Origin of the sequence: Streptomyces sp. NPDC050743, from assembly GCF_044456925.1 — a bacterium.
Classification (GTDB): Bacteria; Actinomycetota; Actinomycetes; order Streptomycetales; family Streptomycetaceae; genus Streptomyces.
This window is the reverse complement of record NZ_JBITGJ010000014.1, coordinates 1-55,866: the sequence shown is the minus strand read 5'-3', so window position 1 is coordinate 55,866 and position 55,866 is coordinate 1. Positions and strand designations below refer to the sequence as shown.

Annotated in this window: 51 protein-coding genes and 5 pseudogenes (1 of these 56 only partly in view); 17 read left to right on the top strand and 39 right to left on the bottom strand. The window is 70.0% G+C overall.

The genetic code is table 11. The annotated features are described in order from the left end of the window. The 11 genes from ACIBJF_RS16815 to ACIBJF_RS16765 form a co-directional block, all read right to left on the bottom strand. Positions 1 to 577: the 5' portion of an aldo/keto reductase gene (locus tag ACIBJF_RS16815; RefSeq protein ID WP_399174443.1), read on the bottom strand. 287 nt of this gene lie to the left of the window's left edge; the window shows 577 of its 864 coding nt (coding positions 1-577); it begins with the start codon at positions 575 to 577; its stop codon lies beyond the left edge, outside the window. A 31-nt stretch (positions 578 to 608) separates the two neighbouring features. After that, positions 609 to 1,586, bottom strand: a complete 978-nt coding sequence (locus tag ACIBJF_RS16810) for a quinone oxidoreductase family protein (RefSeq protein ID WP_399174442.1) — start codon at positions 1,584 to 1,586, stop codon at positions 609 to 611. Next, a complete protein-coding gene (locus ACIBJF_RS16805) occupies positions 1,586 to 2,569 on the bottom strand; it encodes a branched-chain amino acid transaminase (RefSeq protein WP_399174441.1) in 984 nt (327 codons plus the stop codon). Before ACIBJF_RS16805 ends, ACIBJF_RS16810 begins: the two co-directional genes overlap by 1 nt. Further along, positions 2,566 to 3,258: an HAD family hydrolase gene (locus tag ACIBJF_RS16800; RefSeq protein ID WP_399174440.1), complete on the bottom strand. Its 693-nt coding sequence runs from the start codon at positions 3,256 to 3,258 to the stop codon at positions 2,566 to 2,568. Before ACIBJF_RS16800 ends, ACIBJF_RS16805 begins: the two co-directional genes overlap by 4 nt. Before the next feature lie 4 nt (positions 3,259 to 3,262). Then, on the bottom strand, positions 3,263 to 4,585 hold the full coding sequence (locus ACIBJF_RS16795; RefSeq protein ID WP_399174439.1) for a D-arabinono-1,4-lactone oxidase: 1,323 nt from the start codon (positions 4,583 to 4,585) through the stop codon (positions 3,263 to 3,265). Further along, positions 4,582 to 5,544, bottom strand: a complete 963-nt coding sequence (rfbD, locus tag ACIBJF_RS16790) for a dTDP-4-dehydrorhamnose reductase (RefSeq protein ID WP_399174438.1) — start codon at positions 5,542 to 5,544, stop codon at positions 4,582 to 4,584. Before rfbD ends, ACIBJF_RS16795 begins: the two co-directional genes overlap by 4 nt. Further along, positions 5,544 to 6,218, bottom strand: a complete 675-nt coding sequence (locus ACIBJF_RS16785; RefSeq protein ID WP_399174437.1) for an RraA family protein — start codon at positions 6,216 to 6,218, stop codon at positions 5,544 to 5,546. The genes rfbD and ACIBJF_RS16785 overlap by 1 nt, the downstream gene beginning before the upstream one ends. Positions 6,219 to 6,278: 60 nt before the next feature. Then, on the bottom strand, positions 6,279 to 8,231 hold the full coding sequence (locus tag ACIBJF_RS16780; RefSeq protein ID WP_399174436.1) for a transketolase C-terminal domain-containing protein: 1,953 nt from the start codon (positions 8,229 to 8,231) through the stop codon (positions 6,279 to 6,281). A 28-nt stretch (positions 8,232 to 8,259) separates the two neighbouring features. Next, entirely contained in the window at positions 8,260 to 9,063 is an 804-nt protein-coding gene (locus ACIBJF_RS16775; protein ID WP_399174435.1) for an SDR family oxidoreductase, read from the bottom strand. Next, entirely contained in the window at positions 9,053 to 10,165 is a 1,113-nt protein-coding gene (locus tag ACIBJF_RS16770; RefSeq protein ID WP_399174434.1) for an N-acetylneuraminate synthase family protein, read from the bottom strand. The genes ACIBJF_RS16775 and ACIBJF_RS16770 overlap by 11 nt, the downstream gene beginning before the upstream one ends. Positions 10,166 to 10,304: 139 nt before the next feature. After that, the gene (locus tag ACIBJF_RS16765) at positions 10,305 to 10,487 is read right to left on the bottom strand and encodes a hypothetical protein (RefSeq protein WP_399174433.1); all 183 of its coding nucleotides are present in this window, start codon (positions 10,485 to 10,487) and stop codon (positions 10,305 to 10,307) included. A 218-nt stretch (positions 10,488 to 10,705) separates the two neighbouring features. Between ACIBJF_RS16765 and ACIBJF_RS16760 the strand changes: the two genes are divergently transcribed. Further along, positions 10,706 to 11,713 (top strand): hypothetical protein, encoded by a 1,008-nt coding sequence (locus ACIBJF_RS16760; protein ID WP_399174432.1) that lies wholly within the window; start codon positions 10,706 to 10,708, stop codon positions 11,711 to 11,713. A gap of 203 nt (positions 11,714 to 11,916) precedes the next feature. On the opposite strand, the gene ACIBJF_RS16755 is transcribed toward ACIBJF_RS16760, so the two are convergent. Both ACIBJF_RS16755 and ACIBJF_RS16750 read right to left on the bottom strand, forming a co-directional pair. Further along, positions 11,917 to 13,476 (bottom strand): sodium:solute symporter family protein, encoded by a 1,560-nt coding sequence (locus ACIBJF_RS16755; RefSeq protein WP_399174431.1) that lies wholly within the window; start codon positions 13,474 to 13,476, stop codon positions 11,917 to 11,919. A gap of 127 nt (positions 13,477 to 13,603) precedes the next feature. Further along, complete coding sequence (locus tag ACIBJF_RS16750) at positions 13,604 to 14,392, bottom strand: SDR family oxidoreductase (RefSeq protein ID WP_399174430.1); 789 nt, start codon at positions 14,390 to 14,392, stop codon at positions 13,604 to 13,606. Between the two features lie 74 nt (positions 14,393 to 14,466). Here ACIBJF_RS16750 and ACIBJF_RS16745 point away from each other — a divergent pair, with 74 nt between their 5' ends. Then, a complete protein-coding gene (locus tag ACIBJF_RS16745; RefSeq protein ID WP_399174429.1) occupies positions 14,467 to 15,315 on the top strand; it encodes a hypothetical protein in 849 nt (282 codons plus the stop codon). Here the strand turns inward: ACIBJF_RS16745 and ACIBJF_RS16740 are convergent. Then, positions 15,308 to 17,209, bottom strand: a complete 1,902-nt coding sequence (locus ACIBJF_RS16740; protein WP_399174428.1) for an MFS transporter — start codon at positions 17,207 to 17,209, stop codon at positions 15,308 to 15,310. The genes ACIBJF_RS16745 and ACIBJF_RS16740 overlap by 8 nt on opposite strands. Positions 17,210 to 17,430: 221 nt before the next feature. Further along, positions 17,431 to 19,932 carry a D-alanyl-D-alanine carboxypeptidase gene (locus tag ACIBJF_RS16735; RefSeq protein WP_399174427.1) on the bottom strand — a complete coding sequence of 834 codons (2,502 nt, stop codon included), beginning with the start codon at positions 19,930 to 19,932 and terminating at the stop codon, positions 17,431 to 17,433. A gap of 195 nt (positions 19,933 to 20,127) precedes the next feature. On the opposite strand from ACIBJF_RS16735, the gene ACIBJF_RS16730 reads away from it, so the two are divergent. The 3 genes from ACIBJF_RS16730 (at position 20,128) to ACIBJF_RS16720 (ending at position 22,396) form a co-directional block, all read left to right on the top strand. After that, positions 20,128 to 20,883 (top strand): GPP34 family phosphoprotein, encoded by a 756-nt coding sequence (locus ACIBJF_RS16730; protein ID WP_351805697.1) that lies wholly within the window; start codon positions 20,128 to 20,130, stop codon positions 20,881 to 20,883. 274 nt (positions 20,884 to 21,157) lie between these two features. Continuing rightward, entirely contained in the window at positions 21,158 to 22,015 is an 858-nt protein-coding gene (locus ACIBJF_RS16725) for a helix-turn-helix domain-containing protein (RefSeq protein WP_399174426.1), read from the top strand. Positions 22,016 to 22,204: 189 nt separating this feature from the next. Further along, positions 22,205 to 22,396: a DUF397 domain-containing protein gene (locus ACIBJF_RS16720; RefSeq protein WP_228623227.1), complete on the top strand. Its 192-nt coding sequence runs from the start codon at positions 22,205 to 22,207 to the stop codon at positions 22,394 to 22,396. A 125-nt stretch (positions 22,397 to 22,521) separates the two neighbouring features. Here ACIBJF_RS16720 and ACIBJF_RS16715 read toward each other — a convergent pair whose 3' ends face one another. From ACIBJF_RS16715 to ACIBJF_RS16705, 3 genes are all read right to left on the bottom strand, one after another. After that, positions 22,522 to 23,421, bottom strand: coding sequence for a MerR family transcriptional regulator (locus ACIBJF_RS16715; protein WP_399174425.1), 900 nt, complete (start codon positions 23,419 to 23,421; stop codon positions 22,522 to 22,524). A 66-nt stretch (positions 23,422 to 23,487) separates the two neighbouring features. Next, a complete protein-coding gene (locus ACIBJF_RS16710) occupies positions 23,488 to 23,976 on the bottom strand; it encodes a glutathione peroxidase (RefSeq protein ID WP_351805705.1) in 489 nt (162 codons plus the stop codon). A 98-nt stretch (positions 23,977 to 24,074) separates the two neighbouring features. Next, a complete protein-coding gene (locus ACIBJF_RS16705; RefSeq protein WP_399174424.1) occupies positions 24,075 to 25,058 on the bottom strand; it encodes a helix-turn-helix domain-containing protein in 984 nt (327 codons plus the stop codon). Between the two features lie 86 nt (positions 25,059 to 25,144). Between ACIBJF_RS16705 and ACIBJF_RS16700 the strand changes: the two genes are divergently transcribed. Further along, the gene (locus ACIBJF_RS16700) at positions 25,145 to 26,341 is read left to right on the top strand and encodes an MFS transporter (RefSeq protein ID WP_399174423.1); all 1,197 of its coding nucleotides are present in this window, start codon (positions 25,145 to 25,147) and stop codon (positions 26,339 to 26,341) included. On the opposite strand, the gene ACIBJF_RS16695 is transcribed toward ACIBJF_RS16700, so the two are convergent. From ACIBJF_RS16695 to ACIBJF_RS16675, 5 genes are all read right to left on the bottom strand, one after another. Next, positions 26,280 to 27,113 carry a slipin family protein gene (locus ACIBJF_RS16695; RefSeq protein ID WP_399174422.1) on the bottom strand — a complete coding sequence of 278 codons (834 nt, stop codon included), beginning with the start codon at positions 27,111 to 27,113 and terminating at the stop codon, positions 26,280 to 26,282. The two genes, ACIBJF_RS16700 and ACIBJF_RS16695, sit on opposite strands and share 62 nt — an antisense overlap. Before the next feature lie 136 nt (positions 27,114 to 27,249). Next, the gene (locus tag ACIBJF_RS16690; RefSeq protein ID WP_399174421.1) at positions 27,250 to 27,888 is read right to left on the bottom strand and encodes a hypothetical protein; all 639 of its coding nucleotides are present in this window, start codon (positions 27,886 to 27,888) and stop codon (positions 27,250 to 27,252) included. A gap of 172 nt (positions 27,889 to 28,060) precedes the next feature. Continuing rightward, the gene (locus ACIBJF_RS16685; protein ID WP_399174420.1) at positions 28,061 to 28,855 is read right to left on the bottom strand and encodes a hypothetical protein; all 795 of its coding nucleotides are present in this window, start codon (positions 28,853 to 28,855) and stop codon (positions 28,061 to 28,063) included. After that, the gene (locus ACIBJF_RS16680; protein ID WP_399174419.1) at positions 28,852 to 29,454 is read right to left on the bottom strand and encodes an RNA polymerase sigma factor; all 603 of its coding nucleotides are present in this window, start codon (positions 29,452 to 29,454) and stop codon (positions 28,852 to 28,854) included. The genes ACIBJF_RS16685 and ACIBJF_RS16680 overlap by 4 nt, the downstream gene beginning before the upstream one ends. 140 nt (positions 29,455 to 29,594) lie before the next feature. Beyond that, positions 29,595 to 30,458: a hypothetical protein gene (locus ACIBJF_RS16675; RefSeq protein ID WP_399174418.1), complete on the bottom strand. Its 864-nt coding sequence runs from the start codon at positions 30,456 to 30,458 to the stop codon at positions 29,595 to 29,597. Positions 30,459 to 30,636: 178 nt separating this feature from the next. Between ACIBJF_RS16675 and ACIBJF_RS16670 the strand changes: the two genes are divergently transcribed. Then, positions 30,637 to 30,837, top strand: a complete 201-nt coding sequence (locus tag ACIBJF_RS16670) for a hypothetical protein (protein WP_399174417.1) — start codon at positions 30,637 to 30,639, stop codon at positions 30,835 to 30,837. Between the two features lie 16 nt (positions 30,838 to 30,853). Here ACIBJF_RS16670 and ACIBJF_RS16665 read toward each other — a convergent pair whose 3' ends face one another. Beyond that, complete coding sequence (locus ACIBJF_RS16665; RefSeq protein WP_399174416.1) at positions 30,854 to 31,207, bottom strand: hypothetical protein; 354 nt, start codon at positions 31,205 to 31,207, stop codon at positions 30,854 to 30,856. Between the two features lie 832 nt (positions 31,208 to 32,039). Here ACIBJF_RS16665 and ACIBJF_RS16660 point away from each other — a divergent pair. Further along, complete coding sequence (locus ACIBJF_RS16660; protein WP_399174415.1) at positions 32,040 to 33,248, top strand: serine/threonine-protein kinase; 1,209 nt, start codon at positions 32,040 to 32,042, stop codon at positions 33,246 to 33,248. Between the two features lie 58 nt (positions 33,249 to 33,306). Here ACIBJF_RS16660 and ACIBJF_RS16655 read toward each other — a convergent pair whose 3' ends face one another. Beyond that, on the bottom strand, positions 33,307 to 33,627 hold the full coding sequence (locus tag ACIBJF_RS16655; RefSeq protein WP_351805717.1) for a GYD domain-containing protein: 321 nt from the start codon (positions 33,625 to 33,627) through the stop codon (positions 33,307 to 33,309). A 144-nt stretch (positions 33,628 to 33,771) separates the two neighbouring features. After that, positions 33,772 to 34,500: a hypothetical protein gene (locus ACIBJF_RS16650; protein ID WP_399174414.1), complete on the bottom strand. Its 729-nt coding sequence runs from the start codon at positions 34,498 to 34,500 to the stop codon at positions 33,772 to 33,774. Positions 34,501 to 34,661: 161 nt separating this feature from the next. Between ACIBJF_RS16650 and ACIBJF_RS16645 the strand changes: the two genes are divergently transcribed. After that, positions 34,662 to 34,958, top strand: coding sequence for a GYD domain-containing protein (locus ACIBJF_RS16645; protein ID WP_351805721.1), 297 nt, complete (start codon positions 34,662 to 34,664; stop codon positions 34,956 to 34,958). A 69-nt stretch (positions 34,959 to 35,027) separates the two neighbouring features. Here the strand turns inward: ACIBJF_RS16645 and ACIBJF_RS16640 are convergent, their stop codons facing one another. Then, the gene (locus ACIBJF_RS16640) at positions 35,028 to 35,786 is read right to left on the bottom strand and encodes a hypothetical protein (protein WP_399174413.1); all 759 of its coding nucleotides are present in this window, start codon (positions 35,784 to 35,786) and stop codon (positions 35,028 to 35,030) included. Between the two features lie 879 nt (positions 35,787 to 36,665). Continuing rightward, positions 36,666 to 37,205, bottom strand: a complete 540-nt coding sequence (locus tag ACIBJF_RS16635; RefSeq protein ID WP_399174412.1) for a hypothetical protein — start codon at positions 37,203 to 37,205, stop codon at positions 36,666 to 36,668. A gap of 219 nt (positions 37,206 to 37,424) precedes the next feature. Here ACIBJF_RS16635 and ACIBJF_RS16630 point away from each other — a divergent pair. Together ACIBJF_RS16630 and ACIBJF_RS16625 are read left to right on the top strand one after the other, a co-directional pair. After that, positions 37,425 to 37,621: pseudogene (locus ACIBJF_RS16630) on the top strand (DNA primase); the annotation flags it as partial. Positions 37,622 to 38,144: 523 nt separating this feature from the next. Next, the gene (locus ACIBJF_RS16625) at positions 38,145 to 38,534 is read left to right on the top strand and encodes a hypothetical protein (RefSeq protein WP_399174411.1); all 390 of its coding nucleotides are present in this window, start codon (positions 38,145 to 38,147) and stop codon (positions 38,532 to 38,534) included. A gap of 425 nt (positions 38,535 to 38,959) precedes the next feature. Here the strand turns inward: ACIBJF_RS16625 and ACIBJF_RS16620 are convergent, their stop codons facing one another. Beyond that, positions 38,960 to 39,088, bottom strand: coding sequence for a hypothetical protein (locus tag ACIBJF_RS16620; RefSeq protein ID WP_399174410.1), 129 nt, complete (start codon positions 39,086 to 39,088; stop codon positions 38,960 to 38,962). 232 nt (positions 39,089 to 39,320) lie between these two features. Then, positions 39,321 to 39,719: a hypothetical protein gene (locus tag ACIBJF_RS16615; RefSeq protein ID WP_399174409.1), complete on the bottom strand. Its 399-nt coding sequence runs from the start codon at positions 39,717 to 39,719 to the stop codon at positions 39,321 to 39,323. A 121-nt stretch (positions 39,720 to 39,840) separates the two neighbouring features. Here ACIBJF_RS16615 and ACIBJF_RS16610 point away from each other — a divergent pair. The 4 genes and pseudogenes from ACIBJF_RS16610 to ACIBJF_RS16595 form a co-directional block, all read left to right on the top strand. After that, positions 39,841 to 40,170, top strand: a pseudogene (locus tag ACIBJF_RS16610) (replication initiator); the annotation flags it as partial. A 44-nt stretch (positions 40,171 to 40,214) separates the two neighbouring features. Then, positions 40,215 to 40,362, top strand: a pseudogene (locus ACIBJF_RS16605) (excisionase family DNA-binding protein). Then, positions 40,362 to 41,516: pseudogene (locus tag ACIBJF_RS16600) on the top strand (tyrosine-type recombinase/integrase). The pseudogenes ACIBJF_RS16605 and ACIBJF_RS16600 overlap by 1 nt, the downstream one beginning before the upstream one ends. 2,762 nt (positions 41,517 to 44,278) lie before the next feature. After that, entirely contained in the window at positions 44,279 to 48,127 is a 3,849-nt protein-coding gene (locus tag ACIBJF_RS16595; protein ID WP_399174408.1) for a S8 family peptidase, read from the top strand. A 389-nt stretch (positions 48,128 to 48,516) separates the two neighbouring features. Here ACIBJF_RS16595 and ACIBJF_RS16590 read toward each other — a convergent pair whose 3' ends face one another. Then, the gene (locus ACIBJF_RS16590; protein ID WP_399174407.1) at positions 48,517 to 48,975 is read right to left on the bottom strand and encodes a hypothetical protein; all 459 of its coding nucleotides are present in this window, start codon (positions 48,973 to 48,975) and stop codon (positions 48,517 to 48,519) included. A 93-nt stretch (positions 48,976 to 49,068) separates the two neighbouring features. On the opposite strand from ACIBJF_RS16590, the gene ACIBJF_RS16585 reads away from it, so the two are divergent. Next, entirely contained in the window at positions 49,069 to 49,554 is a 486-nt protein-coding gene (locus tag ACIBJF_RS16585) for a hypothetical protein (protein WP_399174406.1), read from the top strand. A gap of 94 nt (positions 49,555 to 49,648) precedes the next feature. On the opposite strand, the gene ACIBJF_RS16580 is transcribed toward ACIBJF_RS16585, so the two are convergent. From ACIBJF_RS16580 to ACIBJF_RS16555, 6 genes and pseudogenes are all read right to left on the bottom strand, one after another. After that, positions 49,649 to 50,062, bottom strand: coding sequence for a hypothetical protein (locus ACIBJF_RS16580; protein ID WP_399174405.1), 414 nt, complete (start codon positions 50,060 to 50,062; stop codon positions 49,649 to 49,651). A gap of 916 nt (positions 50,063 to 50,978) precedes the next feature. Beyond that, positions 50,979 to 51,143 carry a hypothetical protein gene (locus ACIBJF_RS16575; protein ID WP_399174404.1) on the bottom strand — a complete coding sequence of 55 codons (165 nt, stop codon included), beginning with the start codon at positions 51,141 to 51,143 and terminating at the stop codon, positions 50,979 to 50,981. A 164-nt stretch (positions 51,144 to 51,307) separates the two neighbouring features. Then, positions 51,308 to 51,427, bottom strand: a pseudogene (locus ACIBJF_RS16570) (AAA family ATPase); the annotation flags it as partial. A 31-nt stretch (positions 51,428 to 51,458) separates the two neighbouring features. Beyond that, positions 51,459 to 51,725, bottom strand: a complete 267-nt coding sequence (locus ACIBJF_RS16565; RefSeq protein WP_399174403.1) for a LuxR C-terminal-related transcriptional regulator — start codon at positions 51,723 to 51,725, stop codon at positions 51,459 to 51,461. A 92-nt stretch (positions 51,726 to 51,817) separates the two neighbouring features. Next, complete coding sequence (locus ACIBJF_RS16560; RefSeq protein ID WP_399174402.1) at positions 51,818 to 52,429, bottom strand: histidine kinase; 612 nt, start codon at positions 52,427 to 52,429, stop codon at positions 51,818 to 51,820. Between the two features lie 398 nt (positions 52,430 to 52,827). Further along, a complete protein-coding gene (locus ACIBJF_RS16555; RefSeq protein ID WP_399174538.1) occupies positions 52,828 to 53,301 on the bottom strand; it encodes an SsgA family sporulation/cell division regulator in 474 nt (157 codons plus the stop codon). Here ACIBJF_RS16555 and ACIBJF_RS16550 point away from each other — a divergent pair. Beyond that, positions 53,300 to 53,458 carry a hypothetical protein gene (locus tag ACIBJF_RS16550; protein WP_399174545.1) on the top strand — a complete coding sequence of 53 codons (159 nt, stop codon included), beginning with the start codon at positions 53,300 to 53,302 and terminating at the stop codon, positions 53,456 to 53,458. The two genes, ACIBJF_RS16555 and ACIBJF_RS16550, sit on opposite strands and share 2 nt — an antisense overlap. 90 nt (positions 53,459 to 53,548) lie before the next feature. Here the strand turns inward: ACIBJF_RS16550 and ribA are convergent, their stop codons facing one another. Then, positions 53,549 to 54,226, bottom strand: a complete 678-nt coding sequence (ribA, locus tag ACIBJF_RS16545; RefSeq protein ID WP_399174401.1) for a GTP cyclohydrolase II — start codon at positions 54,224 to 54,226, stop codon at positions 53,549 to 53,551. A 201-nt stretch (positions 54,227 to 54,427) separates the two neighbouring features. Then, positions 54,428 to 55,474: a zinc-binding dehydrogenase gene (locus ACIBJF_RS16540; RefSeq protein WP_399174400.1), complete on the bottom strand. Its 1,047-nt coding sequence runs from the start codon at positions 55,472 to 55,474 to the stop codon at positions 54,428 to 54,430. Positions 55,475 to 55,866 lie beyond the last annotated feature (392 nt).

Sequence of the window (55,866 nt, the reverse complement as noted above, 5' to 3'; positions counted from 1 at the left end):
TGACGTCGTCGTCGGTGCGCTCGGTGAGGTTGTAGAGGTTCTGCACGCTGACGACCTCGACCTCGCGCCGTGCCTGCTCCAACTGCTCGACGCCGACCTGGGAGAGCCCGATGTGGCGGATCTTGCCCTCGTCCTGGAGCTGTTTCAGCGCGCCCAGCTGCTCGGTGACCGGCACCTTCGGGTCGATCCGGTGCAGCTGGAACAGGTCGATCCGCTCCAGCCGCAGCCTGCGCAGGCTCAACTCGGCCTGCTGGCACAGATATTCGGGGCGCCCCAGCGGAATCCACTGACCGGGCGCGGGACGGCTCTGGCCGGCCTTGGTGGCGATGACCAGGTCCTGCGGGTACGGGTGGAGCGCCTCGGCCAGCAGTTCCTCGCTGGTCCCGGGGCCGTAGGAGTCCGCGGTGTCGATGAAGGTGATGCCGAGTTCGACGGCGCGCCGCGCGACCTTGAGGGCACCGGGCACATCGGCCGGCGGACCCCAGATTCCCGGCCCGGTGAGGCGCATCGCGCCGAATCCGAGGCGGTCGACGGTCAGGTCGCCGCCGATGGTGAGGGTGGTGGTGGGGGACGTCATCCCCGGCTCCTTTCGCGGTGGTGGTCAGGTGTCAGAGCGTCAGCAGGAGCTTGCCGATGGAGCGTCTGCCCTCGAGGTCGGCATGGGCCCGGGCGGCGTCCTCCAGGGGCCGGACGGAACCGATGTGCGGCGTGAGGGCGCCGGACGCCACCAGACGCAGGACGTCGGCGGCGCGTCCGGTCAGCTCCTCGCGCGAGGCGATGTGGTGGTCGAGGTTGGGGCGGGTGACGCGCAGCGAGCCGCCCTGGTTGAGCCGGCCGAGGTCGAACGGGGGCACGGGGCCGCCCGCCTGCCCGTACAGCACGAGGGTGCCGCGCGGGCGCAGGGCGGCCAGGGACCCGTCGAAGGTGGGGGCGCCGATGCCGTCGTAGACCGCGGCCACCCCGGCGCCGCCCGTCAGGGCGGACACGGCGGAGGCGACGCCGGCTGGGTCCAGGGTGTCGTAGCGGATCACCTCGTCGGCGCCGGCCGCCCGGGCCCGTTCCTCCTTCGCGGCGGAGGAGACGGTGCCGATCACCCGGCCGCCGAGCAGCTTGATCCACTGGGTGAGCAGCAGGCCCATGCCCCCGGCGGCGGCGTGCACGAGAATCGTCTCGCCGGGGCGGACGGCATGGCTGTCGTGCACCAGGTAGTGCGCCGTCATGCCGTGCAGCAGGACGGCGGCGGCCGTGTGCGGGGAGACGCCCTCGGGGATCGGTACGACGCGTTCGGCGGGGACCACGGCGAGTTCGGCGTATGCGCCGGGGAGGTTGACCCAGCCGACGCGGTCGCCGATGCGCGGGCCGGTCACCGCGGGACCGGCCGCCAGGACCCGGCCCACGGCCTCCTGCCCCGGCACGTAGGGCAGCGCCACCGGATAGCGGCCGGCGCGGAAGTGCGCGTCGATGAAGTTGACGCCGGCCGCCTCGACGGCGATCAGCACTTCGCCGGGGCCCGGCCTGGGGTCGGGCAGCGCGGCGGGGGTCAGCACGTCGGGTCCGCCGTGCCTGAGGACCGAGATCGCGCGCATCAGGGCCGGACCTCCGTGAGCCAGTCCGGGTGCGCCCGCGACTCGCCGCGGACCAGCCGGGTGTAGGCGGCCTCCAGTCGCCGGGTGACCGGTCCGGGGGTGCCGTCGCCGACCCGCAGCCCGTCCACGGTGGTGACCGGGAGGATCTCCCAGGCGGTCCCCATGAAGAAGACCTCGTCGGCGAGGTAGAGCTCGCTGCGGTCCACCTCGCGCTCGACCACCGGGACACCGAGGTCGTTCAGGAGTTCCAGCGCGGTGGCGCGGGTGATGCTCTCGAGGACGCCGCTGGTGAGCGAGGGCGTGATCACGGTGCCGCCCCGGACCAGGGCGATGCAGGCACCCGGCCCCTCGGCGACCTTGTGGCGCTCGTTGAGCAGGATCGGCCAGTCGTGGCCGTTCTCCCGCGCCTCCATCAGGGCGAGACGGCCGTTGTGGTAGTTCGAGAACGCCTTGACCCTGGGGGGCGTGGAGGCGTCGCTCACCCGCAACCAGGAGCTGACCGCCGCCCGGCAGCCGCGCTCCTTGTTGAGCCCGCTACGGAAGGGCCAGGTGTCGACGACCACTTCGCATTCCGTGCCCGCGGGCACCATCTGCTCGCGGATGATGCCCGTGGGGAAGGCCCAGGGACGGATGTAGGCGTCGGTGCGGTAGCCGTTGGCCCGTACGACCTCCAGCACGGCGGCCCGCAGCTCCTCGCGCCCGTACGGCAGGCTCAGCCGGCAGATCCGGGCCGACTGCCAGAGCCGGTCCAGGTGCTCGTCCAGACGGAAGAGCAGCAACCGCTCACCGTCCGCGGCCAGATAGGCCTTGATGCCCTCGAAGACGGCGGCGACCGAGGCGTGGCCGACCGCGTTCACATGGATCGTGGCCTGCTCCCAGGGGACCAGTGCGCCGTTGCGCCAGATCCACTCGGGCACGTCCTGGCCCGGGCTGGCCAGAGTGTCCAGCTCGGCCCGGACGGCGGGCTGAAGGGTGGCGGTCATCGCGGCGGACGTCCTTTCATCGGGTCGGGCAGGGGGGAGCCGGGCAGGGGGAAGCGGTCGAAGGAGAAGTCGGCCAGGGAGGGCAGGACCTGGACGGCCTCGGTGAGCGCTGCCGCGTCGCCGGCCGCCGAGGGCACCGCCACGCAGGCCACGCCCGCCGCCCGCGCGGCCCGTACCCCGGTCGGTGAGTCCTCGAAGGCACACACCTCCTCGGCGGGCAGGCCGGTCTGCCGCAGCGCGCGCAGGTACAGGTCCGGGGCGGGCTTGTGACGCTCCACCAGGTCCCCGGTGACCAGGTCGGCGAAGAACCGCCGCACCCCGAGGCGGACCAGGTGCGGTTCCACCCAGTCGCGCGGCGAACTCGACACCACGAGGGCCGGAACGCCCCGCAGTTGCGCCTGCTCCAGCAGCCGGGCCACACCGGGCCGCAGTGGTGCGGCCCGGCACAGCTCCGTCTTCTTCCGCAGCCGCCGCGCCCGGGTGCCCGGGTCGACCGGACGGCCGAGCCGCCGCCCGAGATCGGCCAGCGCGACCTGCTCACCGTCCGAGCGCCCCTGCATCCGCCGCCAGACCGCATGCGGGAAGGCGAGGCCGTACGACGCGTACAGCAGCGACCAGGAGCGGCGGGCGGCGTCCTCGGTGTCGCAGATCAGCCCGTCGAAGTCCAGGAACAGCGCCTGCGGTGTCATGGCGTCACCCGTTTCCGGCCGGCACCCGCACCGGGCCCAGCATCCGGCGCAGATAGTCGTTGGTGAACCGGCCCTCGGGATCCAGCTCGGCGCGCACCCGCTGGAAGGTCTCCCACTCGGGATAGCGCGGGGCGAGGACCTGTGCGGTGGCGGTGTGCGCCTTGCCCCAGTGCGGGCGGGCACCGTGCCCCCGCAGGACGTGCTCGATCGTGCGCAGCAACTCCAGATAGGGCGCCATGCGCGGCACGGTGAGGTTGAGGTATCCGACCGGGCCGGCGCCGTGGGCGGGGCTGAGCGGGGAGTCGTCCCCGGCACCGACCCGGCCGAGCACCGAGTACGGCGAGTGGAGTCCGGACCGGCGCAGGGCCGGCCGCAGTTCGCGCAGCGCGTCCGGGACGTTCTCCAGCGGCAGGCAGTGCTCCAGCGCGATGAACCGTACGGGCTGGGGGAAGGTGAAGACCCGGTGACCGGCGCCCGTGAACTCCTCCGTCGCGCCGCCGCCGAAGAGCCCGGACAGCCGGGGCACCGCGGCCGACGAGAACCGCCCGGCATGGCCCAGCACACCGCACCACAGCTCGCCGAGGGTGATGCCGTACCGCTTGCGGTCGCCGGCCCGGGTGGCGGGCTCCCGCGTACGGTGCATGGACCGGGTGCCCGCCCGGTCGCTCCACGGCTGCCAGGAGAAGGTGACGTGGTCCGCGCTGTGCGCCCAGCTGTCGAAGCGCTCCAGCAACGCGTCCAGCGGCTCGCTGCCCTCGGCGACCCGCAGGTTGAACGCGGGCACACAGCGCAGGGTGACGGTGGAGACGACCCCGAGCGCCCCGAGCCCGGTACGGGCCGCGCGCAGCAACTCCGGCTCGCGGTCGCGGTCCAGGGTGCGTGGCTTGCCGTCCGCGTCGACCAGGGTCATCGCCAGGATCTCCCCGGACAGCGGGGGGTGGGCGATGCCGGTGCCGTGGTTGCCGGTGGATATGGCGCCGGCGACGGTCTGCCCGCCGAGGGTGCCCACGTTCGGCAGCGCCAGGCCCTGCCGGTGCAGCGCCTCGGTGAGGTCGTCCAGGAGGGTGCCGGCCCGCACGGTCACGGAGGGGGTGGCGTGGTCGACCGAGACGATGCCGGTGTAGCGGGTCAGGTCGGCGAGGACACCGTCGGTGGTGGCCAGCGGATTGAACGAGTGGCCGGTGCCGGCCGCCCGGAGGACGAGGTCCTCACGGGCGGCCAGCCGGACGGCATCGGCGATGCCGTCCTCGGTGGTCGGGGTGACCAGATGCCGGGGGGTACATCTGTCCAGGCCCGACCAGGTCTTCCAGGTCGGTCGTGCGCTCATCCGAGTGCGTCCTTGGTGGGTTCGGTCGATGGGCCGGCCACCGCGGCTGCGGCTGCCGCCGTCGTCCCGGCGTCCGGAGCGCCGAGGGCATCGAGATATCTGCGCAGGGCGTCGCGCCAGTGCGGCATGTGCAGCCCGAGGTCGGCCAGCCGGCCGGTATGCAGGGAGGAGTCGACCGGACGGGCACCGAGGAAGCCGCACTCGTCGAGGGCGACCGGCTCGGGCGCGCCGGGCGGCCGCAGCAGGGCCTGGATCGCGCGCCCCACCTCGTACCAGCTCGCCGTCCCCGTGTTGGCCACGTGAAGGGTGCCGGTGACCGGCTGGTCCCGGGTGAGCAGGAAGACGATCGCCCGGGCCAGGTCCACGGTGTACGTGGGCCTGCTGTACTGGTCGTGGACGAGCCGGGCCGTCTCGCCCCGCCCCAGCCGCCGAACCGTGTCCAGGACGGTGTCCACCCGCTCGTCGGTGCCGCCGAAGAGCCAGGAGGTCCGGACGGCCAGGTGGTCCGGGACCAGCTCGCTGATCCGCTCGCCCGCCACCTTGGTCAGTCCGTAGACGCTCACCGGGTTGGGCAGGTCGTTCTCCCGGTAGCCGCCGGCGGGCGTGGCGCGCCCGTCGAAGACGTAGTCGCTGGAGATGTAGACCAGCCTGGCGCCGCTTCGACGGCAGGCCTCGGCGGCGTTGCGTACGCCCTCGATGTTGACGCGCAGCGCCAGCCGGGGGTCGAGTTCGCAGTCGTCGACGATGGCGTGGGCCGCGGTGTGCACGACGATGTCCGGGCGGAACCGTGCGACCGAAGCGTGCAGCGCGTCCGCGTCGGTGATGTCGAAGTCGGCGAGCGAGACCCCGTGCACCGGCCAGGCCGCGGTGACCGGGTCGGCCGCCAGGGCGGCGGTGAGGGCCCGGCCGAGCATCCCGTCGGCCCCCGTCAGATAGACCCGCCGGCTGCGCGTACCCATCACAGGTGACCGAACTCGGTGAGCAGCTCCTGCAGGGAGGCGCCCGAGTTGATCTTGTCGCGGATCAGCTTCTCCTTGCCGATCTGGAACCGGGTCTGCTCCAGCACCTGCTCGGCGTCGTCCCTCGGGACCACGGCGATGCCGTTCTCGTCGGCCACGACGATGTCACCGGGCTCGATGACCTGGCCGTCGATCACGACCGGGACGTTGAACTGCACGGGCTCGGTCCGGTCGTGGACCGCGCTGGGCGAGGGCCGGGGGACCGTGCTGCGGTACCAGACGGGGAAGTCCAGGTCGCGGATCTCGTCGACGTCGCGGATGGCGCCGTCGACGATGCCCGCGGCGATCCCGGCCTTCATCGAGAGGGTGGACATCAGCCCGCCCCACATCGCCGTCCGCTTGGTCTCGTGGCAGGCGACCACGATGACGTCACCCGGTTTCGCGCGGCTGAGCAGGGGCATGCAGTCGACCAGGTCGTCGATGGACAGCGCGACGGTGAGAGCGGGGCCGGCCACCTTCTGGTGCGGCTTGACCGGCAGCAGCCCGCCGATCGCGCCCGCACGGCCGCGCGCGTCGGTCACCAGGCAGCTGGGGCTGTACTCCGTGGTGACCTCGCGGAAGGCGTCGACCAGGTCCTGCGGAGGACGGGTGACGTCGTTGTAGACGGTCTTCATCTGGTTCTCTCCTGAATCTCTGTGTCTGTCCGGCCGGTCCGTCTCTCGGTCCGGTCCGGGTCAGTGGGCGCGCAGCGTGATGTCCACAGGGGAAGCGGCCGGTTGGGTGCCGCCGCGCACCTCGGCGCGGATCGTGGCGGCGAGCTGCTCGGCGTGCAGCCCGTGGGCCCGCAGCGCCTCCTCCTCGGTGCCGCACCGGGGCACCTCGGTGAGGCCGATGCCCCGGAACCGCGGCCGGCGCGGGCCGCCGAGCTCCATGAGGCAACGGGCGAGGGTGTCGGCCTGACCGCCCTTGGCGTAGTGGTTCTCCACGACCAGCAGGTGATCGGCGTCGGCGGAGAGCGAGGCCAGCCACTGTGGGTCGACCCGGTTGAGCCACGGCAGCTCGACCACGGTGAGCTCGATGCCCTCCGCCGCCAGTTCTTCCGCGGCGCGCAGCAGCTGCCCGAGGACCACCGGTCCCGAACCGACGGCCACGGTCCGGCCGCCTTCGCGCACGACACGGCCGCGGCCGGTGCGCAGCGGCTCCGCGCCCAGCGCGCTCACCTCGTCCGGGACCGCCGCGCTGACGAGGCGGAGATAGACGCTGTAGGGGCTGTCGAGGCAGTAGCGCACCGCGGCGCGCACCTCGTCGGCGTTGGCCGGCTCCAGAACGACCAGGTCCGGTATGGCGCCGACCGCGCTGACGTCCCGTACGGCCTGGTGCGAGTGGCCCGGGGCGGCCGGCAGCAGGCCGGCGAGCGAGCCGACGTACACCACCCGGCGGCCCTCGGTCGCGTTGTTGTAGATCTGCTCGTTGGGCCGGGCGTGCAGGAAGCAGGAGAACGAGTGGACGAAGGGCAGCAGGCCGCGTGAGGCGAGGCCGCCCGCCGCCGAGACCATGTCCTGCTCGGCGATGCCGAACTCGACGAAGCGTTCGGGGAAGTGCCGTGAGAACGGGATCAGTCCGGTGTCCAGCACCAGGTCCGCGTCGAGGGCGACGATGTCCTCGCGCTCGGCGGCGTGTGCCACCAGCGCCTCGCCGTAGACCTGGAACAGGCGGGGCCCGCCGGGTGCGGGCTCGGTCCTCGGCTCCTCCGGGACCAGGCGTACCGGGCCGAGCCCGGCCGCGGTGAGCAGGGCGTCGGCCGCAGCGGTCAGTTCGGCGTGGGCGGTCCGGTAGTGCGCCGCGGCCGGGGCACCGCTGTGGAAGAGGTAGCGCCACTCGTCCTCGCCGATCGAGGTCGCGGCGAAGGTGTCGCAGCCGGCGCCCTTGACGGTGTCGGCGATGATGACCGCCGGCCGGTCCGGGAAGGCCTCGGCCCGCTTGCGGAAGACGGCCTCCAGTTCCTGTGGGTCGTGACCGTCGACGCGCAGCGCGCCCCAGCCGAAGCTCTCGAACTTCGCCACCAGGTCACCGAGGTCGTTGACGTCGCTGACATAGGTGTCGGACTGGATCTTGTTGTGGTCGACGATCACGGTCAGCTCGCCCATGCCGCGGTGCGCGGCGCCGGCCAGGGCTTCCCAGTTCTGGCCCTCCTGGAGCTCGCCGTCGCCGGTCATCACGAAGACCCGGCGGCTCGCTCCCCGCAGCCGGTCCGCGAGGATCACCCCCTTGGCCTTGGAGATGCCCATGCCGAGGGAGCCGGTGTTGAAGGGCATGTGCGGGGTGTGCACATCGGGGTGTCCGGGCAGGCCGTCGATCCGGCGCAGCTTGTGGACGTACTCCTCCGGGAGTCGGCCGACACCGATGAGCGCGGCGTACAGGCCGGGGGCGTCGTGCCCCTTGGAGGAGAAGTAGAGGTCGCCGTCGTCCTCGAAGGGCCGGTCCATCTCGTTGAGGAAGAGGTGGCTCACGACGTCGGCGGCGCTGAAGCTGGAGCCGAGATGGCCCGAGCCGGCGCGCATCACCATGTAGAGGGTGTTGATCCTGGTCAGGGCCGAGAAGGCGGCGGCCCGGTCGTACGGATTCTCCATACCGGCGAGGACGCGGTCGAACTCCGCGACCTCCACTCGGCTGAGAGGGACGTCCATGGGTTTGACTCCCGGAGTGGAAGGGCGGTCACCAGCAGACGTAGCCGCCGTCGACGATCAGTTCCTGGCCCGTGACATAGCTGCTGAGGTCGGATGCCAGGAAGAGGAGAGGTCCGGTGAGATCCCCCGCCTCCGCCATCCGGCCCAGGGGCACGCGGGCGGTGAACTTCCGGCGGAACTCGGGGTCCTGCTCACCCAGCACGCCGCCGGGCGAGAGGGTGTTGACCCGTATGCCGTTCGATCCCCACAGGGCGGCCAGATACCTGCTGAGGGCGGAGACGCCCGCTTTGGACATGCCGTAGGCGGGGGGTTTCAGGAACGGCGGGTCGAGGTCGATGTGCTCGTACAGCGGGGGGTACGGGGCGACGTTCCCGTACAGAGAGCCGATGTTGATGATGGTTCCCCGGCCCGCGTGGGCCATCGCCGAGCCGTAGACCTGGCAGACCCGCAGCGCGCCGAGCGCGTTGACGTCGAGGGTGACCGCGGACAGCTCCTCGGGGACCTCCTCGAAGTACCAGCTCCCGCCGGCCGCCGAGGGCGGTTGGTCGATACCGGCGTTGTTGACCAGGATCGTGGGGACGCCGAACCGTTCCTGGCAGGTCCGCAGGGACTGTTCCAGAGAACGGCGGTGGGTGACGTCCGCCCACGCCCCGACGTAGGTGCCGGTGTCCTCCCGCTCGGCGACCTTCCGTACGTCGTCGGGCGGGACCTCGTTCAGGTCGAGCCCCAGGACGTCGGCGCCCGCCTCCAGCAGAGCGCACGCCCAGATCCCGCCGAGCTTTCCGGCGACTCCGGTCACCACGGCGACCTCGCCGGTGAGATCAATAGGCAACGAAGCCCTCCCCGATCGCCACCGGGCGCTGGGCGGGGGGCTCGAAATCGGCGGGCTCGGCGAGATCCTGGAGCCGGATGTTGTCGTCGGTCTTCAGCGGCAGCAGCAGCGCGCGTCCGAGGACCAGGTCGAGCTGGTACGGCTTGAGGCCGTCGCCCGGCGACTTGCAGGCGATGTCCCGCTCGGTCAGCACGTGGCCGACCGGCAGGTCGCTCGCGGCGACCAGCTTCTTGCCCATCTTGCGGACGGCCGGGGCCTCGGTGTCACTGCAGACCTTGACCGGGGAGCCGAGGGAGGCCCGGGTGCGCTCCAGGCCCGCCACCAGGTCGGTCAGCTGGCCCGGGTCGAGGGAGAACGCGTGATCGGTGCCGGGGAGCGTCCGGTCCAGGGTGAAGTGCTTCTCGATGACCCGGGCACCGAGGGCGTGGGCGATGAAGCTCAGGTCGGGGCCGAGGTCGTGACCGGAGAAGCCGATGACCACGTCGGGGAACTCGTTGCGGTACGTGTCGATGACCGAGAGGTTGAGATCGGCCGGCGCGGCGGGGTAGACGGCGGTGCACTGAAGCAGCGCCAGGTTCGGGTTGAGCGGCAGGACGGTGTCGACGGCAAGCCGCACCTCGTCCATGGAAGCGCCGCCGGTGCTGACGATGAGCGTCTTGCCGGTCTTCGCCGCATAACTGAGCAGCGGGGTGTTGGTGACGTCGGCCGAGGCGATCTTGATGGCCGGCATGCCCAGTTCGACCAGGAAGTCGACGCTGGGGAGGTCGAACGCGGTGGAGAAGAAGTCGATCCCCACCTCCGCGGCCACCTTGGCGAGATGGACGTACTCGGCGCGGCCGAACTCCAGTGCCTCGCGGTGCTTTCCGTACGTCGGGCCGTAGCTGTTGCGGCCCTCGTACGGCTGGTCGTACATGGCGCGGGTGAACAGCGACCTGTTGTCCCGCTTCTGGAGCTTGGCGGCGCTCGCGCCGGCCGCCGCGGCCTGCCGGAAGAGCTCCTCGGCCTGTTCCAGGCTGCCGCCGTGGTTGTGACCGATCTCGGCGATCACGTAGGGCGCCGTGTCGTCGGCGACTCGACGACTCGCTATGTGGAGTTCACGCATGAGGTTTCACACCATCCTTGAACCTGAAGACGAAGGTGGTCGTTCAGTGCAAATGCGAACGAATCGCTCCGCTCAGGACGTGCGGATGCCCCGAGCGGAGCGGCGGAGAGAAGAGCCGGAAGGGTGGACGGCCCGCGGGTCAGTCCCAGGCGTGGTCGTCGGGCGACGCGGGCGTGATCACCGCACTGGAGTCGGCGGCGCCGGCCCGGACCGAGTCCCACTCGGGGTCTCCGTTGGTGGCCGCGACACCGAGGCTCGCGACAGTCGCCGCGAGAATGCCGGCGCTTATGGCGGCGACAAGTGCCTTTCGAGCCTTCTTCATTTCTGCCCCCCTGATAGTCGCTCCGACGTCCTTTGCCGGCGCTGCGACGACTCTGGCAGCCAAGGGGCTTGTTGTGTTGCGCCGGACGGTGTCCTAATCTTTTTTGGCTACAAGGGGATTCCGACAAAATCGGACAAACGGGTGGGGATTGCGTGGGAAATCGACCACTGCTGACAGGGCTCGCCGTATCCGGATACGAGTGCGCTCTCCGGAACGGAATGTTCCGGGATGCCGACATATCAAGAGACCTCGGTGTCGACGAGCGGGCCGCCGCGGAGATCAGGGAGCTCCTGCTGGAGCTGCGGCTGCTCGCACCGGGTACGGACGACGGCCCGCCGGTGCCGGTGGACCCGCTGATCGCCGAGATGGAGCTGCGCTCCCCCGTGGAGCGGTCCATCAACGAGGCGCAGGAACGTCTCGCCCACATCCACGGCGAACTGCGCGCGCTGGTGCCCCTCTACCGGGAGGGCACCCGTTCCAGCAGATGTGACCAGCAGATCCGGGTGCTGGACGATCCCGCCGACGTGAAGCGCGAGGTGAGCATGCTGATGCACACCTGCGAGCGCGAGACGGTCACCGTGCAGCCGGGCGGCGGACGCAGCTCGGAGTCGGTGCGCCGGGTGCTCACCCCCACGCTGGAGATGCTGGCCCGTGGCGTCACCATGCGGACGCTCTACCAGCACACGGCCAGGGCCAGCCTCGCCACGCGCGCCTTCGTGCGGCAGGTCGTGGCGGAAGGGGCCGAGGTGCGGACGACGGGCGAGCCGTTCGAGAGGGTTTTCTTTTTCGACGGCCGGATCGCGGTCGTCTCCCAGGAACGGCGGGGACGGCAGGCGCCGGGGGCCGCCATTGTGTCCGAACCCACTCTTGTCAATTTCATGTATCGGACGTTCGAGAATATCTGGCAGTCGGCCCAGGTATTCGATGCGGATCGTGTCGAATACCAGGAAACCGCCGAAGAGTTGCGCACGAACATTCTGCGGCTCATGGCTGCGGGGCTGAAGGATGATGTCATCGCCCGGCGTCTGGGAATGGCCACCAGAACGTGCCGGCGTTACATCACGGAACTGATGGACGAGATCGACGCGAGCAGCCGCTTCCAGGCCGGACTGATCGTCGGACGGCGGGGGCTGCTCCCGGACGACGGCCCGCCCGGCCCCGCGGATGACGACCCGGAAGCCGCCTCGGAAGGCGGCTCGGACAGGACGTCGGACGACAAGGAGTAGTACTCCGGTCGCGGTTCGCTATTGCCGCCGGCCGAAGGAGCGTTCGTGAGTGTGCTCGGCGGATTCCGCGGCAGGCGGTGGGATTACGGCCCGATGTCCGGCCGGACGGGAGCCGGCGATGGCGTCCGGGCTTTCCTGCGGTGGCGTATTCCCGCCGGAAAGCCCGGACGCCGTCGTCGGCTGCGCCCTCAGGTGGCCGGCCCCTACGGCGCTCCCACCACATCGTCCCCGGCACCCGCGGGAACCGGCACCGCCGCCACCGAGTCCCCGTCGGTGTTGAGCTTCTCGATGATGGCGAGGCGCTCGGGCGTCTCCTCGGGCTTCACGTACCCGATGACGATGTACAGCACCAGGGACACCGCCAGCGGGACCGAGACCTGGTACTGGAGCGGGACTCCGCCGGAGACGTTCCAGTTGATGGGGTAGTTCACCAGCCAGAACGCCAGCAGACCCGCCGCCCAACTGGTGAGCGCCGCCGTCGGGCCGGAGCGGCGGAACGCCCGGAGCAAGCCCAGCATCATCGGGATCGCGATCGGGCCCATCAGACCGGCGACCCACTTGATGACGACCGTGATGATGTCCTTGAACGTGGGGGAGTTGACCTGGGTGGCCACCGCCATGGACAGGCCGAGGAAGACCAGGGTCGTCACGCGGGCCGCGACCAGGCCGGAGCGCTCGCCCCAGCCCCGGGCCCGGGAGGAGAGCACCGGGGCCACGTCACGGGTGAACACCGCCGCGATCGCGTTCGCGTCCGAGGAGCACATGGCCATCGTGTGGGAGAAGAAACCGACGATGACCAGGCCCAACAGGCCGTGCGGCAGCAGCTGTTCGGTCATCAGGCCGTAGGAGTCGGAGCCGTCCGGCTTCTGCGCGTGGACCAGGAGCGGGGACATCCACATCGGGAAGAACAGCACCACCGGCCAGATCAGCCACAGCACGGAGGACAGCCGGGCCGACCGCTCGGCCTCGTAGGCGCTGCCCGTCGCCATGTACCGCTGCGCCTGGTTGAGCATGCCGCCGTTGTACTCGAAGAGCTTGATGAACAGGAAGGCGAGGAGGAACACCGTGCCGTAGGGGCCGACCAGCGGCTTGCCGTGGCCGTGCAGCGCCGGCTGGTTCCAGGCGTCGAAGAAGCCGATGTGCTTGTCGTTCAGCTTCAGCACGACGGCCACGAACATCGAGACGCCGGCGAGCAACTGGATGACGAACTGGCCGAGTTCGGTCAGCGCGTCCGCCCACAGGCCGCCGATCGTGCAGTACACGGCCGTGATCGCACCGGTGATGAGGATGCCCTGGTGCAGGGTGACCCCGGTGAACACCGACAACAAGGTGGCGATCGCCGCCCACTTGGCGCCCACGTCCACGATCTTCAGCAGCATGCCGGACCAGGCGAGCGCCTGCTGGGTGGACAGGTTGTAGCGGTTCTTCAGGTACTCCAGCGGGGAGGCCACATGGAGCCGGGAGCGCAGTCGGTTGATGCGGGGCGCGAACAGCTTCGACCCGATGGCGATGCCGAGCGCGATGGGGAAGGACCAGGTGACGAAGGAGGTGACGCCGTAGGTGTAGGCGATGCCCGCGTACCCGGTGAACATGACCGCGCTGTAGCCCGACATGTGGTGCGAGATGCCGGACAGCCACCAGGGCATCTTGCCGCCGGCCGTGAAGAAGTCGGAAACGTTGTCCACGCGCTTGTGCGACCAGACGCCGATCGCGACCATCACACCGAAGTAGCCGATGAGTACGGCCCAGTCGAGACTGTTCATGTGCTCGATCGTGGGTGCGGTCACATGAACGCGACAAGCAAGAGTAAGGTCAAGTCAAAGTAAAAATGTTCGACTTGATGATTCGCGTTCATCCACATGAACATCCCGGATGGCGGCCCGAGTTGCCTCAACGCATCCACTCCCCCGCGTTGACCAGCAGCGACTGCCCGGTGATGGCCCGCGCCCGGTCCGAGGACAGGAACACCGCCGCGTCCGCCACGTCCCCGTCCGTCGCGAGGTCCGGCAGTGCCATCCGCTCCGTCAGCCGGGCCAGGACCTCCGCCTCCGGCACCCCTTCCGTCTGCGCGGTGTACGCGACGTACGCCTGCACCGGCGGGCCCCACATCCAGCCCGGCAGCACGGTGTTGACCCGGACCCGGTACGGCCCGAGTTCCCGCGCCAGCGAGTACATCGCGCTGGTCAGCGCCCCCTTGGATGCGGCGTAGGCCGCCTGCTTCACCTGCGAGGGCGCGGCGACGGCCGACTGCGTCCCGACGAAGACCACGGAACCGCCGCCACCCGCCTTCAGCGCCGGCAGGCAGGCCCGCGTCATCCGCAGGGTGCCCAGCAGGTTCACGTCGACGACCGACCGCCAGGTCGCGAAGTCCGCGTCCTCCAGCCCGCCGAAGTACGAGTCCCAGGCCGCGACATGGACCACGGCGTCGATGCCGCCGAACCGCTCCCGCGCCAGCTCCGCCAGCGCCGCGCACTGGTCCTCGTCGGTGATGTCGGTCGCCCGGTACGCCGTACGCGTGCCGTCCGGATCGATCTCCGCCGCGCTCTTGGCGAGGTTCGCCTCGGTGCGCGCCCCGAGCACCGCGTTCCCGCCGTCCCGTACGACGGCCGCGGCGACCTGGTGCCCGAGCCCGGCGCCCACTCCCGATACGACCACTGTCCTGCCTGCGAGCAGGGACATCGGTACCTCCCGCGGTATGGCGCTTTATCTGATGGAGCGTCAGAGTATGGGCCACGGCAGGAAAGGGGAACCGTATGAGCGACGAGACCCGCAGCGAGCTGTACGCCGAGCTCGCCGCCGTAGGACCGTACGGCGTCCGGCCCGGCCACGCCCTGATCACCATGGTCGAGCCGCACCCCGGCCACGAGTACGCCTACAACCGCTGGTACGAGGACGACCACTACTACGCCGGCGCGATGGCCATGCCCTGGATGTACGCGGGCCGCCGCTGGGTCGCGACCCGGGACCTGCAGCTCCTGCGGTACCCCGAGAAGTCGGCCGTCGCCCGGCCCGTCACGGCCGGCTGCTACCTCTCCACCTACTGGATCACCGACGGCCGCTACGACGACCACATGAAGTGGACCGTTGCCATCAACAAGCGTCTGAACCGCGACGCCCGCGTCCACCACGACCGCACCCACGTCTTCACGGCCTTCCAGGACCACGAGACGACGGTCTACCGCGACGGCGCGGCCGGTCCGCGTGACGTCCACGCCCTCGACCACCCCTACGCCGGGCTGGTGCTGGAGGTGATCGACAGCGACTCGCCGCAGCAGCGGTCCGAACTGCTGGAGTGGCTGCGCACCCGGCACCTGCCCCGCCGCCTCGCCGACTCCCCGGCGGCCTTGGTCACGGTCTTCCGGCCGACCCCCCTGCCGGGAGACCGCATGACCTACGTCAAGCAGGTCGAGGGCGTGGACACCCGACTGACCCTGCTGTGGTTCCTGGGGGCGGATCCGAGGGAGTGCTGGGAGGGCGGCTTCACCGGGCTGGACACGGATGTCTCCGGCTCGGGGCTGGGTCGGGTGGAGCTGGTGGCGCCGTTCATCCCGACGGTGCCGGGGACGGACACCTACGTGTCCGAGCTGCGCGGCCCTACTTGAGCTCGTCCGGGCAGGGGGTGCCGCGCGGCAGCTGGTACGGCGCGGCCAACCGGTACGTGCCGGCCCGCGGAGCGATCAGCATCGTCCACTTGTCGCCGTTCGCGTCCTGAGGCGTCTGGGTCAGGCACCCGTTGACGTTCCGGTACCTCTTCGGCGGACCGGAGGAGACCACCTGCGGCGGCTTCAGGCTCTTGCCGTCCTCGTCGACGATGCTCAGCCACGGCGAGTAGGGGATCCTGATCAGGATCCGCCCGGCCTTGCGCACCTGAAGCGTCATCTCACCCTGCTCGGCGCGGTCCACCACCGCGTCGGGCTCGGCGAGCGGCGTCGGGTCGGTGACCCGGAACAACTGCCAGTTGGCGTCGCCCCAGACCTGCCTGAGGTACGGCATCCCGCGCCGCAGCAGTTCCCGCTCGCGCTCGCCGCCGTCGCCGTCCGGGTTGTCCTTCGGCAGGACGACGAAGTGGACGGCCCAGCGCTGCAGCCACTCGTGGTAGTTCGCCGAGTTGAGGGTGTCGTCGTAGAAGAGCGGGTTGCGCTCCATGTCGGCCTGCCGGTTCCAGCCGCGCGCCAGGTTGACGTACGGCGCGAGCGCGGACGCCTCCCGGTGCGAGCGGGCCGGGACCACCTCGACGCGGCCCTTCTCGGCACCGGCCTTCTGCAGCTGGTGCACGAGCGGGGCGAGCTCCCGGGCCCAGGACGCGGCCGGGGTCGTGTGGACGATGTCGTCCACCGACTTGAAGCCGATCCAGCCGGCGAAGCCCAGGAGCGCCAGCACGGTCGCGTACCACTTGCGGGACTTCGGCACCGTGAACGGCAGCGCGGCCACCAGGGCCGCACCCGCGAACAGCATCGGCAGCCGGGAGATGTTCGACCCGATCTGCGAGTTGATCAGCCACACCAGGACCACGCCGACGCTGTAGACGGCGGCCGTCAGCCGGACCGTCACCCACTGCTTGGGGGCAAGGAACAGGCACAGCAGGCCGTACAGCAGGGGCAGGATCACCGAGCCGATCGTCATCGGCTGGGTGCCGGAGAACGGGAAGAGGAAGTACGAGGCGGCGACCACCACCGTCGGGGCGAGCCCCAGCGCCCAGGCGCCGGGCCGCCGCTTCTGCAGGAACAGCGCGACCGCGACGAGCCCGACGAACAGGCCCGAGACGGGCGAGGCCATCGTGGAGAGCCCGGCCAGCGGGGCGGCCACCGCCGCCTTCGCCCAGCGTTTGTACCGCCACCGGTACGGCCAGCAGAAGACGGCCGCGACCGCGCCGAGCGCGAACATCGTGCCGAGCCCGAAGGTCACCCGGCCCGAGATCGCGTTGCACAGCAGCGCGACCACCCCGGCGAGCGACGCCCACAGCGGGTTCTTCACCGCCCGGCTGCGGATCAGGACCAGCGTCAGCAGGCCCGCCGACACGGTCCCGGCGATCATCATCGTCGTACGGACACCGAGCACGGCCATCAGATACGGCGACACCACGCTGTACGACACCGGGTGCATGCCGCCGTACCAGGCCAGGTTGTACGCCGAGTCCGGGTGCCGGCCGACGAACTCCGCCCAGGCGTCCTGCGCCGCGAGATCGCCACCGCTGTTCGCGAACGTGAAGAACCAGACGATGTGCAGGAGGCCCGCGAGGGTCGTTATGGACAGCACGGGGTGCGTGAGCAGCCGCTGCCGCAGGGGTTCGGCGGCGGTGAGGAGACGCGCGAGCCGGTTCGGGGGTGCGGCGGGCTCGTCCGGGCGACCGCCGGGGCGGTCGGGACGATCACTGTCGGTAGGGCCGGCCGGGTGGCCGGTGCGGCCCTCCGGGTCAGTCGTGGACACGCGTATTCGCGGGCCGGATCCCGGGCCCGGATCGGCGTCGTCGGCGCGTGTCGGCTCCGCTGTGGCCACCTGAAGGCACTCCCCGTGTCCCGTCTTCTGTTCTCGGCCGTGTTCCACGCTGTTCCCGGCCGCTTCCCGTCCAGTTCGCGGCCGTGTCCCGTGATCGGCGACCTGCCCCGATTCGCGACGCTAGCACGCACCCCGCCGCGAGGCCCCCGGGTGGGGCGTCGTCGGCGGGGTGCGCGGGCGGGCGGAACGGTGGTGCGAGCGGCCCGGAGGACTGCCGGAGGTCAGCCCAGACGGGTCAGCTTGGCGCCGAAGCCGGGCGCCGCCAGATCCTTCTGCAGGGCCACCGGCACCTTGACGGCACCGGCCGAACCGTCACCCACGGTGAGCGAGCCGACCTCGGTGCCGGCCTTCGCGGTGTGCGGCACCTTGCCGGAGGTGAACGACAGCTTCACCTTCAGCCCCGCCCAGCCGGCCGCCGTGACGTCCTTGGTCGCCACGATCGGGGTACGACCGCCCAGGCCGTCGTCGACGTACCCGACGACATCGCCCTTCTTCAGGATCGTCACCGACTTCAGGGCGCCCTGAGCGGACCGGATCAGCTTGTCGCCCGCGTCCAGGACCCCGCTGATGATCGTGTTGTCGAAACCGCCGGCGGGCTGGCGCAGCACGGCACCGATGATCGTCCGCGTCTCGCCGCCGACCTGCTGCTTCGCCGCGAAGACGAGGTTGCCGAGGGCGGCGGGCGTGGTGCCGGTTTTGATGCCGACGACGTTGTTGTGGCCGACCAGGCGGTTGTAGTTGGAGTGGTTGACGCCCTTGTAGTCGTCGTACGACATCATCGCCGCGACCTCGCGGAAGACGGGCTGCTGCATCGCCGCCCGGGCCAGCTTCACCTGGTCCACCGCCGTGCTGACCGTGGAGGCGGTCAGGCCCGAGGGGTCGGTGTACTGGGTGTCGGCCATGCCGAGGCCCTTGGCGGCGGCGTTCATCTTCTTCGTGAACGCCTGCTCCGAACCGGAGTCCCAGCGGGCGAGCAGCCGGGCCACGTTGTTGGCGGAGGGCAGGAGGATGGCCTCCAGGGCCTCGCGCTCGGAGATCCGGTCACCCGCCGTGACGCGGACGGTGGACTCCTGGCCCGCGTCCGACTGGTCCTCGGCGGCCTTGTCGATCTTGATCTTCGGGCCGTCCTGACCGCTCTTGAGCGGGTGGTCGCGCAGGATGAGGTACGCCGTCATCACCTTCGCGACGCTCGCGATCGGTACGGGCTTCTGGTCGCCGGAGTTGCCGAACGTGCCGATGCCCTGGACGTCGAGCGCGGCCTCACCCCTGGCCGGCCACGGGATGTCGGCCTTGCCGCCGCCGAAGGTGTAGGTGTCCTTCGCGGTGAGGTCGAGGGTGGGGTCGGGGAGCGGGCGGAGGGTCTGTACGACCGCGAAGACGATCGCCAGGAGCAGGACCAGGGGGGTCCAGATCTTGACCCGGCGCACGATCGTGCGGACCGCGGTCTCCGGGGGCGGAGGCGTGTTCGTCAGCTCCGCCAGGAGGTCCAGCGGGGGCTTCGGGGGGAGGGGCTGCTGTGTGGTGCGCTCGGGGCCGACCCGGGGGACGGGGGTGGTGGCGTCCGGCTTGGCAGCCGGCTTGGCGGCCGGTGCCATGTCGTTCTTGAGCGCGACGAATTTGCTGGTGCGCTCGGAGTCGCGCTCCGGGGACTTGGGCTTGCCGCCCAGCTTGAGCATGGTCGTGGGCTGATCGACCTGCGGCTTGGGGGCGACGGCCTTGAAGACGGCGGTGGGCTGGTCGACGGCGTCCGCCTCCGGCGTGGGGGTCGGTGCGTCGCTCGCCTCGGCTTCGCCTTCGGCGTCCGCCTCCGGCGTGGGGGTCGGTGCGTCGCTCGCCTCGGCTTCGCCTTCGGCGTCCGTGTCGTTCCCACCCGCACCACCCGTGCGGCTCTCTTCGTCGGCCGCGGGTGGCCCCTGTGGGGCGTCCTCGTCGTCGGCGTCCTCGGGTCCGTCCTCGGCCTCCGGCGCCTCGGCTTCGCCTTCGGCCTTTGCCTTCGCATCGCCGTCCGCGCCGACCTCGGCGTCACCGTCAGCCTCCGCGCCGACCTCGGCGTCACCGTCAGCGTCCGCGTCAGCCTCCGCGCCGACCTCGGCGTCACCGTCAGCGTCCGCGTCAGCCTCCGCGCCGACCTCGCCGTCACCGTCAGCGTCCGCGTCAGCCTCCGCGCCGACCTCGCCGTCACCGTCAGCGTCCGCGTCAGCCTCCGCGTCGGCCCTGGCGTCACCGTCAGCCTCAGCGTCGGCCTTGGCCTCGGTCTCCGCGTCAGCCTCGGCCTCCGAGCTCGCCTCTGTGTCTGTCTGCTCGTCGGCCTTCTGGTCGGCCTCCGCGTCCGTCTTGCTCTCCGTCTGCGTGTCGGAGGCCGCGTCAGCGTCCGGCTCCGTAGCCGTGTTCGTCTTCGCGTCGGCGTCCGTGGCCCCGGTCTCCTCGGCCTCCGGCCCATCCGTGGGCGCCGGCTCGTCAGTTGCGGGGGCGGCGCCGCGGACCCAGGCCGAGACCGCCTCGCGGAGGGCGGTGTCCTCCGGCGAGGCTTGCGTGGCGCGGGGCTTCGCGTCGCGGACCGACAGGATCTTCGTCGCGGTGTCCACGCCGCCGGGCACGGAATCCTTTTCCCGCGAGACGGCGAGGCGTGGATCGCGTGCCTCGGGAACCGGGCCCTCGCTCCCCGACGTCCGTTCTGCCGACGACTCGCGCTGCTTCGACCTGTCGGGGGACTCGCCCGCCACCGATGCCTCCTCATGCGCCGCACGCCTACGCGCGCGCCCTGTCCGAACCATGTACCAGTGTCCTGTGTGAGGGCTTGGCCCCTGCGGTAGACGAGAACGACATACCTACCGGTTCCCTCACGAACCGGTCACGCACCCTCGACAGACCAATGTGAGAGGGGTCACCCTGTCATTCATCCACGCGGGGAGGCATGGATGGGCAGGAGCCGCAGAACACTTCCGGAGGAGCTTCTGTTGCTGGCACTGGACCCGACCACGGGTACCACTGCGCAGCCGCAGTCGCTCGACCTCGGTCTGGCCGGAGCACAGCTAGTGGAGCTGGCGCTGGCCGGACGGATAGCCCCAGACGGGGATCGTATCGCCGTGGTGGTGCCACGGCCGACAGGAGATCCGACTCTGGACTGCGCGTTGGAGTTGCTGCGAAGGCGTGGCGCTCCCGTGCGTGCCGTCCATTGGATCGGCGGGCCCCGGCTGGGGCTCCGTCAGACGTATCTCTCGCATCTGGAGCGGTGCGGCATGGTGCACGCCGTGGCCGGCCAGATGTGCGGGGTGCTGCCGACGACTCGCTATCAGGCGACGGACAACGAGATCAGCCGGGAGATCAGGGCCCGGCTGGACTCCGCGATCCGCACCGGCGTACCGCCGGACCCGCGGACCGCGGCGCTCGCCGCCCTGGCGCACGCCGTCGGACTCGGCAAGCACCTGTATCCGGGGAACGAGGGACGCTCGTCCCGCTCCCGGCTGCGGGATCTGATCCGGCACGACCCGATGGGCGGTCTTGTCGCGCATGCCGTGATGGACGTGCAGAACGGGGCTGCCGCGCAGCCCCGCCGGGCAACGGCCGCCACCGGGCGGCAGGGCGCGGCCGGCGCAAGGTCCGCGGCGGAACCCGCTCGGGGGGTTCCGATGCAGCCGCACCGCGGATCCATGGCACGCGCCGTGGCCCACTGAGCCGTAGCCCCGGTTCCGAGCCGTAACGCCGGCTCGCCCAGACCGGTTCGGGAGCCGCTGGTCGGAGCGGGACGGTGAGATCCTTCCCCGGGGTCTCACCGTCCCGCTCGACTGCGTCCGGGCGCACCATCGGGTGGCGAGCCGTGGCGAACTGACGCGTACGCGCCGCATATCCACCATTTCCCAGCGGTAGAAAGCACCTTGGTGGCAGTCTGCTCAGCAGCAGATACGGAAAGTGTTAAACAACAGGCAGGCAGCCGGAGGTGCACGTCCCGTGGCGTCCAATGTCAATCCCACCGTCAGGCGGCGCCGGCTGGGCCAGGAGCTGCGCAGGCTCCGGGAGCTCAAAGGCATGACGGCCGAGGAAGTGGCCGAGCGTCTGCTCGTGTCGCAGTCGAAGATCAGCCGGCTGGAGAACGGCCGGCGGAGCATCAGCCAGCGCGACGTGCGTGACCTGTGCGGGGTGTACGAGGTCGAGGACCAGCGGATCGTCGACTCGTTGATGGAGATGGCCCGCGACTCCCGGCAGCAGGGCTGGTGGCACACCTTCGGGGACATCCCGTACAGCGTGTACATCGGTCTGGAGACCGACGCCGAGTCGCTGCGGGTGTACGAACCCCAGCTGGTGACCGGCCTGTTGCAGACCCGCGCCTACGCGGAGGCCCTGGTGCAGGGCGCGCTGCCGGAGACGTCGACCGCCGAGATCGAGAAGCGTGTGCAGGTGCGCATGCGCCGACAGGAACGTATCACCGCCGAGGCCAACACGCTCCGGCTGTGGGTGGTGCTCGACGAGGCGGCGCTGAAGCGCGTCGTGGGCAGCAGGCTGGTGATGCGGGAGCAGCTGGACCATCTGATCGAGATGTCCCAGCTGCCGCACGTCACCGTGCAGGTGCTGCCGTTCGAGGTGGGCGCGCATCCGGGGCTCAACGGCCAGTACGCGATCCTGGAGTTCGCCGACGCGGCCGACTCCAGCGTGGTGTACCTGGAGGGCGTCACCAGCGACCTGTACCTGGAGAAGGCCCAGGACGTGCAGAAGTACGCCGTGATGTACGAGCATCTGCGGGCACAGTCGCTCAATGTGGAGCAATCCCGGCAGTTCATTGCAAAGGTGGCCAAGCAGTACGCGGAATGAACTGCTGTCACACAGGGCGCCGGATCGTACACCGTCGGTCCGCTCCAGAGGAAGGCTCCTCTGGAATATGCCATCCAGTTGAGTGAACGACCACTCCCGCAGGGGCAGTTGCCCGGTAGCGTCGATCACGCCAATCAGTCGACGAGGTTGGCGTGAACCGCACTATCGCAACTCGCAACAGGAGTGGACATGGCACTGATTCAGGGCGCTTCGGAGACGTGGATGAAGTCCTCCTATTCCGCGGGCAACGGCGCCTGCGTCGAGGTCAAGTCGCCCGCCGACGCCGAACTCGCCGTCCGTGACTCCAAGGTCCCCGAGGGCCCGATCCTCGCCTTCCCGGCCGACGCGTGGAACGCCTTCGTGACCTCGGTCAAGGCCTAGGGGGTCCTCCCTGACCTTCGTCAGTAAAGACCCCCCGAGGAAGACAACTTCACAAGCACCACCAGAAGAGCCCTCTCGACCAGTCGCCGTCCTTGCCGAGAGGGCACCTTCTGGCCGGGACACGGTCAGGTCGTCCGTGTGGCTCGCCTCACCGGGAACGCCACGTCGCACACCGGGTCCTCGGGACCCGACGCGTCCCAGTCCGCCCAGTAGATCTCACGGCACGGACCGGCCATCTCCAGCCCCTCGCCCGCCATCCACTGCTCCACGGCCTCGAAGGCGGCCAGGATCTGCGGATGCGCCACCTGCGCCTTGGTGATCCGCGTGTAGGCCAGCCGGGCCGCCGGCTCCACCCGTACCGCCGTCTCCCAGGCCCGCCCCCGCCCGGCGGCCCACGCCCGGGCCGCCGCCTCGTCGGCCACCGGCACACAGGACTCCGCCGGGCCGTCGCTCTCCATCGACACCTCGGAGTGGTAGACCACGAACGGCGCGCCCGTCATGCCCCCGCACTCCCGCGCCGCCGCCTCCAGCCGGCCCAGCGACGCGCCGATCCACGTCGGCAGCTCGTCCGCCAGCGTGTGCCGCGACTCGGTGATCACCACCTGCGTCGGCACGTCCACGGTCTCGATCACGAACTTCTCGTACATCTCGGTGCTCCTCCCGGACAGCCGTCCACGGAGGTACTCGGCGAGCGTCCGCTGCCCGGCGACCCGGGCCTCCACGTCCGCCCAGTAGGCGGCGAGCCGGTCGGCGGCCTCGGGACCCTCGGCGCCGAGCACCTCGGCGATCCGGGCCAGCGGCATGTCCAGCTGCCGCAGCAGGGCCACGAGACGGGCGCGTTCGGCCTGCTCGGCGCGGTAGTGGCGGTAGCCGGTCGTCTCGTCGACGTGCGCGGGCGTCAGCAGGCCGAGGCGGTCGTACAGGCGCAGCGCCTTGGCCGACAGCCGGGCCCGCGCGGCGAACGCGCCGATGGTGAGCAGGTCGTCGGTGAGCTGGTCGTCGTCCACCGTGTCATCCTCCGTCACCGGGCGGATCCGCCGCCCGGTGACAGGGACGCTCGGCCCTGCCCCAGGGGCAAGGTCAAGCCGTGCTCAGCCGAGCTGGGCCTCGATGGCCGTCACGATCGCGTCCGACTCCGGCTCGGTCTGCGGCGAGAACCGGGCGACGACCGTGCCGTCCCGCCCGATCAGGAACTTCTCGAAGTTCCAGCGGATGTCGCCGCTGTGCCCCTCGGCGTCGGCGACGTCCACCAGACGCTCGTACAGCGGGTGCCGGCCCTCGCCGTTCACCTCGACCTTCTCGGTGAGCGGGAAGGTCACGCCGTACGTCGCCGAGCAGAACTCCGCGATCTCCTCGGCGCTGCCGGGCTCCTGGCCGAGGAACTGGTTGCAGGGCACGCCGAGCACGGTGAAACCGCGGTCGGCGTAGCGCTCCTGGAGCTTCTCCAGGCCCGTGTACTGGGGGGTGAGGCCGCACTTGGAGGCCACGTTGACGATGAGGACGGCCTTCCCGGCGTACTGGGGGAGGTCCGCGGGGCCGCCGGTGAGGGCGTCGATGTCGACATTCAGCACGTTGGTCATGGGGTGAGCCTAGACGCCCGAGGAGTCGCCATGGCGGGCCGCCGGTCCGTCCGCGGCCTCGTCGCGGCCGGCCGCGCCCACGCGGCGGTGGCCGCACCTCAGATGCGGCCCCGCGCCCCTCGGGGCGCCTCCACCAGGAGATCCCCGACCGGTGTCCGCCCGTACAGCACCGACCGCCCGGCCCTCCTCCGCTCCACCAGCCCCGCCTCCCTGAGCACCTTCAGATGGCGCCCCACCGAGCCCAGTCCCTGCCCCGTCACCGCCGTCAGCTGGGTGGTGCTCATGGGCGAGGCGAGCAGGAGGAGGACCTCGGCCCGGGCGGTGCCGAGGAGCGCGCCCAGAGCGGACGGGACGGGTCTGACACCGGCGTCGGCCAGGGCACCGGCGCAGGGGTAGACCGCCGCGTAGCGCACCCCGTCGTCCCAGGCCACCCAGCCCGCCCGCTGCACGGTCACCGGCACGAACACCAGCTCGGCCCCGGAGATCTCGCGGGGCGGGTACTCGTGCAGATTGATCTGGAGCCGGTTCTCGCCGAGCCAGCGGGTGCGTCCGGGCCGCAGCGCGTCCAGCACGCTCACCCAGCCGCCCCGGCTCACCTGCGCGGTCCGCGCGACCACGTCCGCCTCCAGCACCCGCCTGCGCCGCTCCCAGGACGGCCCTACGGCCGCCTCCCACACCCACTCCAGCAGGACGGCCGCCCGCTCGGGCAGGTCGTCCCGGTCCAGCCCGGCGGGAAGCGGCCCGGCGAGCGCGGTGCGCAGATGGGCGCGGGCCGCGTCCGGCGCCGTCGATCGGACCCGGGCGACCTCGTCCGCGAACGCCTCCCCACCGCGGGGCGCCGGGGTGAGGAAGTCGGCGATCCAGTCCCGCCCGAGCCCGGCCCGTACCAGCCCTGCCGTCACCGGGTCCGCCGCCAGCCGGGCGCGGTAGGCGGGCAGATGGGCGCGCAGCCACTCCTGCTCACCGGGATGCGCGGCGTCCCTCACGTGCAGCAGCTTCAGGCAGGCGAAGGTCTCGGCGAGCGGCGAGACGACGAACCGGCTGCGGGCGAGCGTGTCCGCGTTGAGCTGCCACAGGCCCACCCCGGCACCCCCCTACGGCCGTACGACCTTTCGCGCTGCGGCGAAACAATAACGGGCGCATCCGCGACCGGCCGAGACTCCCCGGCATGTCCAGCTACCGATCCCTGCTGCGCACCCCGGAGTTCACCCCGCTCTTCCTCGGCTCGGCCGCGCAGACCGCCGCGCAGACCGTCGGCGGGCTGGCCCTGGGCACGCTCGTGTACCGGGCCACCGGCTCGCCGCTGCTGTCGGCGGTGAGCATGTTCGGCCCGTCGCTGGCCCAGGTGCTGGGCGCGACCTTCCTGCTGTCCGGCGCCGACCGGCTGCCCCCGCGTACGGCGCTGTCCGTGATCGCGCTGGCCTTCGCGGCCGGAACGGCGGCGCAGGCGGCGCCCGGGCTGCCGGTCGGCGCGGTCTTCGGCGTCGTCCTGGTGCTGGGCCTCGTGGCCTCCCTCGGCGGCGGTGTCCGCTGGGGCCTGCTGAACGAGATCCTCACCAAGGACGGCTATCTGCCGGGGCGTTCGCTGTTCAACATGATGAGCGGGCTGATGCAGATCGCCGGTTTCGCCACCGGCGGCGCCCTGCTCGAGCTGCTCTCCCCGCGCGTCTGCCTGCTGCTGTCCGCGGCGCTGTACCTGCTGGCCGCGCTGGCCCTGCGGCTCGGCCTGACCGCCCGGCCGCCGAGGACGGCGGGGCGTGCCTCCCCTGCGGCCACCTGGCGCACCAACGCCCTGCTGTGGTCGTCCCGGCCGCGCCGCCTCACCTACCTGGGCCTGTGGCTGCCCAACGGCCTGGTCGTCGGCTGCGAGTCCCTGTACGTGTCGTACGCGCCGCACGCCGCCGGCACCCTGTTCGCCTGCGGGGCGTTCGGCATGTTCGCCGGCGATGTGACGGTGGGCCGGCTGCTGCCGCCGGCGGTACGGCGCCGCCTGGCCACGCCCCTGTTGCTGTTGCTGGCGACGCCGTACCTGGTGTTCTGCGCGCACCCGCCGCTGCCGGTGGCGGCGGTGTGCGTGACGGTCGCCTCCGTCGGCTTCGGCGCGAGTCTCGTCCAGCAGGAGCGGCTGATGGACCTGACCCCGGGGGAGCTGGCCGGTCAGGCCCTGGGGCTGCACTCGTCCGGCATGCTGACCATGCAGGGGGTGAGCGCCGCGCTGGCCGGCGCGGTGGCCCAACTCACCTCGCCCGCCGCCGGGATGACGGTGATGGCGGCGGGCTCGGTGGGGGTGACGCTGGCGCTCGCTACGGCTGCTCGGCGCTCTGCGGAGCCGGGGCGGGAGCCTGCTGCTGCCGAGGCACGCTGAGGTCGGCGTCGATCTTCTGCACGGCCCGGTCGAAGTAGCGCAGCAGCTCGACCGGGAACGGCATCACGAGGGTCGAGTTCTTCTCGGCGGCGACCTCGACGACCGTCTGGAGGAGCCGCAGCTGCATGGCCTCCGGTGTGTCGGCCATGATCCGGGAGGCGTTGGCGAGCTGCTGTGCGGCCTGGAACTCGCCGTCGGCGGTGATGACCCGGGCCCGCCGCTCCCGTTCGGCCTCGGCCTGCCGGGACATGGACCGCTTCAGCGACTCGGGCAGCTGTACGTCCTTGATCTCGACCCGGTCGATGTGGATCCCCCACCCGGCGGCCGGGCTGTCGATCATCAGGGCCAGCCCTTCGTGCAGCCGCTCCCGGTCACTCAGCAGGTCGTCCAGATCGCTCTTGCCGATGATGGACCGCAGCGAGGACTGGGCGACCTGACCGACGGCGAAGACGTAGTCCTGGACCTCGATGGCCGCGCGCACCGGGTCGGTCACCCGGAAGTAGACGACGGCGTCGACCTTCACCGACACGTTGTCCCTGGTGATGCCCTCCTGGGTGGGCACCGGCATGGTCACGACCTGCACGTTCACCTTGCGCATTCGGTCGGCGAAGGGGATCAGGAAGGTGACGCCGGGCGACCGGTGCTCCGGCAGGGCCTTGCCCCACCGGAACACGACCCCGCGTTCCACCTGGTTGACCACCCGCATACCGCTCTTCAGCACGAGCAGCGCCACCAGCGCCACCACGACGACCGCCACCACGGTGCCTTCCATGGCACTCCATTCCTCGCAACGGCACGGACACCGGGAAGGACACCGGCGGTGGCGGGATGGATGCGGGCCCCCGCGTCATGAGTGCGTCAAGAATCCGTTGAGAGGTCTCGGTCCGCGGGCGCACCGGGCGGAGCTGTCACCACCACCCGTCGTCGTCGCAGACCACCCGGAAGCTGCCCACGACGCCGTCGTCACCGAAATTGAACAAGCCCCCGCTGAACAAGCCCCCGCTGAACGGGCCCCCGTCGAAGGTACGGGTCACCACGCCGCTGGTCTCGCCGTGGGGACCCACGACGGCGACCGGAGCGCCGTTGTCACAGTTGAAGCCCCGGAAGATCTCGATGGTCTTCCGGCTGTCGTTGAACACGCTGAAGCTGTTCGCGCCCAGTCCACTGGCCGCGGTGATGCAGCCCTCGGCGACGGCGGGGTACGTGCGTTCGTTGAAGTAGATCCTCCCGTGGTCCCCGCCGCCACGACCGGGGCCGGGTCCGGGGCCGCGTCCGCCGCCGTCGCGGCCTCCGTTCCCGCCGCGGCCTTCGGTCGTCTGTCCGCTCGCTTTCGTGTCGTTCGAGGAAGCCGCGGCAGGAGCAGCTCGCCGGACGGTCTGGGCCGCCGGGTGGGCAGGATGGGCCGCCGGGTGGGCGGCACGGGCCGCCCGGTGGACAGGCGGGGACGCCGGGGTGGACTCGGCGGTCGAGGCGTAGGTGATGCCGGCGGCTGCGAGGACGGTCGCGCCTACTCCGGCGCCGATCGCAGCAAAAGTACGCGGGGCCATGTCACTTCTCTCTGTCTCGCGGACGTCGGCCCGGACGACCGACCTTCGTTGAACGTACCGACAGCTCTTATGACCGGCATTCCGGATATGTCCGGGGGTGTGAAGTCGTGAGCCCAGCCGGGTGGAAGTCCGGAGGAACTCCGTTCGTTGTGCGGCGGGACCTATGGGCCGGTCATGGCCGGTTGCCGGAGGACCCGGGCCCCTTGGACGGCCTGGCCTCGGCGCTCGGCCTGCCCTGGCCCTTCCCCGCCTTGCCGGCGTTCTTCGTCCCGCCGGTCTTCTGGGCCTTGTCCGTCCTGGCCGGCGCCGGGGGCGCGTCGTGCGCCGACCCGGTCAACTGGGCGCAGTATCCCGGGACCTGTCGTTCACCGCCCGCGGCGTGGACGAGGCGCTGCCATGCCGTGGCGTCCAGGGCATGGCCCCGGCCCTTGATCTTCTCGTAGGCACGGCAGTGCGCCTCGATGTCCTTTGCGGTGGCGGGGCGTGAGGGCAAGGCGGTGGGTGCCGTCCCGGATCCGCTGGAGGCAGGGCCCTGGTCGCCAGGGGTGGATGTGGCCGGCCGGTGCGTGCTGTGGCTGGTGCCGGCCTCGGGAGCGCGGTGGTGCCGTGCGCCGTCGACCACGCCGATGGAGGCGACGGCGACACCGCCGAGCAGGGTGCCGGCCGCGAGGGCGAGGGCGCCGCCGCGCGCCCAACGCCGCGTTCGCGTCCTCGGCCGCCAGTCGTCCCGGCGCCGGGTACGTACGGCCTCGTCGTTCGCCGTGCGGGCGCTGCGGAAGGCGGCAAGGGCGGCCTGTTCCGCACGGTCGTCCACGGGCTGCCGACGCAGCGCCTCACCGATCCGCTCGGCGAGGTCGTCCAGACCGGACGGGACGTCGCGTTCGGTGGTGGGGCCGAGGCGTGGGGCGTCCTCGGGCCGGTGGGCCTCGCCGCTCAACCGTTCGTCTCCGTTTCGTCGAGTGCTCATCGCGGTTCCCCCGGCGTCGGCGCGACATCGCGTGTCACCTCGGTGGTGTCCAGCAGCCGGGCGAGGCCCCTCAGACCACGCCGGGCCAGGACCCGTACGACCACGACGGGCCTGCCCATGACGCGGGCGACCGCCGGTTCGTCGAGCCGTACGACATGGCGAAGCAGGACCGCCTCGGCCTGGGCGCGGGGCAGCCAGGCGACCAGGGCCCGCGCCGTCGGGGCGGACAGCACGGCTTCGGACGGGAGGTGGTGGGTGGAGTCTGGGGGTGCGTTGGTGCCGGCCGGGCGGGCTGGCGTGGCGTGACGCCGGAGGTGGCCGCGCGCGTGGCGCCGGGCGATGCTCGCCGTCCAGCCGCGGAATCCGCGTCCGTCGCCACGAAACCGCGGCAACTCGCGGGCGATCTCCCGCCATACGGCGGCGGCGATGTCCTCGGCACCTTCACCCAGGAGCCCGCCCAGGTAACCGTGCAGGCCGGGCTGGACCGCTCGGTACAGCACCGAGAACGCCGCCTCGTCACCGTCCTGGGCCCGTGCGACTGCCGCGCTCAGCGCGAGATCATCGGCCGACAGGGGCTGAACACGCCCTTCGTTTCGCACGATCGATCCGTCTCCCGCCGGCCGAGCAACGCCCCGGAGCGTACGACACGTCGGAGCGGCTGCCCAAATAATCGGTTATTGGTACGGCCTTCAGTGGGCGATGCGAGTAACAGGACCGCCCCTCACGGGTGTTGGCGTGGTCAGCCGAGGCACAACCCGATCAGACAGACCTCCGTCGGCGATGTCGGCACCCGTGAGGGGCCGGTCCGGGACGTGCCCGGCCTCGTGCCGTCGTCTGCCGTCGGCGCCGGCCGCCGTTGCGCCGTCGTACCGGAGCGGTCGGGGGCCGTGCCGCCGCCGGCCGGGGCGGTGCTTCGCGGCCGCGGGGTCGGCGTCGCGGCCGGGCGGACAGGAGCCACGGTGCCCGGCCGGGCGCTCGGTGGCGTCACACGGGGCGATGCCGTGAGGGACTGCTGCCGCGGTGCGTTGGTCGCCGTCGGCGGCCGGGAAGGGGCGTGCGAGGGCCGGTGAGTGTGCCGAGCGGTCGCCGGTGCGGCGGCCGGCCGGTTCCGCTCGGGCGTCTGCTCCTGCACGGCGCCCGTCCTCCGGTCGTCCGGCGCCACGGTCGCCTGTGCCCGGTCGGTGGAGTGCCGGTCCACCATGCCGATGGTCAGGCCGCCTCCGAGGAGTGCGACCACGCCCGCGACCACCGCCCGGCGCCTGTTCCTCCTCCGGCGGACAGGCCGGCGACGGCGTGCCGCGCGTCCCTGCCGCGCCGGCGGCGGGTCCTCGACCTCGGCGGCGGCGTGCGGGGCCCGGTCCATGGCCGCGCTGGACTCCGCCTCGCCGTCCAGGAGCCTGTCGTGGAGGATGTCGTGCCATGTGCCCGTGGGGTCTTGGTGAGCCGTAGTGGCCGGTGCGGCGCTCGTCACCGCCGGGGCCGGCCCGCTGCGGCCGTGGGGGCCGTCGGCGGTGTGCGGGGCGATGTCCGGGGCGCAGGCGCCGCAGCCGGGGCACACCAGGGCGCCGTTGAGGTGCCGACGGCATGTGGAGCAGTAATCCATCCGCGGTCTTCCGGTCTTCCGGTCTTCCTGGTTCGACGTGCCGTCGGCCCGCCTGGGGCACGGCCTGGTCCATGGGTGGGGACGGGGCACACGGACGTATCCGCGCCGAGTCCGCCTAGGGCGCCGACCCGCGCCACTCCGGCCGGCCGGCCGCGGCGGCTCCGGTGCCGTAATCCCGGTGAGGAGCCTGCTGACCCGCGTCGCGCCCGGTCAACAATTCCGCTGCCTGGTGCTGCGTGTGCCGCGCGGCGAGTTGAGCTTCGGCGACGACGTCACCGCGTTCTCGTATCAGATCCTCATAGATCGGAGTGTGATTGTTTCCGGTGGAGCTGTGTGTCATGGTCGGCCCAGTTTCCTGATGATCAATAAAGACCGGTAAAGCGGCCGGTCCACTGTCAGGCTCGGTTGAGCCGGGCAGCGATCCCGTGCCCGATCAGCAAATAGATGACGGCCGGGAGGCCGTAATTGAGGACAACGCGTAGACCCTCCGTGTCCATCGTGAAAATGTCCTGTGACCACCAGGACAGCCAGTCCGCCGTGCCCCGCACGAATTCGACGAACACATTCGCGCGGTTCGCGTCGAGCAGGAACAACAGGATCCACAGGCCCAGCAGGGCTGCCGCGGCGTCCGCGATCGTGCAGATGGTGATGGCCGTACGCCGTGTGGTGGCCTGACGGCGCACTGCGCGGTCCGGCCCCGAGGGCTCGTTGTATGCCTGGTATCCGGGAACCGGGTCGATGTTGCTCACGGGAAAATCCGATCTGACGTAGTGCCATGTCCGCACGCTCGCTCCAGGGCACCGAAATCCAGTCGAGTCGGCACCCCGCTTCTTCCTGCTTCTGCGTTCCGTATGCACCACGGCGTTACACCGCCGTCTGCGATGCCCCAAATATGGCCGCCTATGCAGGCACTTACCCAAATGTGCAGTCACCGGGGCGCTTTTCCGGACCGAATGGGGGCGTGAGTCGGGTGCCGTCGCAGTTCCCGGCCGCCGGTGTTTGCGTAATTCATGACCAGGTTATGAAGGAAATCAGTGCGTCTCTTCATGGAAGTGTGGGTCTCGAAACCGTCTCCGTCTCCCCGTGACACTCCTGGCGTGCGGTTCGCTGTGGGAAGTGACCCCGGGCGGGGTCACGGCGCCCATCCTCCGGGGGGAGGCATGCGGGCGCCGACGTGCAGGGGCAGGCCCGGATCCCCCCCGTATCCGGGTCTGCTCCCGCTCTCACGGCTCGGAGAGCCGTGTGATGGCGCGTGCCGCAGGGGTGTGACGGCCCGGCACTCCGGTGCGCTGTACGGGTGGGCCCAGGACCCCGGGACCCAGGCCCCCGGGGCCCCAGGGATCCAAAGGGCCCGCGGCACCTGCTCGCCCCCGAATCCGAGCGGGTGGCCGCGCAATGAGGGGCAGGCAGGCGATTCCCCCGTCGCCTGCCTGCCCCAGGCGCAGCCCCTCGGGGAGGCGCCCGGTTCCGAGAAGGAGCGCGCGTCGACCCGGGCGACCGAGACCCGGATGACCGCGAACCACAACCATCGGGCCTCGGGGACTACGAGCAACGCGAAGATCCGATCCGATCGGAGTGGGTGTGCAGGGTCTGCCGGCGGACCGCTATGAGCTGCAGGAGCTGCTGGGACGCGGCGCGATGGGCGAGGTGTGGCGGGCCCGCGACCACCTCCTCGGGCGGCCCGTGGCGGTCAAGCTCCTGCGCGCCGGGGAGGCGGCGGACGCCGAGCGATTCCGCCTGGAGGCGCAGATCGCGGCCCGGCTCAACCACCCCAACGTCGTGGGCATGTACGACTTCGGCTCGCACCATGGCCGGCTCCACCTGGTCCTGGAACTCGTCGACGGCTGGAACCTGGCCCAGGAACGCTCCCTGCGCGGCGCACTGCCGGCGGCCGAGGCGGCGGCCGTCACGGCCCAGGCGGCCGCCGGCCTCGCCGCGGCACACCGGCAGGGAGTGGTCCACCGGGACGTCAAGCCCGCCAACGTCATGCTGACCGCCGACCGCACGGTGAAGATCACCGACTTCGGCATCGCACGCTTCGCCGAAGAGGCCGCCAGCGGCCTGACCGCCACAGGCAAGATCCTCGGCACGGCCGACTACCTGGCTCCGGAACGCGCGGCGGGCCGTCCCGCACAGCCCGCCTCCGACGTCTACTCCCTCGGCTGCGTCCTGTACGAACTGCTCACCGGGCGGCCTCCGTTCAGCGGAGCCACGTCACTGGCCGTGGTCCAGCAGCACGTCAGTGCCACACCGGCACCCCCCGACCGCCTGCGCCCCGGCATACCGCAGCCGCTCTCCGACTACGTCCTGCTCATGCTCGCGAAGGACCCGGCCCACCGGCCCACCGCGGCGCAGGCAGCCGCTTGGCTGGCCGCGCAGAACGGGGCACCACGACCGGCCGGTCCCGCGGGCACCGCCTTCATGCCGCCCCCGGCGATCCCCTCGCCTCCCCTCCCGCACCCCACCGAGTCCCGCACCGGCGCGCACTCCCATCCCCGCGGCCGCCGCAAGCTGGCCTCCAGAGCCGCCCTCTTCGGCGCCGCCCTCACGCTGTTCACCGCGGCCACGGCACTCGGCGCCTCGCTCAGCCCCGACGACACCGCGCCGACGCCTGCCACCTCCCCCAGCCCGACCACGACCGCCGCACCGACACCAACGGGCGAAACCCCGGACTCGACGCCACCTGCGCATGGACACGGTGACGAGGAGGGTGACGGGTCCACCGAATGGTCAGGCAATCACGGCGCCGGGAAGGCCAGAGGCCGCGGCGGCCGGCATTCCGACGACTGAGCCGGGACACCGGACCGGCCGGCCTTGCTGTCCTCGGGCACCGCGGGAGGTGGCTTCCTTACTCGCCGGGAGACCGGAAGGCGACCTGCCGGCGGGCGGCCTCGTCGATCTCGTCGACGGTGAGCAGAGGAGTGGCCCGGGTGTGGAGCGCGCCGCTGGCCTTGACGCGGAGGCTGACGGCGGCCATGGAGACCGGGTCGGGGAAGTCGATGATGCACACGAAGTCGTCCTCCCCGAAGGCGTAGTACATGGCTTCCACCGTCCCGCCGAGGTCGGCGACGACGTGGTCGACGGCGGCGCGGCGGCCGCTCCCGCCTTCCTTGAGCAGGCCCTTCGTGCCTTCGGGCGTGTAGGTGGCCTGGATGAGGAACTTCGGCATAGGGGTACTCCCAGCCCGTGACGTGTCCGGTGTGCAGAGGACTTCCCGCTGTCACGCCGGCAGCCACCCACCACACACCCGGATTCACTCGTTGGAAGCCGAACCCGTTCGCTCGTCTCTCGCCGTCGATGTCAGCCCTGAAGGTCACCGACGCCCGTTGAGGGCGTTCGCGAGGGCCTGGGTCTGGCCCGGTGTGATACCGAGGGCGAGCGGTACCCGGCGGGGGCTGTAGTACGACGAACACACTGCGATCGGGCTGTCAGACGTCACGGTCCAGCGGGATCCGCCAACGGGCTCCTGCTCGCCGACCAGGATGGTGGCCAACTCGTCCGCTGTGTCGGTGCGGAGGCCACAGCGGATCAGCGCCTGCGCCACCGTGTGGCGCGCTTCACGGGGCATCTCGGCGTCGCCGAGCATCGGAAGCAGGAGCAACAGGCGCTGTGACCTGTCGATCAGACCCTCACCGCTGTTCTGCGCGGCCTCGGCGAGTACGGCGAGCTCCGCCCAGGACAGTCCGGGGCGGGCGTCGTCGGCGCCGCACTGGCCGAGGTAGCCGAGCCGTCCCCACTCGGGGTGGCGCACGAAGAAGTCGACGTTGTTGACGTCCTCGAAATTGGCATACACGACGTAAGCGGTATGCCCACCGTCGAAGGGCACGCGCAAGACGGGCCAGGGCTCTTCGGGGTCGCCGAGGCGCTCCACCATCTCCTCGTAGACCGACGCGTCCACCCCGTAGCGTTCCGGATCCTCGCTTGGATCGCCCATGGTCAACAGGAGATGGGCGAGCCAGAAGGCGGGCTCGACCGCGAGATCCTCGCTCGCCACCAGCTCGCAGTCCTCCAGATACTCCGGGATGCGCACCGCAAGAGCCATGCGCGGAGCGTACTCGGCGGCGCGTTCCCGCCCGCGGGGACCTGGCGCACTTCTGGCTGCGCTCGCTCGTCGCGCTCGTTCGGGTGCGTATCTCGTGCGGGTTCCGCCCGTTGTGTCCAGGCTTGACCTCGCGATGTGTCTCCTCATGAAGGTGGAAGAACATGCCGACGTACGTCGCCTTGCTGAGCTGGACCGATCAAGGGGTCCGAAACTACAAGGACACCGCGAAGCGCGCCGAGACCTTCGGCTCCGCGGTACAAAAGCTCGGGGCGAAGCTCTTGAGCATCTACTGGACCGTGGGTCTGTACGACCTCGTGGCCGTGGTCGAGGCGCCCGACGACGAAACCGCCGCCGCGGCGCTCCTGCAGCTCGGTGGGGTGGGCAACGTCCGTTCCACGACGCTGCGTGCCTTCGGCCGAGAGGAGATGGAGCGCATCGTCGCCAAGGCGGCCGGCTGACGGCCTCCACGCAGTGAGTCCCCGGACCCTGATCGGTCCGGGGACTTTCCCGTGCGCCGGGTGGTCCTGTCACCACCAGCCGCCGTAGTCGCACACCACCCGGAAGCTGCCCACGACGCCGTGGCGACCGAATCCGCCGTCGTGGCCGTGGGGCACCACGCCGAAGGTCTCGCTGCGGGGTCCCACGGTGGCGATCGGAGGGCCACCGTCGCAGTTGAAGCCCCGGAAGACCTGGACGGTCCTCCTGCTCTCGTTGAGGATGCTGAAGCTGTGCGCGCCCAGGCCGCTGGCCGTGGTGATGCACCCCTCGATGAAGGCGGGGTACGAGCGTTCGTTGAAGAAGATCCTTCCGCCCCACCCGTGACCGCCACCGCGCCAACCGCCGCCGTCGCGTCCACCGCCGCCGCCCCAACCGCCGCCGTCGCGTCCGCCGCCCCAACCGCCGCCGTCGCGTCCGCCGCCGCCGTCGCGTCCGCCGCCGCCGTCGCGTCCGCCGCCCCAACCGCCGCCGTCGCGTCCGCCGCCGCCGTCGCGTCCGCCGCCGCCATCACGCCCGCCGCCGTCACGGCTCTCGTTTCCGCCTCCGTCCCCGTTCTTGACGCCCCAAGGAGGCGTGGCGGAAGCGGAAGGAGCTGCGGATGCGGCGGGGGGCGTGGGCTGGGCGGCGTGGAGGGCCGGTTGGGCGGGGTGGTGGAGAGGCTGGGCTGCCCGGTGGGCAGCCGGGAACGCCGGGCTGGACTCGATGGGCGAGGCATAGGTGATGCCGGCGGCTGCAAGGACGGTCGCGCCTATACCGGCGCCGACCACAGCGAAAGCACGCGGGGGCATGGGCACTTCTCTCTTTCTTACTGTGCGTCGGCCGGACGACCGATCTGCGACGAACGTACCGACAGCTCGCATAACTGGCATTCCGGGCATGTCCAAGGTGTGAGGTTGTGCGGCCAACCAGGTGTCAGAAGTGGGGGGAGGTGTTTGCCCGCAGCGGTAGGGCATCGGCAAAGGCCCGGCAGGATTCGCCCCGCGGCGCCCGCATCGAGGTGGAAGATCACACCGGCATACGTCGCGTGCCGGAGACGGCCCAGCCACGCTGATTCCGACAGGGAGCACCCCTGGTCCAAGGGGCAGTGCGGAGACTGTGGGCCGGCCGGCTCTGGTCTATGACATCCGAGGTCGGCCAATCATGGTCAGGGCGGCAGGCGTTGTCGACGCGAGCGCCGTTGCGACGGACCTTCCAGTCGTCCACGCGAAATGGGCTGTCCCAGGCGACAGCACCAGAGTGGCTCCCCCCCTACTGGGACGGGACATCGACGATTCGAGCGGCCTGCCTGACGACGGGCGAGCGCAGGAGCAGTCCGGCGCCCCGGTAGCGGAAACGGGTGACGACGCAAGGTAGGCGCCGAGTGCCTGCGGTCCGGAATCGGCCACGTGGGCCCCGCGAAAGACGAGGACTTCTCGGGCGAGGCGTTTCCGGTGCGGCCGGGTGATGTGGTCGGGCGGCGCCTGCCACGGCACGGCCCGCATCCGTGGCCTGGCACGGCGCTGCAGACGGGTGATGGTCGCCTGGCAGAAACCGCAGTCACCGTCAAGGGCGAGCCTGGGCGCGTCGGGGCTGACGTCTGTCGAGAGGTCGATGCGCACGGGCTTGTCCTCCTGTGCAGGGGTTCGTGGGCGGGGCCGGGCAGGCGCGGCGGCCCCGCGAAGGAACGGTCAGGCGCGGGCGAGCCAGAGTTCGAGCACGGCCTCCCGCTCCCGTGACCGGAGGACCTTGGTCGGCCGAGCCTGTTCCCACCACTCGGTCATGACGGCGGGCGTGGCGGTGCCCTGGGTGAAGTGGCTGATCAACCGGCGTGAGAGAGCGACCTCGCGCGGGGAGTAGGCGACGGCGGCGCTGGAGTAGACGGGCGTCCGGTAGGTGCCGTCGGACGCGTCGCATTTGGCCAGGATCTGTTCGAGCATGGCTCTGGCCGTGGAGCGGCCGCCTGTGTCGTCGAGGCGTTGCTGTGCGGTGAGGCCGAGGAGGACGACGCACTGCTGGTAGTCGTTGACGCGGTCTTGCTCAGCCGCCAGTTGCTGTCGGATGCGGTCGAGGAGGGTGGTGAATTCCTTCAGCAGATCCGAGCCGGTGCTTGTGTGGGTCTGGCTTTGGGGGGAGTTGGTGGCACCCGGCTGGTTCTGGACGTTCCCCATCGTCCCGTAGTTCACGACGCCGGAGTTGTCGCCTGATGGCCGGCTGTTCCCGCGGATCACGCTTTTGCTCCTGCCGTTGCGGGCCGGGCATTCATCTGCCACTGGGACGGAGTCCGCTGGTCCACCACGGCCCGGCGACACCCCCGCCGCCGCCTACGGCTGCGGGCAGACCGGCACCGTCACCGGTCTCCGCGCTGTGACGGCTCTGGTCGCTGAGTACGACGCCCACAAGTCCGCCTGCACCGGAGCGCCTGCCGTACCCACCGGGAGGGCCGCCGCATGACCCCCGCGCCCATCGACGGGGCCGCGCTGCTCGATGAGGTGGAAGCCTTCCACCGCCGCTTCAGCGTCTTCCCACCGATGCCGCGTACGTCGCAGTCGCCCTATGGGACGCGCGCGTCCACCTGCTCGACTGCTCCGACTCCATCCCCCGCGTCGCCTTCCTGTCCCCGGAGCCGGGGTCGGGCAAGGCACAGCCAGATCAGCATCACGATGGATGTGTACACGCACGTCGTGCACGACACGCAGGGTGAGGCGATCAGCCACATGGACCGGCTGCTGAAGCGCCGTCTGCCGGGAGCGTGACGACAGCCCCTGTCACGCTTCTACATGGAGTCTTGACTCGACAGAAGCCGCCTTTCATCAGGTCACAGCATTCCGTCGGTTCCTCATTGTGCTTGAGACAGGACTCCGAGGCCGAATAGTCCGGCCTGCGCGGCGGCAGCCCCGCGCGCATGTACCGGACGCCCTCGGGTCGGTCAAGTCCCGAGTTGTCGGCACATGACACCACTGTGCCCCTGAGGCCCACTGGACGTACCGGCCTCACCGGACAAGGAGGCGCGGTTTGGACGGTGAAGCGGGATTCCTTCGCGACGAGACCCCCTCTCACCAAAACGCCGGCCATCCAGGCACGGCGATCCCGTTGGAACCAATCCACCGACCCCGCCCGCACTTCCGAGTGCAGAGCGGAAACCTCTAAGTATCAAAAGGAAAAGACCGATGACCCCTGACTCCCAGCCCCACAAGGCCCCGCCCAAGCAGCGGGTGGCCCGCATCGCATTGGTCGCTGCCTCGACCGCGGTGATCTGCGGGGGCGTCATCCTTCCGGCATCCGCCGCGACGCCGGCTCTGAGCCACTCCACGGCCTCGCCGACCGTGGTCACCAATGACGGTGACGACGACGGTCTGTACGATCCCGGGCTGTGGGGCGACCCCAACACGGGCTACACCAATGGCAACGTCGATGACGGTTTTCCCCAAGACAGCATCTACCCCGACCCCTATCAACCCGGCAAGGTCACCGATGACGTCGGCAGCGTCGATTACGGCGACGGCGGCTTCTACCCCGGTGAGGACACCGTCGTCGACGGAGGCGGTGACAGCTACTGAAACCGTGCAGGCCCGGATGATGCCGACGTCCAGCGCCATGTCGGCCCTGTAGCCCTAACTCCAATGCCCTTCAGTCAAGGGCGGGGCGGGTCTGTCAAGGCCACTGAAGTAGGCAACGGAGTTCCTGCTAGAACCGCGTTTCCGCCAAGATCGCTGTTCGGCGGGGGCTCTGTTGGGTGCCCAGTGTGTCACCTCTCACGAAGTCGTTCGGACGATGCCGACGTACGAAAGTCACCGGGAATCTCCACGCTTCGACGCGGGACCTTCACTCTGCGAGAGCCGTGTTTCACCAGGTCAGCGAATTCCCGTTGGTTCCTCGGAGCGGGAGCGGACTCGGGGGACGCTCGGTTCATCCACTGGACGCCAGCGAGCGCATTCGTGTTCATCACCGTGCTGCCCGATCCGCTTCGGCGGCGGGGAGTGCGTCACCTGTTGTGGCGGTGCTGCTGATCGCTGCGTGCGGTGACGGCCGAACCCGTTCCTGCACCGCGACCGACGGTCGCCAGAAATTGCGCATGCGGCGTCCCGGCATCCACACCCTTGAGTTCTCTCATCTCCCGAGTGTGACCTCAGTCGTCGACGAGTTTGAAAGGGCCCGCCGGACCTGCGCCGGTGCTCACTGCACCACCTCTGAGCAGGGGAAGAGCCTTCGTCGTCTGGCATCGTCTGTCGTCGTTGGCTGCCCTGGGACGGCCGACAGACGGCCCGGCGGAAGGGCATCGGGCACGCAGCTGATCAGTGGGCACGCAAGGGGCACGGAAGACCTGCGCCGCGCCGTCAGCGCACTCAGCCTTCTGCTGTGACCGAGCAGTCCCTGAACGGGATACTGAGGAGTTCACAGGCGGCGACATCCTCCCCCGCCTCGGCATGCTCCGCGTCCGTGGATCGAAGCTTCTGCAGATACGCCGCTGCCGCACGAGTCGCGCTACTGAAACAGGTCGGGTTCTGCTCGACGATCAGGCCGAGGATCTGCACTTGGGCCGATTCCGCGTACGGGTTGAGGTAGTTCTTCTCGTGGGCTTCGCGCTTCTTCTGCGTCCGCAGCTGGCGGGCCCGCTTCCCGAAGTCGGTGCCGGCCTGCTGGCACGTAGCGGACCGTTCGGATGCGCTGTCGTGCCGCGTCGCCCCGACGGCGTACCCGCCTGCGGCGAGCGTGATTGCTCCTGCGCTGACCAGCGCGATCATCGAACGCTTCATGGCCGGGGATCGTATATGCGCAGGTGAGGGCGCCGATCACCGTGCGAGATGCGCGTAGCCAGTTGATGCGATGACGTGACCGCCTCGTGTTCTGATAAAGCGTCAGTTCTACCCCGACCGCCGCCTGTGGGCCTGGGCGCACAGGCTCGGCTTCCGTCGCCACTTCAGCTCCAAGTCCCGCCACTACTCGACCACCCTCGGTGCCCTCCGCCAGGAACGCGCCGACTACCGCGCCGCCCAGGAACGCGAGGCCCTCGGCCTGGAGGACGCCGAGCCGGACACCGTCCTGGTCCTGGCCGACTGGCAGTACGCCGGCCATGGCCACACCCCCGGGGAACCTGTCCTCGCCGCCACCATCGCCCGGGACCTCCACCTCAACCGGGAGACCGCTCGCCAAGCCCTACTCGACCAACTCGCCCTGGAAGGAGCCATAGCTTGACCACCGCCACCGCCACCATCGAACTGCTGACCGTGCCGGAAGTCATGGCACGGCTCAAGGTCGGCCGATCCAAGGTCTACGAACCTGATCCGGTCGCACCGTCTCACCTCGATCAAGATGGACGGTTGCCGCCGCATACCCGCAGATGCGGTCCAGGACTTCATCCTCGGCCAGATCGCGAAGCGTGCCTGATGGCCGGTCAGCGCAAGCGCAACCCCAACGGTGCCGGCACCATCACCAAGTGCAAGGACGGCCGCCACCAGTGCGACGGTCTACGTGCTGCGGCGGGACGGTACCCGTGCCCGCAAGTTCGCCTACGGCAAGACCTGGGCCGAGTGCGACACCAAGCGCCGCGAACTGCTCGCCGAGGCGGACCAGGGCGTGCCCGTGCCGACCCGCTCGGCCAGGCTCACCTAGTGGCTGCCGTATTGGGTGGAGAACGTCATCAAGCCTCGGCGGAAGCTCAGCACGTACGACAAGTACGAGGCGCACGTCCGGCTCCACCTGGTGCCGCTCCTGGGCGCCAAGCGGCTTGAATCGCTTGGCGTCGCCGACGTGCGCCGCTTCCTCGTCCGCATGGAGGAGAAGACCACCGCGGCGACGGCAAAGGAGGCACACCGCGTGCTGCGCTCGGCGCTGTCGTCCGCGTGCCGCGAGGAACTGATCACGTGCAACGTCGCCAAGCTCGTCGAGCCACCTCGCACCGACAACCGCGAGCTGAAGCCCTGGAGCCTGGACGAGACTCTCGACTTCCTGGCCGCAGCGCGAAAGGACCCGCTCTACGCGGCCTTTGCCCTCGCCATCGCCATGGGCCTCCGCCGGGGCGAGATCGTTGGCCTTCGCTGGTCGGACCTCGACCTCGACAACCGCGTCCTCTGCGTCCGCCAGCAGACGCAGCGTCGCCGTGGCGTCCTGTACGACGACGACCCGAAGAGCCGTCACCGCCGTGCGATCCCGCTGCCCGCCCTCTGCATCACGCCCTTGCCCTGGCACCGCATGCGGCAGGCAACTGCCCGCGCCAAGGCGGGGGAGAAGTGGCGGGACTCCGACTACGTGTTCGCCACCGCACCGGACGCCCCGGTCGAGCCGAGTAACCTCTACCGCTCCTTCACCCGCATCGCCCAGTCCGCCCGCCTCCGCGTCATCCGGCTGCACGACGCCCGACACGGCACCGCGACCCTCCTCACGGCGGCAGGAGTCGCGCCCCGCGTCGTGATGGAGATCCTGGGCCACTCTCAGATCAGCATCACCATGACGTCTACACCCACGTCGTCCAGGACACGCAGCGAGAAGCCATGAGCCACATGGACCGGTTGCTCAGGAAGAGGCGCCCGAGTCGTGGGTGACCGCCCCCATTGATGTCAGAAGTAGATGTCAAAGGCCCCGGACCAAGATCGGTCCGGGGCCCTTTCCCTAGTGCCCCCGGCAGGATTCGAACCTGCGACACCCGCTTTAGGAGCGAGGTGGGGCAGATGCTCGGGTGACCAGCAGCTTTGCCGTCTCGGGTGCATCTGGCGCTGAGTGCTGTGCCGTACCGCGGTTCCCCGTGAGACCCCGTCCGTTCTGGCACGAGAGTGGCACCGCCCGCGGACAGTGCCACAGCCCGTGGATGCGAACTATGGGCACGGTGGTCGCTGACGTCTGCCGGGCACGTCAGATGGTTGCTCGGGGCTGGTTGCGGTGGTTGCTGTACGGCGTTGCTGTACAGCAGGTGGCCGACGGGGTGGCTATGGTGCCGCTGCTCCGCCGGTGACGACGAGGCAACCGCAGCTGCCCTGGCCGAATGTGGACCCTGTCTGGCCTCGTCAGAGCGTCAGGGAAGCAGGGCATCCGACGATCAGTCTTGGCGCTCGACAGCGTCCGGCTGAAGCCGTAGTTCCTGGACTTGATAGCAATCCGAATAGATGGTTCCGACGATCGTTCCGCATACACATGCGAGATTGGGCCCCCATTCACCGTCCATCCCACAGCAGTACCCGCGGCGCATCGCGATGTCGGGATGCCCCTGCAGACCGAGGCCGTCTTCAGGGTTGAGCACGACGGTGCCTCTCGGACCGGACTCCACCAGTAGACCCGATGCAGCATCCAATACGTAGGGAGGGCCGCACGGTTCGGGGTCGATCGCAAATGTTCCCGGCCCCATCCGCACGATGGGATCACTGGTATGCCCGTTTGCGTCCGCCGGCGACGCCTCCGGCCGGTACCACCCTTCATCCGTGTTCGGATCAGGCAAGGACCGCTCGGCGAGTGGCCGCGTCAGCACACAGTGGCAACCGCGACACCGGAAGACGGTCATTGAGCACCTCGTTTCTCCGATCATTATCGGTGGGCCAGGTGCCCATGCGGTCCGCGGAGTCCCAATGACTGCAAGCCGACGGTGCGCCGCCCATCAGTGAGGACGGAGCACTGTGTCTGCTGCGGGTCTTGAGGCTTGGCCCTCATCCCTATCAGGTCGATCGCAGCGCGTTCTCGACGTAGGTCAACCCGTCCTGGGCCTCCGCTGATCGTGCACTGAAGTTCGGCACCGACCGTCGCTGTTCGCACCTGTTGGTGGCAGCCGCTGGTGTCAGAAGCCGAGGGCAGTCTTGACGAGGGCAGTACGGCCGTTCGGGAAAGCTCGCGTGTGGCGAGATGGGTCATTTGCGCGAGCGACGCCACAGACCTCGCCTCTGATCGGCCGGTATCTCGACCTCCTGTGGCGCGGGCGGCTCATGCACTTCGGCGAGTTCCGCGACTGATACGCGGAAAGACTCAGCGATCCACCGAGGCTTCTTCTCTCGAAGAATCACCATGAGCGCTCTTTCGGGCAACCGGTAGATCTCGCGCGTGCAATCCGGTCGCGGGTAGTGGCAGTGCGACCGGGCGACGTCGAGCGCCACCTCCCACGCCTCCTCAGCGCCCCCTTCCACCGGAAGGGTCTTGACATGTGGCTCACCTTCAGACGCCTCGATCACAACGAACCATCCTCCGGACGTATTCAATTGTGCCCCTCCCCTGGTGCCGGATACGTCGCAGTCAGAGTCGGTATCGTCCCCTGAAAGCCAGGGTTCTTGCTACGAGCAACCCCCGCCCTCCCCAGCTCCCATCCCGTCCGCCGTCGACCCACACACCGCGGAGCGGGCGTGGTTCATGGCGTTCAGGTGGAGCGCGCCACTGTACGAACGCCCTGGACGCCAGGGGCCGCGTCTGCTCGGCTTTGCCTGGGGCGACGGTGGACCGGATGGGAGATACCCGCACACGCCACAACGGACCCGCAGTCGGCGATGGCGCCCCCTCCATCCCGGTGCCGGCCGATCCCCCGCCGGAGGCATTGCCTTGACCGTGGGCCGCGCCGTGCGGTGATCTGCTCATGGCCTCCGGCCCCATCCACACGTGGGCGCGCGTCGGCGCAGCACGGGCGGAGCGGGCCGGAGGCAGGAGCGGCGCCCGCAGCGGAGCCGGGAGCGCGCCCGGCGGAGCGGAGCGCAGCCGGGGCTTGAACCCGTAGAGAAAGTTGTAACTCACTCTGTCGGCGTGGCTTCTAAAACTGACGATCATCGTTGACACCTGGGTTCCGTCCGGGTAGTACCTGGCGCTCGTCGCCGACGCCCATGGCGGTGGGGCTGGTCCCAGCCTCGGTGAGGCTCAGCGAGGCTGGTGACGCGGTCGGCAGTGGTGATGGTGTGAGGGCCGGGGACAGCGCACCGTCACGGTCAGCGTGGCGGGGTCGGTGGTGGCGGTGCCGGCGATATTGGTTGAAGACCGGCACAGACGAACCAGTCCCCTGTTCCCACACCCGGCCCGCAAACCGACTTCGGACGCCGGACCTCGGTCGCTCTGACATTGGCGCCCTTGCTGCATCAACCAATCTCGGCAAGTGATACACCATCACCAAACGTGATGGAGTAATCCGTCGTCGTACTCATCAGACGGCTCCTCCGGAGGAGAAACACGCCTAATTCATGGCAATCCCCGTCGCGCTGACAGCGTGGCGGCGGCGCGCGGGCGGCGGGTGTCGCAGTTGGGGCATGTCGCAATTGCGACACCTGAGGCCAGTGACAGGTTGAGCTGCGTCAAGGGATCCTTTCGGACAGCTTGCGCCCCCCGCTGTACGAGAGGTGTCTCCCTGATGTCAAGAATCCGCCTGACGGCGGCAATATCGACTGGAGTGGTACTAGCTGCCGGAGTTGTGCCAGTCGCATTCGCGGCGCAGACGGCAGCCACCGGGACCGCCGCTCATCCCGCCGCTGTACCGGGGGCTCGCTCCGTGACCGTCCGGCTGGTGACCGGTGACCGGGTGACCGTGACGACGCTGCCCGGCGGACGGCAGACCGCGTCGGTGCAGCCTGGACCCGGGCGCGAACACATCCCCTTCCAGACGCTGGAGGGGGACGACAAGCAGTTGACCGTGATGCCGTTCGACGCCGAGGCGCTGGTGTCGGCAGGCACCCTGGACCGGCAGCTGTTCAATGTGACGGCGCTTATCTCTCAGGGCTACGACGAGGCACACACCTCCGCGCTGCCGCTGATCGTCTCCTCACGGCCGGAGCCGTCACGGGCCGGGGCCAGGGTCACCGCACAGGCGGCGAAGACGGCCGCGGCGACGGCCGACCGCCTGGTGGCGCTCAACACGTCGGCGACGCCCTCCCGTGACCTGCAGAGCATCCACGCGCGGTCGGTGCGGGTCGCCGACCACGACCTGGGGAAGTTCTGGAAGACGCTGAACCCCGGCAGAACGCCGGACGCCGCCCGCGCCACGGTCACCCCGCGCATCTCGCTGGACGGCAAGGTGAAGGCTCTGCTGGACCGCAGCACCGCACAGATCAACGCCCCCACCGCCTGGAAGGCCGGCTACGAAGGCCAGGGCGTCAAGGTGGCCGTGCTGGACACCGGTGTCGACGCCGGTCACCCCGACCTCGTCGGCCGCATCGCGGAGGCCAAGGACTTCTCCGGCAGTGGGAACACCGGCGACCACTTCGGCCACGGTACGCACGTCGCCTCGATCGTCGGCGGCAGCGGGGCCGCCTCCGACGGCACCCGACGCGGTGTCGCGCCCAAGGCCGACCTGCTGATCGGCAAGGTGCTGGACGACAACGGCTACGGCAACGAGTCGGGCATCATCGACGGCATGGAGTGGGCGACCGCCGAGCACGCCAAGGTCGTCAACATGAGCCTCGGGGCGGACGAGCAGACCGACGGCACCGACCCGCTCAGCCAGGCCGTCGACAACCTGACCGCCTCCACCGGCACGCTCTTCGTGATCGCGGCGGGCAACTCGGGCCCAGGCCAGTCCACCGTCGGCACGCCCGGCGCAGCCGATGCCGCGCTGACCGTGGGCGCCGTCGACCGCGACGACTCTCTGGCCCCCTTCTCCAGCCGCGGCCCGCGCTTCGGCGACGACGCGGTCAAGCCCGACGTGACCGCCCCCGGCGTGGGCATCGTCGCCGCCCGCGCGGCCGGCACCACCCTGGGCGACCCGATCGACGCCAACTACGTCGCGCTGTCCGGTACCTCCATGGCCACCCCGCACGTCGCCGGCGCCGCCGCGCTGCTGGCCCAGCAGCACCCGGACTGGGACGCCCAGCAGCTCAAGGACGCCCTGATCAGCACCGCGCACACGGTGCCCGGCACCAAGGTGACCGAGCAGGGCGGCGGCCGCATCGACGTGGCCGCGGCCATGGGCCCGGTGACGGCCACCGGCTCCGTCACCCTCGCCCCGCTGACCACCGGTGGCACGCAGGGGCCGCAGCAGGCGGCCACCCTTCGCTACACCAACACCGGCGATCACCCGCTCACCCTCTCCCTGGCCGTCAACCTGGCCACCGAGACCGGGAAGGCAATCCCCGACGGGGTGGTCAGCCCCGACTCCAGCACCGTGCAACTGGCTCCCGGTGCCACCGCCGACGTACCGCTGCGCACCGACGCGACCCACGCCGTCCGCGGCAAGTTCTACGGATACATCACCGCGAAGTCCGCCGACGGCACCGTGCTCGCCCACACCACCGTGTCTCTCGTGGTGCACGCCCCCCAGCACCGGCTGACCGTGGTCTACCGCGACCGCGACGGCAAGATCGTGCCCGGCTCACTGCCGACCATCTGGGGCCCCGACGGGTTCGTGAACTACACGGACCGCGACGCGGGAGTCGCCGTCGTGGAAGAGGGCACGTACAACATCAACTCCGGTTTCTACGACCGGACCGATGACGGCGAAGAGGCCGGCCAGATCGTCGACCCCGAGGTGAAGGTCACCAAGGACATGACGGTGACGCTGAATGCCGCCGATGTCACCGAGGTGAAGATCCGCACGCCTCGCCCCGCCGAGCAGCACGGCGTTCTCAGCACCATGTTCTACCGCCAGATCGACGGTCACGGCCTGCTCCAGGGCGCCCTGTTCTTCGACACCGTCAAGCGGCTCTATGTCAGCCCCACCGCTGCGGTCACCGACGGTGCCTTCGAGTTCTCCTCGCGCTGGCAGATGACGGCTCCGCAGCTGCGGGCCAAGGTCTCGGGCAGCTCACAGCAGTTCGCGCCGTACTACCAGGTGACCTCCCCGGTCTTCGGGGACCAGGGCGCGCGGCTGACCGCTGCGGCCGCCGGCCTGGCGGCGGCGCCCGACTTCCGCGGGGCGCGCGGCAAGCTGGCCGTCGTACGGGACGACAACTCCGCCTGGTACGACCGACGGGCTCTCGCGCAGGCCGCGGCGGACGCGGGAGCCAAGGCGCTGCTGGTGGTGCAGCCCGAGGGATTCTCCGACTGGACCCGGTGGCAGCCGAATGGTGACCGGATGGCCCTGCCCACCATGCAGACTTCCTGGAAGAACGGGACGGCTCTGCTGGAGCGCATGGCGAAGGGCGACACGACGGTGGAGTTCTCCGGCACCGTCCGCAGCCCGTACCTGTACGACGTGATGCAGGTTTCGAAGGGCTCCATCCCCAAGCAGGTGGTCTACACCGTCTCGGATCGGAACAGCGCGGAGGTCCGCAGTACGTACACCCGCACCGGTGCCTCGTCCTGGGCGAGCGAGCAGCGTTTCGGATGGCGGCCGTTCGAGGACACCGCGTGGAACCAGTACAGCCGCTATGTTCCGGTAGGACAGGAACGCGTCGAGTACGTAAGCGCCGGGGACACGCTGTGGCAGCACGTCGTGCACCACAACGTCATCGACAACGTCGACTTCCCGCTGCAGGCCGGCATGCACGACGCCCCGCACACCTACCAGCCCGGACAGAGCGCCACGGAGCGGTGGTTCGGAGCAGTGGTCCGCCCGTCGATCCCGCGCGGTAAGGGCCTGTCATCGGTGCGCAACGGCGACACCCTGTCGGTGTACGTTCCGGAATTCAACGACTCCGGCGCCGGCCACTGGTCGTTCGCGGAGAGCGACCCCTTCGGCGGAATCGGCGGCGGCGTCGGCACGGCTTCCGTCAACGACACGGCCGAGGCGGTGCTGTACCGGAACGGGGAGCGGATCGCCACCTCCGACAACGGTGCGTGGGGCAACTTCGAGGTGCCCGCGGGCAACGCCGAATACCGGCTCGACCTGACCACCGCCCGCGTCTCGGACGACTGGCACTTCGGCACCCGCACCCACACCTCGTGGACGTTCCACTCGGACACCGCGGCCGACACGACCCTGCTGCCGCTGCTCCAGCTCGACTACGACGTACCGGTCGACGCACAGAACGCGGTCGGCGCGGCGCGCGCGCACGCCCTCGGCCTGACCATCCGCATGCAGGACGGCATGGCGGCCCCCCGCGGGGTGACGCTGAAGGTCGAAGCGTCGTACGACGACGGGAAGAGCTGGAGCACCGCGCGCACGGCGCGGCACGGCGGTGACGGGCAGTTCACCGCCACTGTGGAGCGGCCGTCGGGCGTACACGGCGACGCGTACGTGACGCTGCGGCTCACCGCCACGGACGCCGACGGCAACAGCGTCCAGCAGACCGTGAACCGCGCCTACCTGCACCACGGGACCGCGTGAGCCGCCGGGAACGCTGACGCTGGCTGATCCGGCTGAACCACGGCGGGTGCCAAGGGCCCACAGGCCCTTGGCACCCGCCGTGCCATCTGCGGCCTTGGACTTCTGCTTTTGCGCGCGAGCCCAAGTCCAGATTCGCCCAGAGGGGCCTTTCTGATACTCCGATGCAGGTCAGACCTGGTGCCCCCGGCAGGATCTCGACGCCCGCTTTAGGAGAGAGAAGCGGGAGTGAGGACGCTGACCTGGAGCTTCGATACCTGGCTAGGCCACCGAGAACTCGACCGCGAGACACCCACGTTGACCGTGGCTGACCCTTGTATCCGGCACGACTGTGGCACGCGCCGAGACGGCTCGGAACCTGGCAGGCTCCGCGGGTGCCCGGTGCCCGGTGCTCAACCGCCGTAGCGGCTGCGCAAATCTTCGGTGATTCGCGACATCAGCCCAATCGAAGCCTCAGGTGGTGTCTCCATCAGCGGACGCTCTGCCTGGGGATCGTAGGCAGTCAGCCCGGTCTCCTTCTCGACGATGGCGGCAAGGGCGGAGATCTGGCCGAGCACGACTGCAGCGTCGTCTCCCGCATGCCAGTAGGGCACAGTGATGGTCACCTCGTCACCGAATACGGACAGGTCGATGCCGGTGCCCGAGTGGCTCAGGTCCCGCGACTCCTGCTTGTACTCCGTGATCTCTACTTCGCCCAGCAGGGTCCGAGCCTGCGGCACTATTCGGTCCCAAGCTCCAAGGAGGTGCGCGGGGATCGGCTCGCTGTCCTCGGCTGCCTCCTCCATCGCCTCCAGGACCTCATCCCAGGACTGCCCGTCGCGTCGGTTCAAGAAGTAGATGTCGTAGCTCACTGCATGATCGTAGTCACGTGAACACTGCGAGGGCAGGGCTGCTGAGGATGCGGACTCATTGGTCGTCATCTTCGATGAGAAGGAGGCCGCCGCATGCAGAATTCCCGCCAGCTCCGAACCCGCCCTCGGGCACAGGTGACAGCACCGATCGGTACGGCAGCCACCCCCGAGCTTGTCGCCTCCTCGGGGCCGGTCTGGCCGCCCGACGTCAGCACGATGCAAGCCGGGAGTCCTGGACCGGCCGAGGCGGGGGACGACGGAAGGAACGCCAAGAAAGTGCAGCACCTCGCCGCTGGAGCGCATGGGCCGTCCCCGCTGATCGACATCGTCTTCGCCGTGGGCGGCATGGTTTTCCTGTGGTGCGGATTGAGTTGGGCGTTCGATGTGCGGGGGATCACCACTCGTAGAGCCGAACGGATTCGGCGCAGGAACGAGGAGACGTGGACGGCGACGGGACGTCTCGGCGGGACTCCGACGCTTTTCGCGTCTCCTGGGTATCTGCGGTTCTTGGGCGCTGTCATGGCAGGTGCGGGACTTCTCCTGCTCGTCGCGGTGTATGCGCTGTGGCACCTGGGCTGAAGGCAGACGCTGCGCGACCGCTCTGCCGATGAAGTGAGTCTGCGCCGGCTGGGGCTCTCCGCTGGACTCACTTCGCTGTCGACCGACATCGCCATCACCCAGTACGCAAGAAGCGGCTGGGCCCCGTCAGGGAGCCCAGCCGCACTTCGGAGGACGTCAGGCCGCCACCGACCCCTCCCGCTCCTGCTCGGCCGCCGCCGTCAGCTTGGCCAACTCCGCTTCCGCCTCGGCCAGCTCCGCCTTCCGTGGGCTCCAGCTCCGCATCGCCGTCCAGGGCCTCCACCGTCCCCTCGGGAGCCTCGGTCGGCTCGGCCTCCCCGGTTTCCGGCTCCTGCGGCGCAACCTCCAGCTCGGGACGCACCTCGAGCTGCTTCGCCTCGGACATCGCCTTCGCCTTGCGCAGCTTCTTCGCCGCCTCAGCCGCCGCCTCGCGCACGCGCTCCTGGTCGCTGGAGGAGACGTTGGCCTTTCTGGAGGCCGCGCGCAGCGATCCGCTGTACGAGGTCACGACACGTGATGACGCCTGGGGGCGCCGGTGGGGTCCCTGGGGCGGGAGTGGCAGCGCCCTCCTTGATCGGTGAACTCGGTCGCACTGCCGTCAACTGCTGCCGTCAAAACGGCCCGGACCATGATCGGTCCGGGCCGTTTTCCCTTGTGCCCCCGGCAGGATTCGAACCTGCGACACCCGCTTTAGGAGAGGTCTTATAGCCTGCCCCGTCCGTGATGGCCTTTCCCTGGCTTCACTGTTCCTGCTGGTCAGCGTGGTGCGGTCTTCCGTCTCTGTCTGATCTTTCCCTGCCTTTACACGGCCTTCCGTTCCCATGACGTTCCCATGAGGGCCCCCAGGGGCCCCTGGGAACGGGGGCGGGGGAGTCGGCTGGGGCCAGCCGGGGTGGCCGAAGCGGTGAGCACCGCAGACCCTTTGGGGACGACAAAGGCCCCGCCCCCGTCAGGGGTCGAGGCCCTCGGCCGTCTACGCGGCCCTGTAGAGGCCGCTGAGCACAGGCTAGCGGCTTGGGCTCAGCCGCGGGAGGCCAAGACGTACCAGAGGCCCCTGCCGGAGCGGTGGCCGATCGAGATCATGATCGAGACGGTGCCAGCTCGGCCAGTCCCAGCCCTCGAAGTCGTCCCCTGGGGTGATCAGCCGGGGCACCTCGCTTCGAACGGCGGCAGGTTCGTGGCGACTGCCGGAGATCATTGAGACGCCGGTGCCAAGTGGTTGCTGACGGAGGAGATTCCCTTGGCTTCGTTGATCTCTAGTAACAGCGATTATCGACGCGTTCGGGAGTCAGTTGGTGATCAACAGAGTCGCGGATGTCGACGAGAAGTGACGGCGCTGCCTGGGCGGCTGGTCGGCAAGGCGCGTTCTGAACATGTAGCTGCGTAGTTCGCCCGGTGCTACTGAGACCTGAGAGGCTGAGCGGTCACTGCGATGACCTCTGCGATCCGAGGATGATGCCGATCAGTCCGCCAACAACGGCGCCGAGCCATGGCCCGAGATAGGAGAGAGAGGCGACATCGGCGTTCCAAGTGCGGACGATGATGATGATCAGACTGAGCAGGATCAGCTGCGCGATCAGATAGACCAAGATCTTTCGTCGTGCGGTCCAGCCTCGCATGTGCTCTACGAGTTTCTGCCTCATCAAGCCCCCTGACCATCGGAATGACGTGGACGATGGTAGAGCTCGCAGAGCACAGGCAACGCGTTCCTGCCCTGATCCGCCGGACCTGCAGGCGGTCATTCGGCCGTATGTCAGCTGGCCTTGACTGGTTCCTCGGTTCGGGCTCGGGTGCTGGCGAGGCGGTAGGAGTCGGTGCCGGTCTCGATGATGGTTCCGTTGAACGTGAGCCGGTCGACGATGGCCGCGCGGAGCCCCGCTGCGGGTACCGGCTGCTCGATCGGCTCAGAGCCAGCCGCGGCGGACCGCCTGTGCGCCCGCCTGGAACCGGCTGGTCGCGCCGAGGCGGGCGGTCAGGTCGGTGATCCGGCGCCGCAGTGTGCGTTCACTGAGGCCGAGTTGACGGCATGTGGTCTCGTCCTTCAATCCGGCATGGAGCAGATGGAGCAGGGCACGATCAGTGGCGCTGAGGTCCAGATCGTCTTCCGTCTCCTGTGCCTCGCTGCCGAAAACGGGGGTGGCCTGCCGCCAGCACGCTTCGAAGAGTTCCACCAGGGCGTCGCACAGCGGTGACTCCTCGATGCAGGAGCAGCGGCCGCAGGACGGGAAGACAGCGCCGGCGCCGACGGTGACGTGTGACCGAGTCAGACGGCGGGGCCGTGGAGCCTCTGCTTGAGCGCCTTCCCGCGCGCCTCCACTGTGGCTTCCAGGCGGGCCTTCTTCTGCTCCCGGCGTGCCCTGGCGGCCTCGCGCTCCGCCGCCTCCTCCGCCTCGCGGACCGCCTTGACTTCGGCGCGTACCCGGTCAGCCGGCCTGCGCTCCAGCACCGCACCGAATCGCATGGCGAGGAGGTCGATCGCCGACGTGTCGCGCTCGGCGACCTCCGCGACCAGCACCGTGCTACCCGCGCTGACCTCGTCGGCCACCAGAGCCACAAGGCCGGAGCTGCCCGTCGCCCGCCGCCAGTCGGCGCCGCCGCCAACCAGGGCGCCGGTGCCCCAGCCCAGCACCACGCCAAGCGGTCCACCGAGGAGACCCACCACCGACCCGACCAACCCTCCGACCAGCGTGCCTTCCCCTGCCCTGGCGTCGACTCCCTCGGGAATCCGCACTGTCCCGTCCAGTTGGCGCTCGACGAGCATCGCCCCCGTGACCTGCACGCTCGGCCCGCCGAGCTGCTTCAGCTCACTGAGCGCCTGGTAGGCGGAGGCCTGCTCGGTGAAGCGGAAGACGACGATGTTCTCGGCCCTGTCCATGGCCACTCCTCAACTGCTCATAGGTCCCGTACTCGGCCGGGAAACCCCTCTGTGAGACAGTATGTATCGAAGAGCGCTGTGAGTCAAGTTGTCTCATAGTGGTGGACCGCCGCCTCGGGTTGACCCCGCCACCGGCGACTTGGCTCCTCTTCCGACCAGTAGCCGCCCACCAGGCCCGCTCTAGCGATTCGGGCCGGTGTGGCCCTCGCCGTCCGAAGAGTCCCGCCGCTTCCTCCTGCCCCCAGCGGAAGCGTCTTTCCTTTTCGTCAGTTCGAGAGGTGCGTTGCTGCAGACGGTGCAATGGCCGGGATCAATGATGTTCTCGACCCTCAAGGTGAACTCAGGAGCGGGCGCCACCCTTTGGGTGGCTGCCCCTCGCTTGAAGCCGGATTTTGTAATCACGGGGCTCCCGAACGAATCCGGAAAACGGAGCCTCGAACTCGATGAAGAGTTGCTGCGCTTCTCTGCCGGCCATGGCGAACCCGGCCGGCAACTTCGGCTCCTCGTCCGGACCGGTTCGCAGACGCGACGGTGAGGACACCCACAAGAATGGCAGATGGGAGGCAGGGCTCATCAGGGAAGGTCAACCTGAGATCCTGTACGACCATCGGCTTGGCGCCGGTGTTGTGCAGGACGAGCGGAAGCCGCACGCGGACCGCGGAGCGGTCAGAAGGTGCCGGGGGAGTGAGAAGGATACAGAGGTCATACTCGTCGGCGGACCATACATGTATGTCCCCCTCGCCGACGGGGCCCTCCAGGCCATCGGCGAGAAGACCTCGCCCGATGATCCATTCCACCGTCTCGTCACTGCCGACAACGGCGAAAGCAACGCGGACAGCATAGGGACCGCTGGGCTCGTACTGCAGCCTCATGGTCATCGACAAGGACGTCTCGTTCGACTGGTCGTGTTCGGACGTCGGTGCCGCAACTGGCGCGATTCGCGGGGCATTGTTCGAATGCAGCGGCATGGGCCGCTCTCGTACCTACGCGTCGGTCGGCTTGCACTGGGTCACCGGGCGCGAGAGGTAGTCGGCCAAGGGCTGTTCGCCGGAAGCCGAGACGCACGCGCTCCGTACCGCGGTGACGACAGGCTGGGCATGACCCGATGGGCATCCGCCGTCAGCCCGCCGTCAGGTCCGTCAGCGGCAGTGTGTGCTGCGTGCGGACCACCTTGGCGCGCAGGTAGTGGACGTTGTGCGCCGTGGTGAAGACGCCGGTGGGAACGTGGTGGGTCACCGTAAGGCCCAGGGCGCGGAGCTGGGCCGCCTTGTCGGGGTTGTTGGACAGCAGGTCCAGCTCACCGATACCGAGGGCGCGGAGCATCTGCGCGGCGGCCGTGTAGTCGCGGGCGTCCTCCGGCAGGCCGAGGGCCGTGTTGGCCTCGTAGGTGTCGAGGCCCTGGTCTTGGAGGGCGTAGGCGTCGAGCTTGTTGTAGAGGCCGATGCCGCGGCCCTCCTGGCGGAGGTAGAGCAGGACGCCCCCGGTGGTGGCGATGCGCTCGACCGCCTCGCGCAGCTGGGGACCGCAGTCGCAGCGGGCCGAGCCGAAGACGTCGCCGGTCAGGCACTCGGAGTGCAGGCGCACCAGCGGAGTCCGGTCGGAATCGGACGGGCCGAGGACGACGGCCACATGTTCCTGGCCGTCGGTGAGGCTGTGGAAGGTGGCGAGGTCGGCGGTCACCGTATAGCCGTCGCCGAAGCGGAGCGGGACCGTCACGCGGGACCGGACCGTAGCTGCTGGGAGGCCGGTCGGATTGCTGCTCTCGCTGGGTGCGGTGGCATCACGTTCGTCGCGCATGTCGGTCTGCTTCTCCGGGGAGGACGGTTGCGGGTGTTGTTCGCGCGATGGGCCGACGTCGGCGCCGCACCGGCACGTCGATCGCGTCGAATGGGCGTCGACGTTCCCGTGCCCGCGCAACCCCCGCTCTTCACGGGAACGCGCCGGCCGCACACCTTCGCACAGTGCACGGCCGGCGCGCCCACGCGCTCGGTCGAGTCGTCAGGGGACGAGGATGAGGCGGATCGGGTCGCCGATCTTGTGCTCCAGGCGGTGGATCGCCTCGGGGGCGTCGGCCAGGGGGATGTGGTCGGTGATGGACGGGGCCAGGTCGAGACGGCCGCTGCCGGCCAACCGGATCAGCTCGTAGACGTGGTCGAACGAGGATCCGTAGTGTCCGTAGACCTTCTTGTTCTTCAGGTTGAAGGTCATCTTCTCGGAGATCGTCAGCGGTTCCATGGTGATACCCACCAGGACCAGCGCGCCTCGGTTCCCGAGAAGGGGCGACGCCTGTTCCCGGACCCGGGGAACGCCCGCGAAGTCGAAGGCGTAGTCCAGGCCCAGTCCCTCGGTGGCCCGCAGCACGGCCTCGGCGAAGCCGGGGTCGGTGGGGTCGAGCGCGATGTCGGCGCCGAAGGCGAGGGCTCGCTCGCGTGCACGGGGCAGCGGGTCGACGGCGATGATGGGCGCGGCGCCCATCATGCGGGCCAGCCGGACGGCGTGAGCGCCCACTCCACCGACTCCCCAGATGCCCACCGACTGTGCGGAACGCACCTGCACGGTCTCGACGAGTGCCGCGTAGGAGGTGGAGACGGCGTCGGGGATGATGGCCGCCTGGTCGAAGGGAAGGGAGTCGGGAATGGGGACGACGGTGTCCTCACGGGCGATCGTGTACTGGGACCAGCCACCGTCGTAGTCGACGCCGCGACCGCGGAACGATGTGCACGTGCCGCCCCTGACGCAGGTGGCGCACTCACGGCAGGGCTGTCCCGCCTGCAGGGCGACCCGCGTGCCGACGGCCAGGTCCCGCTTGAGGCCGGGTCCCAGGGCATGGATGACGCCGGAGAGTTCATGCCCGAGGGTGAGCACATTGGACTTCAGGTGCACCGGCGAGATGCTGCCGTCGATGAGGTGGAGGTCGGAGAGGCACACCCCGGCCGCCTTCACCTCGATCAGTACTTCGCCCGGTCCGGGCTCGGGAACCGGGATCTCCTCCACCAGGAACTTCTTCGTGTCCAGGTGGACGCGTCCTGCCAGCATGGTGTCCATCGTTGTGGGCCTTCTTGAGTAGTGGTTGCGGGTTCGGACAGCTGCGGCTGTCCGCGAGACCACAGGTGGGTGAGGGGCGCTGCGAGGATTCGAGAGATCGGGGCCGCAACCACCGGGCCGGGCCAGGTTCGGCGGGCTGGTGCGGGGCCGGCCGGACGGTACCCTCAACCGTCCGGCCGGCCCCGTCGGTGCCCCATGGCCGCCGGTCCGACGCTCGGCGGCTATGGGGCGGTCTCGGCGACCCGGTTCTGCGCGAGGACAGCGCGCTGGAACAGGGCGTGGGCCCGGTTCGTCTGGCGGTATGCCAGGTTCTGCATCGCCAGTTCGAGTCCCTTGCCGGTGTCGGCACCAACGCCGAGCCAGAAGTCGGCCGCGTGGTCGGCGTAGGCCTC

Excerpts from the sequence above, each read along its gene's own strand:
- ACIBJF_RS16645 (WP_351805721.1), top strand. The coding sequence starts at position 34,662 with ATGCCGACGTACGTCGCCTTGCTGAGCTGGACCGATCAAGGGGTCCGA.
- ACIBJF_RS16595 (WP_399174408.1), top strand. The coding sequence starts at position 44,279 with ATGTCAAGAATCCGCCTGACGGCGGCAATATCGACTGGAGTGGTACTA.
- ACIBJF_RS16730 (WP_351805697.1), top strand. The coding sequence starts at position 20,128 with ATGGGCAGGAGCCGCAGAACACTTCCGGAGGAGCTTCTGTTGCTGGCA.
- ACIBJF_RS16550 (WP_399174545.1), top strand. The coding sequence starts at position 53,300 with ATGGTCATCGACAAGGACGTCTCGTTCGACTGGTCGTGTTCGGACGTC.
- ACIBJF_RS16720 (WP_228623227.1), top strand. The coding sequence starts at position 22,205 with ATGGCACTGATTCAGGGCGCTTCGGAGACGTGGATGAAGTCCTCCTAT.
- ACIBJF_RS16765 (WP_399174433.1), bottom strand. The coding sequence starts at position 10,487 with ATGAAGAAGGCTCGAAAGGCACTTGTCGCCGCCATAAGCGCCGGCATT.
- ACIBJF_RS16620 (WP_399174410.1), bottom strand. The coding sequence starts at position 39,088 with ATGAGAGAACTCAAGGGTGTGGATGCCGGGACGCCGCATGCGCAATTT.
- ACIBJF_RS16690 (WP_399174421.1), bottom strand. The coding sequence starts at position 27,888 with ATGGCCCCGCGTACTTTTGCTGCGATCGGCGCCGGAGTAGGCGCGACC.
- ACIBJF_RS16770 (WP_399174434.1), bottom strand. The coding sequence starts at position 10,165 with ATGCGTGAACTCCACATAGCGAGTCGTCGAGTCGCCGACGACACGGCG.
- ACIBJF_RS16675 (WP_399174418.1), bottom strand. The coding sequence starts at position 30,458 with ATGGATTACTGCTCCACATGCCGTCGGCACCTCAACGGCGCCCTGGTG.
- ACIBJF_RS16685 (WP_399174420.1), bottom strand. The coding sequence starts at position 28,855 with ATGAGCACTCGACGAAACGGAGACGAACGGTTGAGCGGCGAGGCCCAC.
- ACIBJF_RS16745 (WP_399174429.1), top strand. The coding sequence starts at position 14,467 with ATGAGCGACGAGACCCGCAGCGAGCTGTACGCCGAGCTCGCCGCCGTA.
- rfbD (WP_399174438.1), bottom strand. The coding sequence starts at position 5,544 with ATGGGTACGCGCAGCCGGCGGGTCTATCTGACGGGGGCCGACGGGATG.
- ACIBJF_RS16615 (WP_399174409.1), bottom strand. The coding sequence starts at position 39,719 with ATGATCGCGCTGGTCAGCGCAGGAGCAATCACGCTCGCCGCAGGCGGG.
- ribA (WP_399174401.1), bottom strand. The coding sequence starts at position 54,226 with ATGCGCGACGAACGTGATGCCACCGCACCCAGCGAGAGCAGCAATCCG.
- ACIBJF_RS16640 (WP_399174413.1), bottom strand. The coding sequence starts at position 35,786 with ATGCCCCCGCGTGCTTTCGCTGTGGTCGGCGCCGGTATAGGCGCGACC.
- ACIBJF_RS16760 (WP_399174432.1), top strand. The coding sequence starts at position 10,706 with ATGTTCCGGGATGCCGACATATCAAGAGACCTCGGTGTCGACGAGCGG.
- ACIBJF_RS16585 (WP_399174406.1), top strand. The coding sequence starts at position 49,069 with ATGCAGAATTCCCGCCAGCTCCGAACCCGCCCTCGGGCACAGGTGACA.
- ACIBJF_RS16755 (WP_399174431.1), bottom strand. The coding sequence starts at position 13,476 with ATGAACAGTCTCGACTGGGCCGTACTCATCGGCTACTTCGGTGTGATG.
- ACIBJF_RS16750 (WP_399174430.1), bottom strand. The coding sequence starts at position 14,392 with ATGTCCCTGCTCGCAGGCAGGACAGTGGTCGTATCGGGAGTGGGCGCC.
- ACIBJF_RS16795 (WP_399174439.1), bottom strand. The coding sequence starts at position 4,585 with ATGAGCGCACGACCGACCTGGAAGACCTGGTCGGGCCTGGACAGATGT.
- ACIBJF_RS16695 (WP_399174422.1), bottom strand. The coding sequence starts at position 27,113 with ATGGAAGGCACCGTGGTGGCGGTCGTCGTGGTGGCGCTGGTGGCGCTG.
- ACIBJF_RS16810 (WP_399174442.1), bottom strand. The coding sequence starts at position 1,586 with ATGCGCGCGATCTCGGTCCTCAGGCACGGCGGACCCGACGTGCTGACC.
- ACIBJF_RS16800 (WP_399174440.1), bottom strand. The coding sequence starts at position 3,258 with ATGACACCGCAGGCGCTGTTCCTGGACTTCGACGGGCTGATCTGCGAC.
- ACIBJF_RS16785 (WP_399174437.1), bottom strand. The coding sequence starts at position 6,218 with ATGAAGACCGTCTACAACGACGTCACCCGTCCTCCGCAGGACCTGGTC.
- ACIBJF_RS16700 (WP_399174423.1), top strand. The coding sequence starts at position 25,145 with ATGTCCAGCTACCGATCCCTGCTGCGCACCCCGGAGTTCACCCCGCTC.
- ACIBJF_RS16625 (WP_399174411.1), top strand. The coding sequence starts at position 38,145 with ATGACCCCTGACTCCCAGCCCCACAAGGCCCCGCCCAAGCAGCGGGTG.
- ACIBJF_RS16540 (WP_399174400.1), bottom strand. The coding sequence starts at position 55,474 with ATGGACACCATGCTGGCAGGACGCGTCCACCTGGACACGAAGAAGTTC.
- ACIBJF_RS16805 (WP_399174441.1), bottom strand. The coding sequence starts at position 2,569 with ATGACCGCCACCCTTCAGCCCGCCGTCCGGGCCGAGCTGGACACTCTG.
- ACIBJF_RS16710 (WP_351805705.1), bottom strand. The coding sequence starts at position 23,976 with ATGACCAACGTGCTGAATGTCGACATCGACGCCCTCACCGGCGGCCCC.
- ACIBJF_RS16655 (WP_351805717.1), bottom strand. The coding sequence starts at position 33,627 with ATGCCGAAGTTCCTCATCCAGGCCACCTACACGCCCGAAGGCACGAAG.
- ACIBJF_RS16780 (WP_399174436.1), bottom strand. The coding sequence starts at position 8,231 with ATGGACGTCCCTCTCAGCCGAGTGGAGGTCGCGGAGTTCGACCGCGTC.
- ACIBJF_RS16650 (WP_399174414.1), bottom strand. The coding sequence starts at position 34,500 with ATGGCTCTTGCGGTGCGCATCCCGGAGTATCTGGAGGACTGCGAGCTG.
- ACIBJF_RS16560 (WP_399174402.1), bottom strand. The coding sequence starts at position 52,429 with ATGGACAGGGCCGAGAACATCGTCGTCTTCCGCTTCACCGAGCAGGCC.
- ACIBJF_RS16555 (WP_399174538.1), bottom strand. The coding sequence starts at position 53,301 with ATGAGGCTGCAGTACGAGCCCAGCGGTCCCTATGCTGTCCGCGTTGCT.